Annotated in this window: 42 protein-coding genes (1 of these 42 running past the window's edge); 22 read left to right on the forward strand and 20 right to left on the reverse strand. The window is 67.2% G+C overall.

Annotated features, from left to right (window positions below; translation table 11 throughout):
• Positions 1–321 precede the first annotated feature (321 nt).
• Together QHF89_RS35645 and QHF89_RS35650 are read left to right on the forward strand one after the other, a co-directional pair.
• Positions 322–606 carry a hypothetical protein gene (locus QHF89_RS35645; RefSeq protein WP_284721349.1) on the forward strand — a complete coding sequence of 95 codons (285 nt, stop codon included), beginning with the start codon at positions 322–324 and terminating at the stop codon, positions 604–606.
• Between the two features lie 72 nt (positions 607–678).
• A complete protein-coding gene (locus QHF89_RS35650) occupies positions 679–1,176 on the forward strand; it encodes a hypothetical protein (protein WP_136971408.1) in 498 nt (165 codons plus the stop codon).
• A 9-nt stretch (positions 1,177–1,185) separates the two neighbouring features.
• Here the strand turns inward: QHF89_RS35650 and QHF89_RS35655 are convergent, their stop codons facing one another.
• The 11 genes from QHF89_RS35655 to QHF89_RS35705 form a co-directional block, all read right to left on the reverse strand.
• On the reverse strand, positions 1,186–2,964 hold the full coding sequence (locus QHF89_RS35655) for a hypothetical protein (protein ID WP_136971409.1): 1,779 nt from the start codon (positions 2,962–2,964) through the stop codon (positions 1,186–1,188).
• Entirely contained in the window at positions 2,961–3,962 is a 1,002-nt protein-coding gene (locus QHF89_RS35660) for a hypothetical protein (RefSeq protein ID WP_136971410.1), read from the reverse strand. Before QHF89_RS35660 ends, QHF89_RS35655 begins: the two co-directional genes overlap by 4 nt.
• Positions 3,959–5,479, reverse strand: coding sequence for a hypothetical protein (locus tag QHF89_RS35665; protein WP_136971411.1), 1,521 nt, complete (start codon positions 5,477–5,479; stop codon positions 3,959–3,961). The genes QHF89_RS35660 and QHF89_RS35665 overlap by 4 nt, the downstream gene beginning before the upstream one ends.
• Entirely contained in the window at positions 5,479–7,260 is a 1,782-nt protein-coding gene (locus QHF89_RS35670; protein ID WP_284721350.1) for a PAAR-like domain-containing protein, read from the reverse strand. The genes QHF89_RS35665 and QHF89_RS35670 overlap by 1 nt, the downstream gene beginning before the upstream one ends.
• Before the next feature lie 45 nt (positions 7,261–7,305).
• Complete coding sequence (locus QHF89_RS35675) at positions 7,306–8,067, reverse strand: hypothetical protein (protein WP_136971413.1); 762 nt, start codon at positions 8,065–8,067, stop codon at positions 7,306–7,308.
• Positions 8,068–8,075: 8 nt separating this feature from the next.
• Positions 8,076–10,286: a type VI secretion system Vgr family protein gene (locus tag QHF89_RS35680; RefSeq protein ID WP_136971414.1), complete on the reverse strand. Its 2,211-nt coding sequence runs from the start codon at positions 10,284–10,286 to the stop codon at positions 8,076–8,078.
• 10 nt (positions 10,287–10,296) lie between these two features.
• Positions 10,297–12,477: a type VI secretion system Vgr family protein gene (locus QHF89_RS35685; RefSeq protein WP_136971415.1), complete on the reverse strand. Its 2,181-nt coding sequence runs from the start codon at positions 12,475–12,477 to the stop codon at positions 10,297–10,299.
• Positions 12,478–12,490: 13 nt separating this feature from the next.
• Complete coding sequence (locus QHF89_RS35690) at positions 12,491–14,704, reverse strand: type VI secretion system Vgr family protein (RefSeq protein ID WP_136971416.1); 2,214 nt, start codon at positions 14,702–14,704, stop codon at positions 12,491–12,493.
• Positions 14,705–14,707: 3 nt separating this feature from the next.
• On the reverse strand, positions 14,708–15,796 hold the full coding sequence (locus QHF89_RS35695) for a DUF2169 domain-containing protein (protein WP_136971417.1): 1,089 nt from the start codon (positions 15,794–15,796) through the stop codon (positions 14,708–14,710).
• Between the two features lie 60 nt (positions 15,797–15,856).
• On the reverse strand, positions 15,857–18,481 hold the full coding sequence (locus QHF89_RS35700; protein WP_136971418.1) for a S1 family serine peptidase: 2,625 nt from the start codon (positions 18,479–18,481) through the stop codon (positions 15,857–15,859).
• Positions 18,482–18,983: 502 nt separating this feature from the next.
• The gene (locus QHF89_RS35705; protein ID WP_136971419.1) at positions 18,984–19,820 is read right to left on the reverse strand and encodes an NAD-dependent epimerase/dehydratase family protein; all 837 of its coding nucleotides are present in this window, start codon (positions 19,818–19,820) and stop codon (positions 18,984–18,986) included.
• A gap of 101 nt (positions 19,821–19,921) precedes the next feature.
• On the opposite strand from QHF89_RS35705, the gene QHF89_RS35710 reads away from it, so the two are divergent.
• Positions 19,922–20,725, forward strand: a complete 804-nt coding sequence (locus tag QHF89_RS35710; RefSeq protein WP_136971420.1) for a helix-turn-helix transcriptional regulator — start codon at positions 19,922–19,924, stop codon at positions 20,723–20,725.
• A 254-nt stretch (positions 20,726–20,979) separates the two neighbouring features.
• On the opposite strand, the gene QHF89_RS35715 is transcribed toward QHF89_RS35710, so the two are convergent.
• Both QHF89_RS35715 and QHF89_RS35720 read right to left on the reverse strand, forming a co-directional pair.
• Positions 20,980–21,519, reverse strand: a complete 540-nt coding sequence (locus tag QHF89_RS35715; protein WP_136971421.1) for an RNA polymerase sigma factor — start codon at positions 21,517–21,519, stop codon at positions 20,980–20,982.
• A gap of 257 nt (positions 21,520–21,776) precedes the next feature.
• On the reverse strand, positions 21,777–21,977 hold the full coding sequence (locus QHF89_RS35720) for a four helix bundle protein (RefSeq protein WP_136971422.1): 201 nt from the start codon (positions 21,975–21,977) through the stop codon (positions 21,777–21,779).
• 733 nt (positions 21,978–22,710) lie between these two features.
• Here QHF89_RS35720 and QHF89_RS35725 point away from each other — a divergent pair.
• Entirely contained in the window at positions 22,711–23,052 is a 342-nt protein-coding gene (locus QHF89_RS35725; protein WP_284721351.1) for a helix-turn-helix domain-containing protein, read from the forward strand.
• On the opposite strand, the gene QHF89_RS35730 is transcribed toward QHF89_RS35725, so the two are convergent.
• The 7 genes from QHF89_RS35730 to QHF89_RS35760 form a co-directional block, all read right to left on the reverse strand.
• Positions 23,053–23,373 (reverse strand): hypothetical protein, encoded by a 321-nt coding sequence (locus QHF89_RS35730; RefSeq protein WP_136971424.1) that lies wholly within the window; start codon positions 23,371–23,373, stop codon positions 23,053–23,055.
• Positions 23,370–23,699 carry a hypothetical protein gene (locus QHF89_RS35735; RefSeq protein ID WP_136971425.1) on the reverse strand — a complete coding sequence of 110 codons (330 nt, stop codon included), beginning with the start codon at positions 23,697–23,699 and terminating at the stop codon, positions 23,370–23,372. The genes QHF89_RS35730 and QHF89_RS35735 overlap by 4 nt, the downstream gene beginning before the upstream one ends.
• 78 nt (positions 23,700–23,777) lie before the next feature.
• Complete coding sequence (locus tag QHF89_RS35740) at positions 23,778–24,956, reverse strand: tyrosine-type recombinase/integrase (protein WP_136971426.1); 1,179 nt, start codon at positions 24,954–24,956, stop codon at positions 23,778–23,780.
• A 331-nt stretch (positions 24,957–25,287) separates the two neighbouring features.
• Positions 25,288–25,629, reverse strand: a complete 342-nt coding sequence (locus QHF89_RS35745; protein WP_136971427.1) for a hypothetical protein — start codon at positions 25,627–25,629, stop codon at positions 25,288–25,290.
• A gap of 672 nt (positions 25,630–26,301) precedes the next feature.
• Positions 26,302–27,498, reverse strand: a complete 1,197-nt coding sequence (locus tag QHF89_RS35750; RefSeq protein ID WP_284721352.1) for a hypothetical protein — start codon at positions 27,496–27,498, stop codon at positions 26,302–26,304.
• A gap of 2 nt (positions 27,499–27,500) precedes the next feature.
• Positions 27,501–28,745, reverse strand: coding sequence for a hypothetical protein (locus QHF89_RS35755; protein ID WP_136971429.1), 1,245 nt, complete (start codon positions 28,743–28,745; stop codon positions 27,501–27,503).
• A 39-nt stretch (positions 28,746–28,784) separates the two neighbouring features.
• Positions 28,785–29,672: an RNA polymerase sigma factor gene (locus tag QHF89_RS35760; protein WP_284721353.1), complete on the reverse strand. Its 888-nt coding sequence runs from the start codon at positions 29,670–29,672 to the stop codon at positions 28,785–28,787.
• A 307-nt stretch (positions 29,673–29,979) separates the two neighbouring features.
• Between QHF89_RS35760 and QHF89_RS35765 the strand changes: the two genes are divergently transcribed.
• The 18 genes from QHF89_RS35765 to pglZ all read left to right on the forward strand — a co-directional run.
• A complete protein-coding gene (locus tag QHF89_RS35765) occupies positions 29,980–32,283 on the forward strand; it encodes a type VI secretion system Vgr family protein (RefSeq protein ID WP_284721354.1) in 2,304 nt (767 codons plus the stop codon).
• Between the two features lie 10 nt (positions 32,284–32,293).
• Positions 32,294–33,733 (forward strand): hypothetical protein, encoded by a 1,440-nt coding sequence (locus QHF89_RS35770; RefSeq protein ID WP_136971432.1) that lies wholly within the window; start codon positions 32,294–32,296, stop codon positions 33,731–33,733.
• Positions 33,723–37,793 (forward strand): RHS repeat-associated core domain-containing protein, encoded by a 4,071-nt coding sequence (locus QHF89_RS35775; RefSeq protein ID WP_136971433.1) that lies wholly within the window; start codon positions 33,723–33,725, stop codon positions 37,791–37,793. The genes QHF89_RS35770 and QHF89_RS35775 overlap by 11 nt, the downstream gene beginning before the upstream one ends.
• 358 nt (positions 37,794–38,151) lie before the next feature.
• A complete protein-coding gene (locus QHF89_RS35780; RefSeq protein ID WP_136971434.1) occupies positions 38,152–38,442 on the forward strand; it encodes a hypothetical protein in 291 nt (96 codons plus the stop codon).
• A gap of 65 nt (positions 38,443–38,507) precedes the next feature.
• Positions 38,508–38,972 carry a hypothetical protein gene (locus QHF89_RS35785; protein WP_136971435.1) on the forward strand — a complete coding sequence of 155 codons (465 nt, stop codon included), beginning with the start codon at positions 38,508–38,510 and terminating at the stop codon, positions 38,970–38,972.
• A gap of 219 nt (positions 38,973–39,191) precedes the next feature.
• Positions 39,192–39,431: a hypothetical protein gene (locus QHF89_RS35790; RefSeq protein ID WP_136971436.1), complete on the forward strand. Its 240-nt coding sequence runs from the start codon at positions 39,192–39,194 to the stop codon at positions 39,429–39,431.
• A 60-nt stretch (positions 39,432–39,491) separates the two neighbouring features.
• On the forward strand, positions 39,492–40,280 hold the full coding sequence (locus QHF89_RS35795) for a SprT-like domain-containing protein (RefSeq protein WP_284721355.1): 789 nt from the start codon (positions 39,492–39,494) through the stop codon (positions 40,278–40,280).
• A gap of 351 nt (positions 40,281–40,631) precedes the next feature.
• Positions 40,632–41,414: an AcrVA2 family anti-CRISPR protein gene (locus tag QHF89_RS35800; RefSeq protein WP_136971438.1), complete on the forward strand. Its 783-nt coding sequence runs from the start codon at positions 40,632–40,634 to the stop codon at positions 41,412–41,414.
• 5 nt (positions 41,415–41,419) lie between these two features.
• Positions 41,420–41,929 (forward strand): sigma-70 family RNA polymerase sigma factor, encoded by a 510-nt coding sequence (locus QHF89_RS35805; protein WP_136971439.1) that lies wholly within the window; start codon positions 41,420–41,422, stop codon positions 41,927–41,929.
• 7 nt (positions 41,930–41,936) lie between these two features.
• Complete coding sequence (locus QHF89_RS35810; RefSeq protein ID WP_136971440.1) at positions 41,937–42,419, forward strand: DUF6884 domain-containing protein; 483 nt, start codon at positions 41,937–41,939, stop codon at positions 42,417–42,419.
• Between the two features lie 74 nt (positions 42,420–42,493).
• Positions 42,494–44,866: a hypothetical protein gene (locus tag QHF89_RS35815; protein WP_136971441.1), complete on the forward strand. Its 2,373-nt coding sequence runs from the start codon at positions 42,494–42,496 to the stop codon at positions 44,864–44,866.
• 33 nt (positions 44,867–44,899) lie between these two features.
• On the forward strand, positions 44,900–46,060 hold the full coding sequence (locus tag QHF89_RS35820; protein ID WP_136971442.1) for a restriction endonuclease: 1,161 nt from the start codon (positions 44,900–44,902) through the stop codon (positions 46,058–46,060).
• Positions 46,061–46,516: 456 nt separating this feature from the next.
• Positions 46,517–47,092 carry a BREX-6 system BrxE protein gene (brxE, locus tag QHF89_RS35825; protein ID WP_136971443.1) on the forward strand — a complete coding sequence of 192 codons (576 nt, stop codon included), beginning with the start codon at positions 46,517–46,519 and terminating at the stop codon, positions 47,090–47,092.
• A gap of 302 nt (positions 47,093–47,394) precedes the next feature.
• Positions 47,395–47,895 (forward strand): hypothetical protein, encoded by a 501-nt coding sequence (locus tag QHF89_RS50030; protein WP_342763980.1) that lies wholly within the window; start codon positions 47,395–47,397, stop codon positions 47,893–47,895.
• Positions 47,892–48,524, forward strand: a complete 633-nt coding sequence (locus tag QHF89_RS35835) for a BREX protein BrxB domain-containing protein (RefSeq protein WP_136971444.1) — start codon at positions 47,892–47,894, stop codon at positions 48,522–48,524. Before QHF89_RS50030 ends, QHF89_RS35835 begins: the two co-directional genes overlap by 4 nt.
• 7 nt (positions 48,525–48,531) lie before the next feature.
• Positions 48,532–52,155, forward strand: a complete 3,624-nt coding sequence (gene brxC / locus QHF89_RS35840; protein WP_136971445.1) for a BREX system P-loop protein BrxC — start codon at positions 48,532–48,534, stop codon at positions 52,153–52,155.
• 11 nt (positions 52,156–52,166) lie between these two features.
• Positions 52,167–56,150 (forward strand): BREX-6 system adenine-specific DNA-methyltransferase PglX, encoded by a 3,984-nt coding sequence (gene pglX / locus QHF89_RS35845; protein ID WP_136971446.1) that lies wholly within the window; start codon positions 52,167–52,169, stop codon positions 56,148–56,150.
• A protein-coding gene (gene pglZ, locus QHF89_RS35850) for a BREX-6 system phosphatase PglZ (protein WP_136971447.1) crosses the window boundary here: on the forward strand, positions 56,143–57,671 show its 5' portion. The gene runs 1,333 nt beyond the window's last position; 1,529 of the gene's 2,862 nt are visible here — the first part of the coding sequence; it begins with the start codon at positions 56,143–56,145; its stop codon lies off the right edge, out of view. The genes pglX and pglZ overlap by 8 nt, the downstream gene beginning before the upstream one ends.

Genomic DNA, 57,671 nt, shown 5'->3' on the forward strand with positions numbered 1-57,671 from the left:
GTCGGCATGCATTTGGGGGGAAGCGTCGTGCCTTCGGCGGGAAGCGTCGTGCCCTCGGCGGGAGGCGTTGTGCCCTTGGCGGGAGGCATAGTGCCCTCGGCGGGAGGCGTTGTGCCCTTGGCGGGAGGCGTTGTGCCCTTGGCGGGAGGCGTTGTGCCCTCGGCGGGAGGCGTTGTGCCCTTGGCGGGAGGCGTTGTGCCCTTGGCGGGAGGCGTTGTGCCCTTGGCGGGAGGCGTTGTGCCCTTGGCGGGAGGCGTTGTGCCCTCGGCGGGAGGCGTTGTGCCCTCGGCGGGAGGCGTTGTGCCCTCGGCGGGAGGCGTTGTGCCCTCGGCGGGAGGCGTCGGCGCCGCGCGCGGCGATCTCTCGGTCGAGCGGTACGCGCGTATCAAGGTCGACCTGTGGGGGGCGCAGGCGGCTCTCCACGAGGTGCTCGCGCGGTACGGCATCGACGAGGTCGCGTGGCGCGTGCACGAGCGGCAGCAAGCGGAGGCGCTCGCGGGGGAGGCGCGGGAAGGTCGATGTGATCTCGCGCTCGCGCTTTGCGCCGCGTTCGAGGCCGCGAAGGCCCCGGGGGTCGCGCCGCCGCCCCTCGGCGGGATCGCGTGACGTAGGAAAGCGCGAGGAAGCGATCCGAATGCGCTGCGGATTCGTATAGAATCCAAGGTCTCTGGAGGAGCCATGAAGCGTGCAACCAACGTGCGCGGGATTGAAGCAGCGGCGGCGAAACGGGGACCGCGGCTCCAGCCAGTGCCTGGGCCGGCCCCGCGACCCGCGTTGTTCACGGCCGAGGTCCACAAGGTCCGCGAAGACGGCGTGATGCTCGGCATCGGCGCCAAGGTCGTGCCCGCAAAGCTCGATCCGTCGGTCCATCCGACGGTCGTGGAAGGCGCCTGCGCGCGGCACGAGCGCGTGCTCGTCGAGGAGCAGGAGGGCGGCGAGCTCCTGGTGATCGGCGCGCTGCGCACGCAGCCGACGCCGGGCGTGGACGCCGCCGAGAGTTACACGATCAAGGCAAAGCGCATCTCGCTCGACGCCGGCGAAGAGCTCTCGCTCTCGGCGCAGACGGCCGCCGTGGTGCTACGCGCGATCGGCGAGGTCGAGACGTACGCCGAGCGGATCCTCTCGCGCGCCGAAGGCGTGCACAAGATCGTCGGGCGCATGCTGCGCCTCAACTAGCTCGCTGGATCAGGTTTGCCGGGGCAAGGCGTCGCGGGCAGCCGCGAGCGCGCGCTCTTGCACGACGACCCAACCCGCGACGTCGACGTGCGCGGCCCGGCGGGTCACGAGCGCGAGCTCGCGCGCGAGGATCGGCCGTTCGCCCTGGCGCGTGCCACGCGCCGAGAGCTCGGTGACGATCGCAGACGGCGTCCACGGCTGGCCAAGCCGCATGCGGGGGTTGTCGAGGGGCCTGCGCTCCTCGAACGCGCGCAGCCACGCCGCCAGGCGCTCCTCGAAGTCGCCGCCCGCGAGCGCGCCCGGGCGTGGCGCCGAGCCGCCGCCGATGCGCTCGAGGGCCCGCCCGATCCGATCGGCCTCGTCGAACGCCCCGTTCGCGGCCGCGCGGCGGATGCCCTCGAGGAGCACGGGCACGTGATCCGGGTGCCCGTGCCAGCCGAGCCAGGGCAAACCTTCGCGATCGAGGCTCGTCTCGGTGCCGAGCAGGTTGCGATCGAAGGGGCTGCCGAGCAGGCAGAGCGCTTCAAGGGCGATGCGGCGGGCGCGCAGGGTCGCGAGGTCCTCCGTGCGAGGACGCTGGAGCAGCGCGCGGAGGTGCTTCGGGCCGCGGGCGTCGCCGAGCGTGGTGAGGGCCGCGGCCGCGCTCGCCGTGGTGTCGGGGTCCGCGCTGTCGAGCAGGCGCGCGAGGAGCGGCGCGGCCGCCTGCGCGGGCAAACGCGCCGCGAGGTCGATCGCCTTGTCGAGGACGCCCGGCGAAGGCGAGGGCCGCATGAGGAGCAGCACCGCGCTCGCCATGTCCACGCGGCCGCGCCGCACCATCGCTTCGAGCGCGACCTCGACCATCGCGGGGTCGTCCTCGCGGCAGAGCTCGACGAGCGTGCGATCGATCGCCTCGTTCGAGCCGAGCGCGAACGCGTCGACGAACGCCGGGTACGTCCGCGGGTGCGAGCGGCGCAGCGCCAGCACGACCCAGCGCATCGCCGTCTCCGAATCGAGACAGCAGAGCGTGAACGCGAGCGCGAACGTCCGGCCGAAATCGGGCACGACCCACTCGATCGCGTACGCGAAGAGCGACTCCACGAGCCCGAGCGCGGGCGCGGCCGGATCGAGCGGCCGTTCGAGCGCGACGAGCGCGTCGAGGTTGTCGAGCAGGCGCTGCTCGAAGGGCCCGGCGTCGACCCAGGGCTCGTGCTCGTAGAGCCTGCGCAGGCTGCCGAGGCTCGCGATGTCCTCGAAGCAGTCCCGCGCGATGGCCCGAATCTGCGCGAGGTCCCCGGCGGCGCCGCGCGACGCGCCGAGCAGGGCCCGCCCGCGCGCCCCTGCCACGGAGACCGCCTCCTCGCGCGAGAGCACCCGCGGCGGCGGCACGAAGACCACGTGTGCCCGCGGGACCCCGACACTCGCGACGAGCTCCTCGCGCTGCGTGGCGGCTTCCGCGCCCGCCCCCAGCGCGCGCGCCGGCAGCCGCCCGCGCAGGCGCTCGCTTGCGTCGGCGAGCCAGCGCGCCGCGCCCTCGATGCGGTTCCCCACCGCCGCGTCGACCGGGAGCCGCTCGCGCGCCGCCTTCAACGCGGCCGACGTGCGCGCGAGGGCTTCGAGCGCGTCCTCGTCGCGCGGCGCGGCCTCGACGAGGCGGCTCAGGAGCGCGATCCCTTCGCGGAGCGTGTCGGCGAGGTCTTTGGTGTCTGAACGGTCGGCGATCGCGAGCAGGCTGTCTTCGAGCGCGGACCGCACGCCTTCGAGCAGCGGCCGCGTCGACGTCGTGCCGGGCACACCCTGGAGCATCATGGCGCCCCCACGGCAAACGCGCCGCGCGCGGGGCCCTCGGACGCGAGCATGACGAGCGCCTCCGGCGCCGGGGCGAACCCCAGGCGAAACGCCATACACGCGTACGCCGCGTGCACGGCGCCGCTCGCCGCGCCCACGTCGCCGAGCTCGTCGTAGAGGCGCGTCTCGATCGTCTTGGCCTCGTCGAAGGCCGACCGGTTCCGGATGCGCACGAAGCTCCACTCTTTCACGCGGTGCCGCTCCCCGTTCACGTCCGGCAGGACCCACGGCACGGGCGCGCGCATCGCCCCCGCGACGCGGAGCGCGACCTCCGTCGCGGCCTCGCCGATCTCCGTCCCGTCCTCCCGCTCCATCCCCGTCGCGACCGCGATCACCCGCGCGATCGGCGGCGCCGCCTCCTGCCGCGCGAGCACCACGAACGCCGCGGCCTCCGACGGGATGAACCCGTTCCACGCCCCCTCCGCGTGTAGCCGCCGCTCCTTGTCGAGCGCCGCGAGCACCGCCGGATCGTGGTGGCTGTCGACGCCGCCCACGACCACACACGGGCCCGCCCCGGGCGCCGCGAGCGCCGCAAGGCCCCGCGCGAGCGCCGCCGCGAAGCCCGCGTGCCCCAGCACCACGGCCTCCGAAGCCGCGAGCGCGATGGGCACGCCGGCGCGTTTGCCCAGGATGTCGAGGAAGTCCGGCCCGAGCGGCTCCTCCTCCGCGCGCCGCGGCGGCAGCGAGAGGAAGAGCGGGATCGGACCCTTCGCCGCGCCGATCCCGCGCGTCGCCTCCACGAGCGCCGGAGACGCGAGCTCGAGGAGCCGCTCGCGCCCCTTGCAAGCGTCGTCGATCCGGAGCGCGCGCACGTCCCCGATGGCGTTGCCGCGTCGATCCCGTTGCCCGGTTTTCCCCGGCGAGAGCTTGCGCGCGCGCAGCACGAGCGCCGATTGCCGCGCGTCGAGCCCGACCGGCGTCGACATCCCCACGCCTGCGATGAGGCCCATCGTGGTCATCGGCGGCCCTCCTCGTTCTTCGTCTCGGCCTCGCTAAGCTTCGGCCCGTCGCGGCGCGCCTCTTCGTCGGCCACGAGGCGCGCGAGCTCCGCGGCGAACGCCTTGTCCTCGGATGCCTTCTCGCGGAAGCGCCGTTCGAGCCGACCAAACGCCGCGATCCCGAGCCCAGCTTTGGCGAGCACCTGCGTCGGATCCTCGCGCCGCATCTTCGCCGCGATCGCCACGAACTCCTTGGGCGTGATCTCGGCCTCCCGCGGCGTGGCGAGCGCCTCCGAGGCGCGCTGGTAGGCCTTCACGTACGCCGCGCTCGGCCCGCCGTCGGCCTCCTCGCGCACGCTCGCGAGCCGCTGCGCCCACGCGCGCTCCTCGATCCCCCACGTGGAGTCGTCGATGCCGTGCTTCGTGAGCACCTCGCCGCGAGGCCACCGCTGCTCGGCGAGCTCCGCCGCGACCTGCGCGGCCTCGTGCGGCAGCATCTCCGGCTCGGCGGCGTTCGGGTGTCCCCACGTCTCGTACCGCGCCATCAAGAGCTCCTCTTGGCTCAGGGCAGGCGGATCCTCGCCCTTCCGCGCGTCCTCGTGCTCCGCCGCGAAGCGGAACCGCCCGCGCGGCAGCTCCCGCAGGACATCGTCCCACGCGCCCGCCGCGTCCTCGCTCCAGCGCTTCGGAGGCGCCCAGCCGATCACGATCCGGTCCACGTCGATGTGCGGTTGGTCCGTGGTCTCCACGAGGCCACGCCAGGTCACGTCCACCGTCGATCGATCCAGATCGATCGCGACGCCGTCGACGAAGAGCTGGACGTCCCCGCGGCGCACGCGCGCGGAGCTGTAGTCCACGAGCGCGCGCGGCGTGTACGCCGGCAGCGCGATCTCCCACGCCGCCGCCGGATCCGGCCCGAGCCCCGCGAGGTGGATCGACGTCACCTCTTCGACCTCGTACGCGATCTCCGGCGTCCCGGCCTGGTAGACGCTCAGGTCGAACTTCTCCGGGTGCTGGAAATGGTGCTTCGATCCGTCGTGGCAGGCCTCCGGCCCGAGATCGATCACGCGGCCGTGTGGCGTCTGCGTGTGCGGCGGCCGGAGCGGGATCCGCCCGGGTTCTCCCGCGTGGACCATGAAGGGAAGGCGTCGGTTCCCGAGGCCGACCTCGGCGAGGCGCGGCCGGACGCTCGGCCCGAGCGTGCCGGAGGGCATGGGGACGATCTCCACGTGCCCCGTGAGCGTCAGATCGACCGCGAGGCGCAAGGGGACGAAGTCGTCGATCCGCGCAGGCTCGCCGGGCGCGCTCGGGCCTGCCTGGAGGCGCCGCGGCGGCGCGGGTTCGAGCGGGATCGGCCGGTGCGCCGCGCTCGTGTCGAAGCGGAACGTGGCGACGACGAAGACCGAAAGCCAGTTCCGATCGACGGTCCAGGGCAACACGCCGACGTGGCAGGGCAGGGGTTTGGCGTGGCGCTCTCCGGGGGGACGAACCGGCGACTCCGCGACGAGGATGCGGCGAAAGGGCGCGGCCTTGGGCATCAGTTGCTGATGAGGGTTGCGAGGTCGGTCTTCTTGAACTCGGTCTTGAGGCAATCGGGCCACCACTCGCCGGTCTGCTCGTAGCTGTAGAACCAGACGTCGATCTTGATGAGGCCCGTCAGCCCCGCCTTGAGCTCGCCGTCGTCCGACTTGAGCGCGAGGCCGGCGTCGCTCGCTTCGAGGAGCAACGCCCATTCCGCCTGGACCTGGATCCGGCCCTCGATCTGCAGCCAGTCACGCACCTGGACGCGGATGAAGGCGTAGATCTTGACCTCGACCGGCAGCTTCACGCCCGCCGTGTCCCATTTCCAGCCCCGCGCCTTCGTCCAGTTGAACGAGATGTACGCCGCCGCCGAGACGCTCACCTCGACGCCGAACCCGATGCTCGCCTCGGCGCCCATACGCTGGATGATCCAGCCGACCGCGCTCGCGGCGATGCCGCCGACGAACGGGATGATGGCGAGGAAGTTCGTGAGCGGGCAGCTCGCCTCGAACTTCAGCTCGAACAGGAGGCCGCTGACGCTGACCTCCGCGGTGCGGACCATCTGGTAGAGGTCCGCGTCCTCGCCCGGCTCCCACTTGAACTGGAGCTCGACCTTGAAGTCGTCGCCGGGGGCAATGATGCTGCCCTCGGTCTCGACCCGGCCGAGCCGCGCGAACTGCTGGACGGTCTCGAGGCTGCGGTTGATCCAGCGGCCCACCCGGATGACGGGCTCGAGCGGCATCTCGAAGGTGAACTCCCCCTCGGGATAACAGTGCACCTCGTAGCTGACCCCGCCGCTGCACGCGCTGCCCGTGATCAGGACCCGGACCGGGTTCTGGTACGCGCGCCAGGCCCAGAGGAACTCGGCCAGCGTGCGCAGGTTGTTCAGCGCCGCTTCTTCCAGCGCTTTGTCGCGCTGGATCTGCTGGTACGCCTGCCGCCCGTCCTGGTTCTCGACGCGCGACGAGCCACGCGCCGCGGCGTTCTGCTGCGCGTAGTTGTTCTTGTCGTTGATGCGCCTTCGTTTTGTCGCGTCGGAGTCGTTCTGCGAGGCCTCGCCGGAGAACTCGATCGGGCCGCCATACGGCGGGTTCCAGTCCTCGCCGAGCGTGATCTCGTCGCCCGTCATCTCGCCGGTCTTCTCCGGGACCGCGGCGCCGAGCGCCGTCAGGCCGCCCGAACGGCTGAGCAGCCACTTCATGTGCGGCGGCTGGACGCAGTCCGGCGGCGCGTCGGGCACCTTCGCGTTCTTCCGCGTCGCCACGACCTTGATCTCGGCGCCGCGCTTGATGTCGATCTGCGGCATGTTGCCGACGAACGGGGCCTCTTCGTCGCCGCCCTTGATCTGCGACGTGTCGTAGGAGCAGCGCTTGAAGAACTCCTCGGGGTTGTCCGTGAGCAGCTCCGGCGGCACGTCCTGCAGGATCTTGCCCGTCGTGTTCGAATGGTTCTGCGTCGTCGGATCGTCGGTCCGCGCGGGCGGCAGGCCCTCGGCGCGGACGTCCGGCGAGCCGCTCGTCGCCCGCGCTTCCTCGCGGTACGTGCCGCTCACGACGCCGCCGCCCGAGTCCCCATGCGCGGGATCACTCGGCGTGATCGCCTCGCCCACGCGCACGACGTTGCCGTTCTGGAAGAGGGTCTTGCCGGACGTGTGCTCGACGGCCTTGTCCGTCGTCACGTGGTTGATGTGCGGGACGGGCTTCTGCTTCGGCGGATCGAAGCAGACGTCCGTCGGGCCGATCGTCATCGCGGTGTGCTCGCTGGTCTTCGTCGTGACCCCGCGGTCTTCGTTCGTCACGGTCGCGCCCATCGCTCGTCCCTCCGTCGCCTCGAGATCGGTTCGTCAGCAGAAAACGCGCCAGCGCCCATCGAGCCGCGTCATGTAGAAGTTCGCGCCCCAGCCGAGCGTGGGTTCGTCGCGGTGCTGCGCGCGCACCGCGGGCTTGCCGGAGGCGCGGCGCACGTAGGCGACGCGGCCGTCGACATACCGGTCGAAGCGCAGGTCGTGCGCGTCGAAGGGCTCCATGACCCACGGCTCGTTCATCCGCTTCATGGCCTCGGCGCGCGAGAGGGGCTGCGGCCCGTAATACCGCTCGAACTCGCTCACCTTGAGATCCATCGCGGACTCGAAGCGCCCGGCGTCACGCGTCGCGAACGCGTCGTAGAGCTCCTGCACGGCCGCGCGTTGATCGGCGGTGCCCTCGACCGGGAACTCCTCGCGCGAGCCGCGCCGGTACACGGGATCGGGCAGGTCGTCGTCGATGCGCAGCACGCCGCCGCCCACGAGGGGCAGATCGATCGGCAAGCTCAGCGCGGCGACGCTCTTCGGGTAGTCCCAGGTGAAGATGGCGCGATCCAGGTCCTCCGCGAGCCGCACGGAGATCTCGAAATGCGGCCCGAGGTCCGGCGCGAGGGGCGAGCGCGGCGAGGGCGAGAGCTCCACCGTGATCGTGTTCTCGCCGCGGACGAGCCAGTGCGTGACGGGGCCGATCGGCGCGACGTTGTCGGGGACGATCCGGTCGTAGATCGGGACGCCGTTGATGAGCGCGCGCGCGTGCGACGCCGGCCGGTGGAGGATGCGATAGACGTAGTTCGTGTGGGCCATCGCGTTCCTCAGTTCTGCGACGACGTCGTCGACGCGAGGTTGTTCGCCTGCTGCGTGTCGATCGTGATCTCGCTCGGCGCCTTCATGTCGATCCTGCCGTTCTTCAGGTGGATCTCGGTGTCGCCGACCTTGAGCGTGATCTCGGGCGCGTTGAGGGTCGTGCTCGTCGACTCGATGCGGAGCTCTTCGAGGCCCGCGAGGAGCAGCTCCTTCAGCGACACGACGGCGTAGTTGCCCGCCACGGTCGTCGTGCGCGACTCCTCGGCGCGCGACGTGTGCTTCTCGTCGGCCTTGCTGAAGGCGAGGCCACCCACGGCTTCGTTGCGGAGCTTCTCCGTGTTCTCGGCCTTGTTGAGCTTGCCGATCTCGACGATCGAGCCGCCCACGACGAGCGTCGACGTCGTGCCACCCGTGACCGCGTTGGTGTGGCCGGACTGCTCGAAGACGTGCCCGGCGATGAGCTCCGTCATGTTCTGCTCGACCGCGACGTTGTCGTCCGTGTGCGTGTCGCGCAGGTGCGAGCCGCCGATCGTGATCGTGTGGTCCTTGTGGACCGTGTCGGTCTGCGAGGCCGAGATGGTCGCGGTGCGGTTGCCGCCGATGTTCACGGTCAGGTTGCCGTCGACCTTCGACGCGCTGTCGTCCGTCACGTTGATCGTCTCGTTCGCGCCGATCCGGATCGCCTCGTTGCCCTTGACGGTCCGCTGCTCGACGTTGCCGACCTTCTCGTCCTGGTTGTTCGCGACGACGATGTTCTGGTCCTTCTGCGCGTGGACGTGGATCTCCTGCGCGCCGGCCAGATCGTCGAAGCGGATCATGTTGTAGCCCGAGGGTTTGTCCGTCGAGCGCGGCGAGGTCAGCGAGTGCAGCGACGTGCGCATCTTGCGGATCGGCAGTTCCTCGAGGAAAGGATCGGCCGCGTTGAAGACACGGCCGAGGATGACGGGCCTGTCCGGATCGCCCTCCAGGAACTGGCAGAGCACCTCCCAGCCGGTGCGCGGCATCGCCGACGAGCGGCCCGTGTTGTCCTGCAACACCGGGATCCAGTGCGAGCAGGTGTCGTCCTTCGGCTGGAGCCGATCCCACGGGAAATGCACCTTCACGCGGCCCCACGCGTCCGTGTGGATGTCCGCGCCCGCGGGGCCCGTCACGAAGCCCGTGAGCGGGTTCGGCAAGGTCGGCACGTAGGTCTCGCAGAGCGGGCGATACACCACGTCCGCGGGCAGCGCCTCGAACGCGACCGAGAACGAAGACGCGGTCCGATCCCACGCGTGCGCGATCTTCGTGAGCACGTACGCGCCGTCCGTGACCCCCGAGGGCGCATCGACGAGCGAGAAGATCGTGCCCGTCGCCATGCGCCCCGCCGTCGATCGGCCTGCGAGGCGGCGTTTGGCGCAGGCGAGCGCCGCGGCCCGGAGGTTCGCCTTGGCCTGGCCCTGCGCGGGCAGCTCGTACTCGCCCGGATAGTCGTACCACTCGGGCCCCCACGCCGTCGGGCCCTTGGCCGAGACGTCCATGTCGAGGCGCGGCCGCTCCGGGTTGAAGTCGCGCAGCGAGACCTTGCCCGGCGTCGCGCGGCCCGCCCAGCCGACCTCGAAGACCGCGTCACGGTTCTCGTGCAGCCCCGAGTCGTGGTGGAACGCGAGCGTCCCCGCGCCCTCGACGTACGCGCTCGTGAAATCGCCGAGGACCATGCGGCCCTCGTCGTCGACCACGTAGAAGATCCCTTCGTCTTCGAGCAGCCGCGACGCGAAATCGAAGTCCGACTCGCGCATCTGCACGCAGTACGGGCGTTTCACGTACGACCCCACGAGCCGCGGCTCCACCGTCACGCCGTGCGCGCCGATCACCTCGGCCACGATCTCGGGCGCGGATTTGTCGCGGAAGATCCGGATGTCGACGCGGTGCCTCGTGGTCGCGAGGCGTGGCTCGAGCACGAGCGTCACCTTGCCCGTGCCCGCGTTGCCCTTGCGCGTCGCGGCGCGCTTGATCTCGGTCACCACGCCCTGGATCCGCCGCTCGTCGGCGGCGCGCGTGAGCGTGAGCGTGGCCTCCGTGAAGATGAGCGCGTCCGGATCCAGCGGATCGGTGGGCTCGAGCTGGAGCGTGATCTCGAAGCGGTACGTCCGCGAGAGCGCCTCCTCGCCTGCGATGGTCTTGACGGGGTACGTCGTGCCCCCGAGCGAGAGGAAGTAACGAAGCGGATCCTCGGTTGCCACGGCGTCCTCCTCAGTTGTGCTCGATCATCCCGCTGTCGGCGTCGAACGTCGCGCCGGACAAATCGAGGCTCGGGGTCGTGATCGTGATCGCGTCCGTGGTCATCGTGAGCACGCTCGATCCACACGTGAAGCGGATGCTCTCGACCGCCTCGATGTGCACGACCGGCGCGCTGCCGACGACCGCCGACGTGACGTTCCACCTCGCCGTCGTGTCGGCGTTGTCGAGGTACTTCTCGTTCGACACGCAGACGATCGAGCCCCCGACCTCCTCGGTCCATGCCGTGTTCACGTCGAGAGAGTGGTCCTTCTTCGCCACCTCGATCTTCGAGCCGCCGATGACCTGCACCGAGTCCTTGCGCGCGACCTCGGAGACGTCCTCGCTCGCGACCTTCACGACGCTGCCGCCGACGACCGTCACCATGTCGCGTGACGTCCGGTTGATGTTGTTCGGCGTGATCTCGATGAGCGAACCGCCGACGGAGAGCGTGCGATCTCCCTTCACGGACGTGCGGTGCGCGTCGCCCACGCGGATCGTCCGCGAGCCGCCCACGGTCTCCGTCTCGTTGGCCGAGACCGTCTTGATGCGCAGGCCCGAGACCGTCAGCGTCTCGTTGCCGCCGATCGTGATCCGCTGATCCTGGATCACGCGCTCCTCCTGCGAGGCGTGGATCGTCAGGTCGTGGTTCACCGCGACCGTGCGCGTGGAGTCGTTCTGGACGCTCTCCCAGCGCGAATCGAGCACGATGTAGTTCATGTCGCGCGAGGCGTTGATGAACATCTCCTCGGCGTTCATCCGGTCCTCGAAGTAGATCTCGTTCGCCGTGCCGTTCGCGGGCACCGTCGCCGTCTTCCACACGACGCGCGTCATGTTCCCGGGCAGCTTGTACTCGGGCAGGCGCTCGCCGTCGTGGATGCGCCAGATCACGCTCGGCGCGTCGACGCCGCCCTCCTCGTTGAAGGTCGCGACGTTCCAGCCCATGCGCGGGAAGAGCATCGATCCAGGGGCCGCGCGTTGCGCCACGCGCATCCACGTGCCGCCCTTCTCGTTGCGCGGGCCGAGCCGGTCCCAGTGCAGGATCGTCCGCACCCGCGCGAGCTCGTCCGGATGCACCTCCTGCCCGTCGGGCCCGATCACCTGCCCGAGCTGGAGCCCCGCCTGCTTCGCCTCCGGCGTCAACCGCTGCGGCCGGAACACGACCTCGGCCCGGATCGCCCAGAAGCGTGTGTCGCACGGCTGATGCTCGTCCCCGTCGACCTCGACGCGCGTCACGAGGTAACGCCCGTTCATCTTGGCGACCGGGTGCCCGTCGATCTCGAGCGTGACGCCGGGGAAGGGGCGCACGCTCGTCGACAACCCCATCACGCCCGCCCGCGCCGCCACGGCTGCGTCGCGCTGATCGCGCACCCGCACCTCGAGGATCGCCTCCATCCCCGTGCCGCCGCCCGGCGCGTCGTACACCTCGTGCCGGCCCGCGCCGGCCTTCGCCTTGATCGGCACGAGCGGCCGCTTGAGGTCGTACGACTTCGCCTCGAATCGGCCCGTCGACGCGGCGCTCATCGAGCCGAGCTGCGTCACCGCGTCCTGCTTCGGCTGCAGCGCGCTCTCGCGCACCCAGGGCAGGAGCGCGCCGCCCGGCATCTCCGGCGCGGCCGCGGAGTTGTCCGAGAAGACGGTGATCGAGCCCGCGTCGTGATCGAACCAGTAGTAAATCCCCTCCTCCTCCAGGAGGCGGCTCACGTAGGTCCAGTCGTCCTCGCGGTACTGCGCGCGGTAGGGGTAACGCGGGTAGCTGCGCGTGAGCGCCCAGCGGTATTTCCCCGTGTAGTCGGCGAGCACGTCGTCGACGACGTCCTGCACGCGGACGTCCTGCGACGCGTAGCAATCACGGCCGAGCGATTGTCGCCACATCATCGGCCGGAGGACGATCGTCGCCCGCCCGCGCTCGTTGTCGAGCGCCCGGGCGCTCGCCTCGGCCACCACGCCCGTGACCACGCGCTCCTTGTGCGCCTGATCCCGCAGGGTCAGCGTCGCTTCCGCGCCGATCACCACGTCGACGTCGGGCAGCGGCAGCTCCACTTCGACCTCGACCTCGTACCGAAACAGGGTCGAGACCGCCTCCTGCCCGCGCAGCGAGAGCACGCGGCGCACCTCGGTCCCCGTGACGACGAGCTCGGCGAATGCAAGTTCCATCGCGCGTTCTCCTTCAGGGCGTCAGCTTCTCGGGGTTGCCGCGCAGGGTGATCTTGGTCTCGCTCTCCTGCTTGAGCGGACCGGTGATGGTCACGTTCCCGGGCGTCATCTCGATCGAGAGCGCCCCGGCGCGGAGCGCGATCGAGGCCGACGAGACAAGCTCGATCACGCGGCTCCGCAGCTCCATGCGCTCCGCCGACCGGAAAAACGCCGAGCTCTGCACGTTCACCGTCGTCTGCTTGGCCGACACGCTCATGTCGCCCTTCGACTTGCGCAGGTCGAACCCGCTCACGAACGTGTCGAGGTTCTCGGCCACCGCCTGCTTGACGCTCTCCTCCAGGGCGATCGTGATCTTCGACCCCCCGGCGTACTCGAAGAGCATCTCGCCGCCCTCGTGGGCCACCGAGCCGCCTGCCATCGAGATCGACGAGCCGCCCACGATCCGGGTCAGCGTCTTCTGGACCGAGCGATCGATCGAGCCCGTCTCGTCGTTGCCCGAGCGCGTGTAGCGCGTCCCGCCCACCGTCTCGACGTCGTTCTCCATCACGGAGGTCTCGACGCCGAGCGTGACGTCGATCGTCTCTTCCCCGCCGATCGTGTGGTTCCGGTCGATGTTGACCTTGTGCACGACGTGCCGGCCCACGGTCCGCGTTTGATCGCCGCCGATGTCGATCGTCTGGTTCTTCTCGACCGTGCGGGTCGAGTTGCTCTCGATCAGCACCGTCTGGTTGTTGCCGATCGTCTCGGTCCGGTCGTGCTGGACGAGCGTCTTGAAGTCCTTCTGCGCGTGCCAGTCCATGTGCATCGAGCCGGCCGAGTCCTCCAGGCGCAGCTCGTTGAACCCGGCCTTGCCCGGGTACGTCTCCGTGCGGATCGTCATCCGGTTGCGGAACGCGGGCTGGCTGTACATCGGCACCATCTGCCCGTTGATCTGCCGCGCGAGGCCCACGGGGCGCGTCGGATCGCCGTCGATGTAGGCGACGCTGATCTCCCAGCCGACACGCGCGAGCGCGATCGAGGTCGAGACCTCTTGCGTCATCCGGATCCAGCGCGAGTCCTCGTCCGTGCCCTTGGCCTCGCGATCCCAGTGGAACTGCACCTTCGCGCGGCCGTACGCGTCCGTGTGGATCTCCTCGCCCGCGGGGCCACGCACCATCACCGTGTGGTTGCCCTCGATCTCGGGGCGCTCCGTCTTCACCGCCGGGCGGAACGGGACGTCCGCGGGGATGGCGCGGAAGCGGTTCTCGTAGTGCGCGACGCCCGCCTCCTCGCGGTACTCGTGCTCCACGGACACGAGCAGATAGCGCCCGCTGAAGCTCGCGCCCTCCTCGTGCGTGAACGAGAAGATGCGCGCCGGCGCGAACGAGAAGACCGTGCTCGTGCCCTCCACGTAGCGCTTCTCCGCGCAAAGCGCCTCGACCCGGAGCTTCGCCAGCGTCTCGCCCGTGCCCTTCTCGCGATACCCGACGGGGTAATCGTAGACCTCGAGATGCGTGTCCTTCGCGCCCGTGGCCGAGGCGAGGAGCGAGAGCTTCGGCGTCTTCCAGTTGTGGTCGTTGACCGTGGCCTTGCCGGATCCCACGACCGCGCCGCGCTCGAACGAGGTCACGCCGAAGTCGCCGTGCGAGAGCGCGCCCGCGGCGTCGATGAGCTCGAACTCCGCGCCGCCCTCGATCTCCTCCGAGGCCGAGGACGTATCGCCGATGATCATCGTGCCGTCGGGATCGAAGCTGTAATAAAAGCCCTCGAACTCCAGCATGCGCGACACGAAATCGAGGTTCGTCTCGCGATACTGCACGCAGTAAGGCTGCGACGCCGAGGCGCGCGTGGTGCGAAACGCGTGGGCGACCGATCCCTCGTCGAGGACCTTCGAGACGATCGGCTCGGCCGGCTGGTCGCGCCACTTGCGCGTGTTCTTGTCGAGGCCGAGGAACCAGAGCGAAGGCCGCAGCTCCAGCTCGTAGTGCAGGTGGCCGTCCTTTTCGTCGAGGAAGCGGCCCCGCGCGAGCTGCATCGAGAACCGGCGTTTCTCCTGCCCGTCCCACAAGATCACGACCGTGGCCGGCTCTTCGAGCAGCGCCTCCACGTCGAGATCCGAGCCCACGGCGACCTCGACCCAGGCCCCGCCGAGCTCGCTCAGCCTCTCCTCGACGCGCAGCCGCAAAGCCGGCCAGGAGGCGTCGCCGAGGCTCAAGAAGACTTCGATCCGCAACGCTTTCTTGCTCATGGCCTACACCCTCCTCGCGTGCGCCGGATCCGCGGCCCGTCCCGCCCCTACGCTCCGGCTCGGGTCGCGGATCACCTCCTCCGGGAGCGTGCCCACCCCGAGGACGTAGATCCGTTCGAGCCACTCCCATTTTCGCGGCAGCACGATCGACGCCCGCCACGTGAGCTCCACGGCGCGGGTCTCGGTATCGATCAGAAACCCATCGAGGTGCGTCTCGTACGCCACCTTTTTCCCCTCGATCTGGCTGCCGAACTGCACGGCGTACCGGGGCAAACGGAAGCGCCAGACGCCCTCCGGCAAGACGCCGCCGACCTCGACCGGCTCGTCGCCGAGGAGCGGCGTGCCGCTGTGCAGGCCCGGGACCGACCAGGCGTGGTGCATCGGATCAAAATCGCGCGGCCGCACCGGCGCGCGCCCCTTCGACCACGCCGCGTCATGCGTGCCGATGCGCGAGCGCCGCGGCTCCCAGTGCGCCGGGATCGGCGCGAAGGCGCCATACGAGGGGTGCGAGGGGGCGCCGCCTTCCTCGAGGGATGCCGGTTCGAGCGGCGGCGCGGGCTCGCCGAGGAGGCGGGTGGGCTGGCTGGAAAAACCGTTCCCGATCGGGTTCGCGGGCTCGAACGCGCCACTGATGTGGTCGTGGCCGCCGTGGCATTTGTCGTAGCGAAGAGGGACTGGCTCGACGAACGGCGCGGGATCCGAGGGCGCGACGGCGCCGCGCCAGTTCTTCACGTACACGCGCGGCCCGTGCACGACGACGACCTTGCGCAGCGTGCCGACCTGGAGCCACGCATAAACGCGCCCCTTGATTCCGGCCGCGCGCGGGGGCGGATACGCGAGGCCCACGAGCCCGACGTCCGTGCCGGGCTTCTCGTCGGCCACGAGATCCGCGGGAAAACGCACGCCCCCGCCGCCGTCCCCCTCGTCCACGCGCCGCACGGGCGCGAGCGCGAGCCTCGCCGCGCCCTCGCGGCTCACCTTGTAGGCCACTTTGGCGACGACGACGGCGACGTCACGGCCGTGGCGGTCCATCATCGTCTCGCCATCGACGCTCGCCCAACTGATGTTCTCGACGAGCGCCTCGAAATTCATGGCGGCTCGGATGGTAAACGCACCCGCTGCGCGGCCACAAGCGTTCCGGGCGTGAACGAATCAGGAATCGAACGCGAGATCGGTCCGGGTCTCGCGCTCGCGCGGGGAGATTCGCGCCGTGGCTTTGCGCGCGCGCAGGTGATCACCGAGGTCGATGAAGAGGTGCGCGAGGCTCGTGTAGATCTGCACGGCCTTGCGCGTGCCCGGCTCGAAGCCGCGCTCGGCCTCCTCCAGCGCGCGGCACGCGTTCATGTACGCCGCGTCGCGATCACTCTTGCTCACAGCGAGTCGCGCGAGGCTGTAATGGATGCGCGCCATTCGCCGGTGCGGGGTCGCGCCCGTCGAGGTCATGGCCATTTCGTTGTAAAAGTTCAATGCCCGTTCGAGGCGCTCCTGGGAGCGCGGCGTCGTGCCGGAGAGGACCTCGACCCAGCCGAGATCCATGTCGATCTCGGCGCAGAGATCGGCCGGCGCGGCGCCGCGGCTGCCGAGGTCGTGGGCCTTTTCGAGCAGATCACGCGCCTCGGCATACGAGAGCTCGCGCGCGCGCTGGTTGCCGACGCGGGCGAGGATCTCCGCCGCGGGGACGAGCTCGACCTCGTGCTCCATGGCGGTCTTCGTGGTCTCCTGGATGTGCGGCCAGAGCTCGGTGCGCTCGCGCGCGTTCGCGTCGAGGTAGGCCATGAGCAAGAGGTCGAGCGCCTCGTGCAGGGCCGCCGTGCGTTGATCGGGCGTGAGGAGGTCGCGCACGCGCGTCCGGAACGTGGCGTCGTACGAGACGACGTCGGCCTCGTCGCGCAAGAAGCCGAGCTTGAGCAGGACGGGCAGCGCGTCGCTGAGGTCGCCGAGGCGCTCGCGCGGGACGTCGGCCTCGGCGAAGAACGCGAGCACGCGGGCGAGGCGGACGGCGCGTGGATCCTCGCGGCTGGCCTTGAGGAGGGCGCGGTCGGGCGAGACCTCGACGTCGGTGCCGACGCCGGCGAGCCCACGGAGCTTCTTCTCGACGCTCGCAAGCTCGGCGGCGTGGGCGTCGTCCGAGGCGGGCATGGGCAGCTTTTCGAGCACCTTGCGGGCGCGCTCGGCCTTGCCTTGTTCGAGCACGACACGGCCGAACGCAGCGGCGAGCTGCGCGGGCGTGGGGAGCAAGCCGGGGAACTCGCGCGACCAGCGGCCCGGCAAGGCCATGGGCGAGAGGAGGCGCATGGCGCGGTCGAGGTCCTCCATGCCGCTCTCGACCTCGCCGTGATGCGCCTTGGCGAGGGCGTGGGCGTGCCACGAAAAGACGTCGCCGCCGGGCATGAGCTTGCCGAGGAGGGCGCCGTGTTTCTCGGCGACCTCGCGCGAGAGGAGGCCGTCGTACGTGCCCTCGCGGCAGCGGGCGATCCAGCGAAGCGCAAGGACGAGCTGCTGGGTGGTCTCCATGCGGCTCGACTCGACCTCCTCGTCCTCCTGCGGATCGTCGAGCCAGAAGAGGGCCTGCTCGGCGTGGTCGACGAGGAGGAAGGCGGCCGCGCGGAGGATGTCGGGCTGCTCGCGCGAGGGGATGGAGATGACGCTGCGAGGCTGCCCGGCCCAAAGGAGGAGGCGACCCGCGGCCTTCTCGGGTGGGCGCGGGCGGCCGCTCTCCTCGGCGTCGGGCGAATGGACGAGGTCGGCGACGGCGCGGCCGAGGGCAGCCCACTCGGCGAGCGAGCGGCCCTTCTTGAGGTCGGCGCGCAGGGCCATGACGACGCCGTGCAGGTGCTTGGAGGAGCGGAGGAGGTTCGCGAGGCGAGCATCGGCGCACTCGGACGACCACTCGGAGGCCGGGAGGAGCTCGCAGGCGCGGCCGATGCTGTGGAAGACGTCCTCGTCGAGCTCGCCAGCGACGCTCTTGGCGCAAGCGAGGCCGAGGTGCGCGGCGCCGGAGGAGGCGTCGAGGCGGAGGGCGGCGCGGTAGTGCTCGACGAGCGCCGCAGGATTCGATCCCTCGTGCTCCTCGTGCTGGGCCGCGACGAGGTGCATGAGGGCGAGGGACTGCGCCATGGTCGGCGCCTTGGCGACGCGCGGAGCCGGCGGACCCAGCGGGATCTTCCACTTGCGGTTGCGCTCGTAGAAGCGGTCGATCGTGGTGACGAGGCCCTCGACGCCGCCCTCGCCGTCGAGGCGCGCAGCGATGCCGACGAGGCGCTGGCGGCTGTCGAGGATGGGCCCGCCCGCCTCGTTCTCGTGGACGACCTGGAGGAGGCGAGGGAGGGGCGGGAGGGTGTCGGGCTGGGACTTGCGCGGCGCAGGCTCCTCGGGCTCGCCGGCGATGAGGGAGACGCTGCTCCAGTGCAGGACGACGGCGCGCTTGGCGAGGGCGTTCTCGACGCTGTCGCGGAAGCCGACGAGCGTGACGGGGGTGTCGAGGTCGAAGTCGGAGAACTCGTCCGCAGGCATGAGCCGGAGGACGTGCGGGAGTTCCTCGGCGCAACGAAGGACGGCGAGGTCGCCTTCTTCGGTCGGGAGGACCTGCACGACTTCGGCGGTGCGGACCTGTTCCCCGGCGCGGAGGAGTTTTACGTGGGGGGCGCTTTCGGAGACGCGGGCGACCGTGAGGAGGTGGTGGGGGCCGACGGCGACGGCGGTGAAGTGGCCGCCGCCAGGGGCGAAGGCGAGCCAAATCGCGGCCTCGACGGCGGGCTGCGGGGAGGGGGCCACCATGGAGGGCGAGTGTACCGGAAGCAGGTGCGGGAGCGGTAGGAAGTGGTGCGTCGAGGCAGGAAGCGGGCGAGGGGGCGGAGGCGGAGGCGGAGGCGGAGGCGGAGGCGGAGGCGGAGGCGGAGGCGGAGGCGGAGGCGGAGGCGGGGGCGGAGGCGGGGGCGGGGGCGGGGGCGGGGGGCGGCAAGAGGGATCTGTTTGTGTACCGCTGTTGAGGAAGGGGGAAGGTCGAGTGCCGGATGGGCCATGGGCCTTGCCAGGTGTGGCGGCCGCCATGGCGGAGCCCGAAGTGCGCGGGCACGATGCGGTGGCGAAATGTCGCGCTCATACCGGATGCAATTCGCGAAGGATTCGCCCGTGCAGGGCTCCCGGCGCGTGGACCACCAATGCGTAAGCGTGTGCCCCTCGGGCAACCCTCGCTGCCCTTCCCGAAAGCGCACCGGCGAGAGCAGCCCTGATGCGCCGCCTTCGGTGGACTCGTGTGATGCGAGGGGCGGCTACCAAACTATGCAATCCCCCTCGCCACGGCATCCCCGAGCCGCGGCACCTCGGGTGAGAAGCCGAGATCTTCGCGGATCCGCTTTCCATCCATGACGGCCTCGAAGGCCCTCGCACGCTCGGGGGTGGAGCCGTCCGGGGGAGGCTCGCCCACCGAAGCGAACAGCGTGGCGAGATTGGGAGACTCGTCGTCCACCAGGTTGTACACGCGATGGGAAGGGGATGGCGCGTCGAGCAAACGCGCGACGGCCTGGGCCACGTCGAGATGATGGCCAATCGACATCCGTTGCGTGGGGGGGAACGTTCGCATGAACGGCACCACGTCGGCGATGTGCGGATCTCCGTCGCCGTAGACGAACGGCAATCGAAGGACGCGCACGTCGAGGCCTTCGAGCGCGAGCAGGAAGCGCTCGGCGGCGAGCTTGCTCTTGGGATAACTCTCGATCGGGTAGCAGGAGTCGTCTTCGTGCGAGAGGCGTCCACGAACCGCGCTGGGCCCGTAGACGAGTCCGGTGCTCGTGAAGACGAAGCGCTTCACCGAGGCTTCGCGGACCGCGTGGGCGAGGTGCTGCGTGCCGAGGTCGTTGACCGCGTGCGCCTGCTCCGGCGTCGCGCCACGAAAGAAGGCTGCACAATGCACGACCGCGTCGACCCCGCGCACCGCTGCGGAGAGGGAGCTCGGCTCGAGCAGATCGCCCAGCGCGAGCTCGATGTGGGCTTCGCGCAGGTCTTTTGCGCGCGCTTCGTCGCGAACGAGGGCACGCACGTGATGGCCGCGCTGAGCGAGCCGTTTGGAGAGGCGACTTCCGACCTTGCCGGTGGCACCGGTGACGAGGATCTTCATGCCCCGGACCGTAGTCCCCGCGTGTTTGGGCCGATTGGAAGAAACGGACAAGCACCTCGCCGAGCTTGCGTGCGCCTCGCGCGCGTAGCATGAAATAGCTCGTGCACTCGCCCATCGTTCAAGAACCTCGTGTCGCGCGGGCGTCGCTCCCGTCGAGCGGGTCCCCGGTGGCCGAGCTCTCGGTCCTCGAGTGCGACCGAGATGGACAGCGCGTCGCGCTCCCCTATGCCGAGCTTCAGATCGTCGCGCGCTTCGGGGTGTCGGCTCGTGGCGGTTTGGATGCGCACGCGATGGGCGTGGGGCAGAGCGCGCGTCGCAAGATGCTTCGGCGCGGGCAGCGCAGCGTGATGGCGCGCCTTCGGCTGGGCGCGAGCGAGCGCGTGCTCGGCGTGTCGGCTCCGGAATTGACCGGACGAATCGTCGCCCTCGAAGACCTCTGGGGCAAAGCCGACACCGAGCACCTCTACGAGCGCCTCGCCGGGGCACGAGACACGGTCGCCGCGGCCGCCATTCTGGAGAGTGCCATCGTCGCGCGGTCCGCACCCGCCCAGGCGGTCCGCGCCCACACCTCGCTCGCCCTGGAAGCCGCGAAGCGCCTCGCCACGCGAAGTGCGAGCAGCGTGAGCGCCGTCGCCGACGAGCTCGGGGTGAGCGAGCGTCACCTTCGCCGCCTCTTTCAGGAGACACTCGGTGTCGGGCCCAAGGCTTACGCCAAGCTCACGCGCTTTCACCGCGCCCTGCGCGCCGCGCGGGAGAGCCGCCCGGCCGGTTGGGCCGGCATTGCCGCCGGAGCCGGCTATTATGATCAAGCGCATCTGATTGCCGAGTTTCGCTCCATTGCAGGAGTGACACCGCGCGAGCTCCTCGGCGAGCTGCGCACCTCGGGGTCCATCGGCCGAGTGTGACGCGCGAGGTTCGTCGCGCGTCGAAAGGTCACGCTCGCGAGCGTGCAGCCTCCGCCTCGAGGCCGAACGGATCGAGCGGCCCGAGTGGCACGATGCCGTTCGGATTGAGTGCTTTGATGGAGTCGTACCCGCGCTTGAACCGACCCGCAGAACCGCAGCGCGGGAATCTGGCGATGATGGGAGCCGGAAGCGGTAGCGGAGGCGGAGGCGGGGGCGGAGGCGGGGGCGGGGGCGGAGGCGGGGGCGGGGGCGGATCACGCGAGCGCGAGCGTCTCCAGATGCTTACGCGCGAGATGCAGGCGACTGTGAGCCGTCTTCACCTTGATGCCGAGCGATGCGGCGATTTCGGTGATCGGGCGCCCCTCCAGGTACGGAATCACCGCGGACCGCAGACGGGCGCTGAGCTTCCCCAAAAAGCGCTTCAGCCGGAACATGCCGTACGTCGCCTGCAAAAGCGTCTCCGGCGACGTCCCGTCCTCCTGCTCGGGTAGATCCTCCGCGAAACCAACGAGCACCTCACGCTCGTTGCGAAGGCGCTTTCGGTAATTGCGCGCATGGTTGAGCCCGATCACCCAAAGCCACGGGCGAGCCTGCTCCGGCGTGACCAGGCACGAAAGGCGACGCCAGACCGTGACGAAAATATCTTGCAGGACATCCTCCACGTCGCGGGGAGGGACGGACTGACCGAGAAGAAGGCGGCGCAGGAACGCGCGGTGTTCGAGGTAAAGGCGGCCGAGCAAGGCGTGCGATGCCGAGAAGTTTGCCGGCGGCGGATGGACGAGTATCGTGACCATTAGCTCATGGCTCCGGGACTGCGGGGTTGTGGGTCAGACGCCGGTCGGTGTTGGTTGCACCGGCTGGCGTCGCTTGCTTGTCGCATGAATTGCGGTTGAAGACAATCGCAAAAGGTCGGATTGGTTCGTCGCGGGAGACCCTACGATCCGACCTGAATGGCGCGAGGGCGTTGGAATGGGGGCCGTGATCCTGCGCTGAAATTCCTTCACCCCCGACCCCTCTCCCGTCCTGGGAGAGGGGCCAGAAGGATTCTCCTTCAGGAAGCGCGGCGGTAGACGAGGCGGCCGAGGGTGGCGATGACGTGATCCATGCGGTCGAGGACCTTGGCATGGACCGGACCGATGTAACGCATGGCCTGGGCGACCTGAACGCAGGCCAGCACCTCACGGGCGGAGCCGAGGGCCGTCTGATAACGCTGCCGTTTATGTCCCGCCGTATTCCCCGCTCCCTCGGCAATGTTAACCTTTCACCAAACGGTGGCACCGCCTCTACTTTTAGAAGGAATGGTAGTTTTACCAACGAGGCCAACACCCGCAGGTGCCGCGGAGGCGTGGGCGAAGGCTGAAAGCGCGAAGGAGCACGTGTGCGCCTGTGGGTGCGGGGGCCGGATCGAGGTGAAGCCGTGGCACCATTGCGTGGGGATCCCCCGGTTCATCCGGTGGCATCAGCCGGATGTCTCTACAGCCTGGGCGGAAGCTGAGAACGCGACGGACCAGCAGCACGTGTGTGCTTGCGGGTGCGGGAAGCCGATCCGGGTGCTGCCGCGGCACCATCGGCCCGGCGTAGGGATCCCGAGGTATCTGCGGGGTCACTATGACCGCGGTCGTCGTTCCGGAAAGTGACCGACAGCGAAATCATCGAGGTTTCCCTGAACCGCGCGCCCGCGGCATTCCGACGAAATGTCGCGCACGCGCTGTCGATGCTGCAGGCGTGGAGTGATCTTCCCCCGACTATGAGTCGGCTCGACGGTCAAGGGGGCTACGGCCGGCCACATGGAACCGGGATGGCACGTGGGCGAGGGTTTGTCAGGTGCTGGCCTGACCCTTCGGCGTTCGACCGGCTGGGGTGACCATTCGAGGAGGCCACCCCGACTGGGCCCGCGATCTGCTCTTTGTTTGTCGGGGGGGTTTGTCTCCGCGCGGTTTCTGTGATAGGGACCTTGGACCACTCACGCGCGAGTAGGAGGAACTGTGCCCCGACGAACCGAACCCAAGCCGCTCTGCCTGAAAGTTGGCGCTCGTCTCCGCGAACTGCGAGCCGAGCGCGGCATGTCCTTGCAGGATCTCGCCGAGGCCGCCCCGATGTCGAAAGGTCACCTTTCGAGCGTCGAGCAAGGTCTTGCGGCGATCACCATCGAGACCATCGAGCGCATCGCACGCGCGCTCGGTGTACCTTCGTTGTACGTCATTACCTTCCCGGCTGACGACGAGCTGGACCGTATCGCGGATCTCGCTCGCAAATTGCCGAAGGGCGAACGCCGGAAGCTTCGGAAAGAACTCGAAGCGCGCATGACGCACGAGCCCGCGACGTAATCACCTCTCGCCCTCGGCATAGCGCCGCGCCAGTTCCGGATTCGGCTCCTCGCCCAAATTTACGACAAGCCGCCGGTACTCGTCGAAGATCAGCGCGACAGCCTCTTGCCAAGTTGGAACGGGCGCGAAGGGGTACAGCACGTATCGGCCGAACCCCATGAACTTCTCATTGCCCCGCACGTGCCCGATCCGACGCCCGAAGCAGAACACGAGGAGCAATCCGTCCTTCGCGCGCGCTCGCACGTGGCCGATGCGCTGGCCTTCGGCAAAGACATCCCAGCTCTCGCCGTACGGCCGCAGTTCAACCGTGAATTTACTCACTTCGCCAGCGCCGCTATGGTGACGTTGAACGCCGTTCGGTGGATCTCCCGGACGACGCGTTCGGCTTCCTTGGCGGTCAGGGCGTAACCCCTGAACTCTTTGCGCCCTTCGGGATCGAGCGCACCCTCTTGGACGTAGATGCTGCCATCGCTCCCGAGAGCGAGGAGTTGGAGGCAGGCCCAGCGGAGCAAGCCCCGCGTGCCGTGCTGCGCGCGTTCCTCGCCGGTCAGCGCGTAGCCGGTGAACACGCGCCGGCCCGCGGGCGGCGCCTCCTCGAAGTGGACGTATATCGATCCATCACTCGCAAGCACAAGCTCGGTTTCCATGGTTCCAGGTTCGGTTGCCATATTTCATTCCTCACAGGGCATCGGGAGCTGCAGCCTTTTTGATCTGCGTGCATTCACCTAACCGCGGATCTTCAGCTTCAGCCGTTCTGCCGGCTCGAGCAACGCACCAGGCGACAGGTGAGCATATCGCTCCGTCGCGTCACGCGACATGTGACCGAGCTGCGCGCCGACTTGCTCGAGCGTCCACGGCTCGCCCCACCATCCAGCCACCAATGAAGACGCACATGTGTGACGCAGATCGTGAAATCGGACAGCCCGCCCATCGTGACGGTTGTCTGGCCCCAATCCCGCCGTCTCGAAGGCGTCACGCATTCCGCGCGGGGCCTTCCCCCTTGGTCTTCTCTCGCCACGAATCGTCGGCCACAATAACCCGTGCGGGTTCTTATGCCTCGCCAGCAGCGGCAACCACTTCGACAAGGCCCATCGAGCGAGCGGCAACAGCGGAACCGTCAACGGCTTCCCATTCTTCCGTGGCTTACCAGCCGATCCAAACCGGAACGTGACGAATCCACGTTGCAAATCGACATCACGGAACCGAACGTTCCAAAGCTCCCCTTGCCGCGCGCCTGTGCCGATGGCAAATGCAAATAAGCATCGGAGCTCGATGTCTATCGTATTGCATTCAAGGAGTGCCTGCTGCTCATCCGGAGTGAGATAGGTCCACGGCTCGTGGGTCACGCCGGCCGCCTTCGGCAGCCGGACCAGACGAGCTGGATTCGAGGTCAGCAATTCGGCCTCGATTGGCGCTTCCAGCGCGCATCGAAGTAGGTTCAATATGTTCTGCGCCGTGTTTCGGCTGAGCTTCCCGCGTGCTTCCAGGTGTCCATTCCCTGGATGGGCCTCGGAGCTAATGAGCCCTTTGACCCACTGGCGCACATCCCGAGCACGGATCGCGGAGAGCGGCCAGTCGGCGAAGGGGGCCTCCTCGATCCACGTGCGCCAGCGGCTACGATCGGTCCCGATGCTCCTGTAGCCGGCGATCTCGCGCTCATCGAGCCACCTACGCCCCCACGCGCGGAGTGTGCAGGCGCGTGAGTCGATGACGTCGCCGACGGCGATGGCATTGATCGCGGCATCGAGTAGCCTGCGAGCTTCATCGTACGTCGAGCAGGGTTCCAGGCGCTTGCCGGCACCTGGAAGTCGCGGGCGGAACGTGCCATCGGAAAACCTCTCGATCGTCCCCGTGTTGCGCCTCCGCCGCGTCGGGTGCGTCGCCGTGGGACTCGGGATGATCATCCTTTGCTCTTTCCGTCGTCGCGCGGGTGCATTCCAATCCTGCGTAGGCTCTTACTGGCGCGCCGATGATCGTCATCCGTGAGATCGGGTGCATCCACATAGCGAGCTTGCGGCTTCGCTGGTCTCGGGGTAACGCGCGCCGGAGGAGATGCTTGACCGGCCAGTAAGGATGCAATGGCGTCGAAGTCGTCAGCCATGCCGCGCATGGCAGCTCCGATGCGTCGCAAGAGTACGACCAAAGCAGCCTTTTCAGCGCGGGTCGTCATGATTAAATGCGGTAATCCAGTAGGTGTGCCAAGACCACGCATGCTTCCGCTTCTCGCGCTTCAGGTCACAGCGGGATACGCAGTCGGACGCGCGGCGCGGCTCCGTCCTCGGTGGCCATGAGCGTGACGATCCCAGCCGCCGAAAGCCGCGTCAGCGCTGGCGCGAGCGTCCCCGAGTACGACAGGTCAGAGAGCCGATCACGTAAACGTGCGATGGAGACGCACCCGTCGTTATCCGGCCGCATTCGCGACAGGGCGAAATGGACGATGCCCTCGGCATGCGCGTCGTCCCCGAGCTTCCGGAGAGCGATCGCGTAGTTCGCCACGTAGACCGCGGCATCCTGGTACGGCCGCGCCGCGCGCATGATGTCGAGGAGCACCTGCTCACCGCGCTCGTCATGGGGCACGACGCCTACCGAGACGTACGTCGCTCGCGTGGATCGCTGGGGAGGAAGCGGAGGTAGGCGATCCGAGAGGCGACTTCTCCGGAATCGCTGGGCAAAGATGCGGAATGCAGCCCCCAGCGCGGCTCCGGCCCGACGCCACGGCGACAGCGGATCCACGACAGTGTCCCGAGGTGGCTCGGAATGCGCGACGGACACGCGTGTACCGCTCGCGGGGGGCAAGGCCGATCGGTCCATGACGGTGGTCGCGGCGTCGTCGTCGTCCAAGTGCGGTGCGGCGCTCATCGTTTACCTCCAGGAAGTCACCGACCCGAGGCGGCTGCGTCGCGTAGAGCGTGCGCGTACGGGGAAACGCCGCGCGGCGCAGCCGCCTCGGATCGGCGACAAACGGCCCCCAGAAGAGGGCGATGGGGCAGCTCGCCCAGAGAACCATCCACCCATCGCCCCCTTCTGCGGGCCGTTTTGCAGAGAATCCGCCCGACGCCGAACGCGGCGCCTTTTCGTTTACGAGGCCAGGAGGACCGCGTTCGGCTCGGGCAGGAGGGGGCGACGCGCTGCGCCGCACGCCGCGGGCTCGCCGTAGGGGTCAACCACGCGAGGCCGCCGAGAGCGACGTGTCACATCGCCCCCTCACCTACGCTCTTGCCCGGACGCGGCAAACGGTAACCGGATTTTTTACTCGGCGAACTCGAACGGCGCGAGGCAGCAGAACGTCACGGCGTCGGTCGGGTCTTCCGAGGCCGCGCCCGTGGGCTCGCCGCCCGTCGCGAGGCAAAGGCCAGGAACGTACGCGAGGTCCGTGATCGCCTTGCCCCCGAGCGCGCGGCCCGGCAGGGAGACGTTCGTGCACTGCTCGACGGCCGAGGAGATGGGGGCCTCGGAGAACTGAGACGAATACGCCGCATCGTCGTAGAGCCGCAGCGAGGCGAGACACGCGCTCCCGACCGGGTTACCGCCGCACTCGCACGCCGTGCAGCCACGCGTGTCCACCGGCAGCTCCCCGTAGAGGTGGATGGGCTCGTACCGGTCGTAGTTGCCAGGGCACTTGTCGTGTTTTCCCCTGAGCGCGACGCACTGGAGCCACGGGTACGGCAGATCGTACATGCATCGCCACGTGGTCGGATCGCACGTGCCCTCGCGCTCCTTCGCCTCGCAGGCGAGGCCCGTCCAGAGCCACTCGGTCGTCTTGGTGAACGTGGCCGGCTTTGTGATCGACGGGCACGCCTCGCTAGTCGGGCCTGGGAGAGGCGAGGCGTAGACGGACTGCGCGCAAGGCTCGCCGCCACAATCAGCCCCCGCCGGCAGGGCGTTCGCGCTCGTGCACGAGCCGTCCCAGCCGACGGGTCCGCCGAAAGGGAGCGCAGGCGCTCCGTTCTCGGCGCAGGTGCCGGCGCGGACTTCGATCGTCCCAGGAAGCTTGGTGCACGAACCTTCGGAGGCCGGGCACGTGCACTCACAAGCCGCGGGCGGCGCTTCGAGGTACGCGAAGCGTCGGTACTTCTCGAAGAACTCCACATCATCGCCGTAGCCGCTCAGCTTGCGCGCCTCGTCGCAACTCGCGGGCGCGAGCTCGCGGGGGCCGAGCCAGAGGAGCATCGGCGTGCGCGGCCAGTCGCCGGCCGACTCGCTGCTCGGCTCGGGGACGCAGCGGCCGGGGCACGTGGCGGCTTGGGGCTTGGGCTCCGGCGGTTCATCGTTCGCGTCGTTCGCGCTGCTCGCGTCCGCACCTGCATCGGCTTGGGCGAGGCACTCTTCGCTGGGGACGCGCGCGTTCGGATCGCAGTCGAGCCACGTGGATTCGGGCGGCACGCCGCATCCGCTAGACGATGCAACCACGACGAGAGCCACGACGAGTTGACGTGCAGTTCGCATGCTCAGAACTCCCACGATCCCATGATCGACGAGCCTGTCAGCAGCGGCGGAGTCTCCGCGATGATCCTCTCGCCCACCCCGACCCGGACGCCACTGGACAAACCTACCACCTCCACCCCGCCTAGTACAGCAAAGGAGTGGCCGAGGACAAACCTCGCACCGAGGCGAGCGCCGATGCCAGGCTTGAAGAACGTGGTTGCCCGATTCGTAAACGCATCGCTGGAAGGTTCGATCGTGATTATGCCGAGATGCCCGATCGCGCACCCGAAGGCCCAGCGGTAGTACCCGCACACGCTCGCGATCCCGCCCGCCGTCATCGCGCTGATCGGCTCTCCGCCTACCCCCGTCGTCAGCCACGCCGCGCGCCCCTCGAGCCCGAGCGACACGTACTCGTTTGGCCGGAAGCTTCCTCCCGCCACGACGCCCACGGCCGGCATCCACGACGCCACCCCGAGCACGACGACCGGCCCACCTCCAACCGACCAGCGCTTCTCCGCGGGCCTCTCCGCCGGCTTCGGGTCCTCGTACCCGAACGGGTCCTCCTGCTTCGTGAACGTCGGCGTGTCGGACGCGGACGCATGCCCGAGATCGCTCAACGTCTCTACCGACGGCGCACCCTTCTCGCGCGTCAGGAGCTGCAACTCGCGCTCGTCATCGAACAGCGGACGCGGCTTCAACGTCAGCTCGATCCGGAGGTCCTTCCGCGGGACGACGCGGAACATCCGCGCGTCGTCGATGTACCCATCCAGACCCGCGCGCAGTTCGTGCTCTCCCGTGAGCACGAACATCGAGAACGCAGACAGCCCCGCCCTGTTCCTCGGATCCCCGTCCAGCGTGACCCGGGCGCCGGCATGGGAGATCACGACGTCCACCCAAGCGCCCCGTGCGCGCACGGCCTCGTACGCGTTGAAGAACGCCTGCCGCTCTACGCCCGTCGTGTTCGCGCGCTTCAACGCGTCGTGCAGGAGCTCAGCTGCCTGCGCCGGCCTATCGCGAACCATCAGCATGCCCAGCCGCCCCCCGACGACCGGATCGCGCCGCACCCTCATCGCCGCAGCGTAGGACGTCGCGGCCTCGGACAAACGTCCCGCCGCCCGCTCGCGATCCCCCTTCGCGACGAGCGCGGCGAACTCGCTCTCCTGCGCGGCTTCGTCGATCGCCTCGGGAGAGAGCGTGTGCGAGTCCTGGGCCCGCGCGGGCGACGCAGAGCAGACGACGAGCATGATCAGGGCGAGACGCGCGCGCACGCCTTACGGATACGGCATCCCGCGTCGGGCGAGAAGCAGCTACGGCATGTCGACGAGAAGCCCTTCCGGGATGTCCACGTCCGCCTCGACGTGCTGCTCCGGCGGTGGGTTTGACCGCGGCTGAGGCTCGGGGGTTGGTTCGTTCGCGAGCGTGGCTTCCGGAGGCTCGATCGTGGGTTCGTCGAGGGCGGCCTCGCTCGCGGCCGAGAGCTTCGCTGCGCTCGCGTGGGCTTCACGCGCGACGCCGAAGTACGCGGCCTTGGGCGCTTCATCGCGCGGAGACGGCAGCAGGAGCAGGGCCGCCATGATCACGCTCGCCACGTGACCAAGCATGGGCGCGCACCTCTGCACGACAAGGGTAAGCGGCCCGCTCGGCGGCATCGGGGGCACGACGCTGTAGTACGCGTCGCGGAAGTCGCGCATCTCTCTGCGAAGGTATCGGCGCACGCGGAGCGCGCGCATCTTCACCGCGTTCTTCGAGATCCTGAGTTCCTTGCGCGCTTCCTCGAGCGTGTACTCTTCGAGGTAGACGAGGAAGAACACCTCGAACAAGACGTCGGGCATCGCGTCGACCGCGGCGTAGAGGCGTTGCCGCGCCTCGCCGAGCTGCGCGCTCACGTCGGGCGCGGGGCCGGGGGCAAACGCTTCCACTGCGGCCTCTGGCTCCGTCACGATCAACTTGCTTCGACGACGCACCGTCCGCCGATGACGCCGATACACGTTGTTCGCGACGCCCATCGCCCAGCGCCGGAGCTCGCCCTCGGACCGGTAGGTGTGGAGGCTGCGGACGCCGCGGATCAACGTGCTTTGCGCCAGATCCTCGGCGTCGGCGCGCCCGCAGCGGAGACGCGCGAAGCGTTGGACGAGATCCGGACGAAGGGCGAGGAGCTCGGCGAGAGGATCGGGTTGGTTCAGTTTCTTCCCCACACTCGCTTCTTGCCCGCAGCAGGAGAACGGTAACCGAAAATCTGCGCGGCTCGCTCCGTCGAACCTAATGTAAGATACCTTCGTAAAGTAGGATTCGTTCCGCTGCACTGTCGACGCCAGAAACCCGACACGTGGTAATCCATGCCACGGTCCAATTCTTGCGCATCTAAGGCCGTGGGACGCACAATGTCCTACGCGAAGCATGCTTCGCACTTCTATTCTTGACGGTCAGCATGTCGGTCGGACAACCTGCCGCCTATCCAGGCTCTCCGTATCTCCGGAGAACCTGTACGTAGGGGTCAGGGCAATGAATATCCTCCTTTCGATCGAGGGGGCTGGTGAGCTATTGCGTGGCGTTCGGCTCACCGGCTCAGAAGGTCTGTCGGAGCTTTTCCGATTTGAAATTAACGTTGTTCGCAGCTTTCCGCTGCAGGGAATCGTCGGTGGGTTGCTCGACAAGCTGGGCGTCGGATCCCTGCCGATCAATCCGGTGGCCATCGCGCAGACGGTTCACGCAGCTATGGCGGATCATGCAGGCCGAACGGCTACTCTCACGTTCGATACGGGCGAGAGCACGCGGACGGTTCGCGGCATGATCGCCGAGTTCGTGCAGCTCGACGACGGAAAGACGGGCACCGCGTACCGGGCCGTGCTCGTCCCAGAGGTCACGCGACTTCTTCATCGCAGGGACAACCGCATCTTTCAGGAGCGGTCGGCACCCGAGATCGTTGCTGCCGTGCTCGAATCCGCTGGAGTTCGCAGGGGTAGCTTCCGCTTCGCACTCGGGAAGGATCGAATGCGGCGGGATTATTGTGTCCAGTATCGAGAGACCGATTGGGCCTTCGTCTCCCGGCTCCTCGAAGAGGAGGGGATCCATTACTTCTTTGACGATGACAGCGTCCTCGTGATGGCTGACGGGCCCACAGCGCATGCGCCGATCTCCGGCGGAACTCTCGCCTTCCGTGCACCGCTCGGTGCCATGGCGCATGGGGAGCACGTCTCCAGGTTCGCGTGGGCAGAGCGGGTACGTTCCGGCAAGGTCACGCTGCGGGATTACGAGTTCAGGAAGCCAGCGCTATCGCTCGAAACCGCCAAGAAGGCCGACGAAGAAGCGGAGCTGGAGGTATACGAGTATCCGGGGCGCTACGAGACGCCGGAGCGCGGCGCAGAGCTCGCGGCCATGCAGCTCGAGGAGCTGCGGACCCGGGCGCGGAGCGGGGCCGGGGAGAGCGATTCGTGCCGGGTCGTTCCGGGGAAGACGCTCCTGCTCATGGACCACCCCGACGATCGCATGAATGGGGCTTATCTGGTCATGCGGGTCGAGCATCAGGGCACCGCGCCGATCCCGGATGCCATCCTTGCCGATGGGGTATCATCCTACGAAAATCGCTTCGAGGTCGTGGGCGCGGACGTGAGGGTTCGTCCGACTCGCACGACACCCCGGCCCGTGATTTCGGGCCCGCAGACAGCGGTTGTCGTGGGGCCCGGCAAGGAGGAGCTGCACACGGACGCCTACGGGCGCGTCAAGGTGCAATTTCATTGGGATCGCCAGGGAAAGAACGACGAGCGCAGCTCGTGCTGGCTTCGCGTGATGCAAGCCTCAGCCGGCGCGGGTTGGGGCGCGCAGTTCTTGCCGCGCGTGGGGCACGAGGTCGTCGTGGCGTTCCTGGAGGGCGACCCCGATCGGCCCTTCGTCATCGGGAGCCTGTACCACGCCGCGAACGTACCACCCTACGCGCTTCCGCAGCAGAAAACGCGGAGCGGGATCCGCACGAAGTCGTTCGGCGGAGACGGACATAACGAGATCCGCTTCGACGACGCCACGGGCGCGGAGGAGCTCTACCTCCACGCGCAGCGCGATTACAACGAGGTGGTCGAGCACGACCGCTCCGCCGTTGTGCATGGGAAGCGGATGCAAACGGTGGACGGGGACGACGCGGAGCACGTGCGCGGAAACCAGGGCCTCACCGTCGATGGCAGCCGACACGTGCACGTGCGGGGCAACCAACGCGTCATCATCGACGGGGACGAGCCCAAGCCGGGAGCCGTGCGTGGAGGCGCGGTGACGGTGCGCGGGAAGTACGAACTCGACGCGTCGGACACGGTCCGTGTCCAGGCGCCGAACGCGATCAAGCTTGAATGCGGCGGGAGCTCGATCACGGTCGAGCCCGGCAAGATCACGATTACGGCCGGCGGCGGGGCGACGATCGTGCTCGATCCGAACGCGCTCGTGCAATCGGCGGCAGGCTCGCGCGTGCTGCTCGACGCGAACGCGCACGCGAAGGCGACGGGCGGCGCAGAGGTCCTGCTCGATGGCAATGCCTTCGTGAAGTCGGCAGCGGGGAGCGAGCTGCTCCTCGACGGCAACGCACGGGTGACGTCGACGGGGGGGAGCGAGCTGCTCCTCGACGGTAACGCGCTCGTTTCGAGCCCGGGCGAAGCGACGCTCGCGGCGCCCGCCGCCACCGTGGCGGGCGAGGCGTTGGCCTCCCTCGCGGGTCCGGGGGGCGCGGTGAAGGCTGACGGCGGCGGCGTCTCCGCGTCGGGCGGCAAAGTGAACATCGGGGGCGGCGCGGTGAACGTGGCGGGCAGCGTCGTCGCGTTGAATTGAGGGGGCTGCCATGATGGACGCAATCACCGATCCGCTCGTGCGCGTGGCGGAGGCCATGCAGACGTTCGTCGCCGAGTCCGAAATGCGGCTCGTGCACGTCGTCACCAACGAACCGCTGCGGCTCGCGGTGCTGGAACATACCGCCGCGATGGAGCATCACGGCGAAAACGACCGGCCTTTCTTCGTCCTGGAGGCGCCCGTCGAGGTCGACGACGACGGGTGGGCGATTCGTGCCGAGGAGCTGCGCGACGACATGGACGACCTGCGTGCGCGGCTCATCGCTGCAAACGAGGGTGTCGTCGTGGACGCCATGCCGAGCGCGAAAGGCGCGCCTTCGGCGCTCGGGGCCTTCGGGCTCGAGCTCGCCGCCGCAATCGAGTGTTTGCACGCTCCGCTCGCAGGGCTCGTCGTCGTGCTCTCGCCGCTCTGGGTGCGCGACGGCAAGCGATGGCTCGACGATGTGACGGCGCTCGTCGAACGCCCCGAGCTCGCACGGGTTCGCTGGGTGATCGTCGACATCGAGGAGCCCGTGTGCAGGCCGCTCGCGGCGGAGCTCGGCGAGCTTGCGCTCGTCGTGGACGCGCGCGTTTCCCGCGAGGCCGTGCGCGCGGAGCTCGGGAGGACGCTCTCGAACGCTGCGTCAGCGCCCGAGGGGGCGGCGGGCATGCAGCTCGCCGGCTGCGCGGGCCCGGACGAGCGCCCGCCACCTCGCATCGACAAGCCCGTGCCACTCACGAAGGAGCAGGCGCAGAGTTTCGCCGAGCAATACAATGTACCATCCGCCAGCTTGCTCATTGGCCCCATGCAGGAGGTACGTCGCCTCGTCCTCGGCGCGGGCGCGGCGATGATGGGCGGGGACGCGGGCGCCGCGGTGACGAAGATGCGGGAGGCGCGCGCGGCGTGTCGCGGCATGGGGCTCGGGAAGCTCTCGGTCCTGATGTCGCTCGTCATGGGCGGGTATGCAATGCAGGGACATGCGCCGGACACCGCGGCGGCGATCTTCCGCGAGGCGCGCGTCGACGCGGAAGCGCAGAAGGCACCGGAGCTCGCGGCGCAGGCGCAGATCGCGCTCGCCGCGGGGCTCTTCGCGGCGAAGAAGACCGAGGAGGCCGCCCTGGCGTACGCCGAAGCCGGCCAGCTCGCGGCAGCCTCGGGCGCGCGAATGCTCGCGGTCGAGGCATATCGCATGTGCGGGCAGCTCGTGGCAGCGCAGGGCGACTTTCCACATGCGGGGCAAGCATTCTGGAGGGCGATCGAAATCGCGAGCGACGGTGAGCCGGAAGAGTGGTGCCTTTCGAGTGCGCCGGAAGCGGCGCGGGCACTCGCCGCGCTCTTCCGGAACCATGACCGACCCGAGACGGCAGAGTGCCTGGAGAGGCTCGCCGTCGAGATGGAAACGATGGGTGAGAGCGAAAAGGACACGCCGGAGGTGATGGCCCATGCTTGCTAGCACGATGTTCGATCCCGTGATCGGCCTCGATCTGCACGTCGTGGGCATCCCGGCGCCTCCCTCACCCGTGCCCATCCCGACGCCCGTGCCGATGCCATTCGTGGGGCTCGTCTTCGATCCCGTCGGCCTCGCGGTCTGCGCCGCCGTGGGCATGGCGGCGGGAGGCGGCCCGGGGCTCGTCCTGATCAATGGCATGCCCGCCACGAATACCGGTACGAATGCGACGAACTTCCTCACGCTGCCGCACCTCCCCGCGCCCGGGGTGACGTTCGTCCCGCCGCCGAGCCCCGGGAACAACGCGGAGCTCATTTTTGGCTCGCTCGGCATCACGCTCGGCGGGAGCCTCGGCGTTCGGCTCGGGGACGTGGCGCTCTCGTGCAGCGAGCCAGTGCGTATGCCAACGAGCGCGGTGCTCGCGGTGCCGAAGGGCGCGCCCGTGCTCATCAATCGGCCGATGGTCCCGGACGCGAAAGGCATCGCATTCGCGGCGGGCGTGCGCGCCGGTATGCGTGCGCTCGGGAGAGCCGTGCGCGCGGGGGGCAAGCTCTTCCGTTCGTTTCGGCAGATGCAGAAGCGCAGCGCGGCGTGGGGGCAGCTCAGCCAAGGGCTCCGCAAGGCCGTCGATCACGCGGCGCCGCTACGCTTCCGCGACCGCATCAAGCGCGAGATCTGCTTCGCCACGGGGCACCCCGTGGAGGTGGCCACGGGCCGCGTGTTCACTGATTGCGTGGATCTCGCGCTCCCTGGACCCATCCCCCTCGTCTTCGAGCGGGTCTACTCGTCGTCCCTCTCGTGGCGTAAGGGGCCGCTCGGGTATGGCTGGTCGCATAGCCTGGATCAATCGGTATGGTGTGAGCGTGGCAAGGCGGTCTATCGAGCCGAGGACGGGCGGGAGATCGAGTTTTTGCTCGGCCACCTGCCCGATCGACTTATCCGCACGGGGGACCGCGTGTATGAGCCAACGAACCGCCTCACCTTGAAGGCATGCGGCGAGCACCGATGGGAGATCGAGGGGATCGACGGGCTCGTGCACGAATTCGCTCCAGCGGATGGAGACGATTCGGGCCGTGCAAGGCTCGCGCGGATCGCCACGAAGGACGGGCATGCCATCGAGTGTCTGTACGACCGGAAGGGTCGCCTCTCGCGGGTTATCGATAGCGGCGGGCGAACGCTGCGCTTCGGATACGACGGGGCGGACAGGCTGCGGGAGATCAAGGTGCCGCATCCGCGCGAGGGATTGATCCGGCACGTGAAGTACGAATTTGACGCGGAGAGCAATCTTGCTAGGGCGGTCGACGCACTCGGGAACGCGCACGCCTACGCGTACAAGGGGCACCTGCTCGTCAAGGAAACCGACCGCGCGGGCCTTTCGTTCTACTTCCAATACGATGGGAATGGGCACTTCGCGAAGTGCGTCCGCACTTGGGGCGACGGCGGCATCCACGATCATGTGATCCACTACGACGAGAAGAACCGGAGGACGATCGTCGTGGATAGCCTCGGCTTCGCCACGATGTATCAGCGCGACGAACTTGGAAACGTCGTCGCCGTCACGAATCCGATGATGAACGTGGCGCAGTATGGCTACGATCCGGAGAGCGGGCAGGAGGCGTCCATCACGGATCCGCTCGGGCGCGAGGAAAAGCGCGAATACGATGCGCGCGGGAACGTCGTGGCCATCGTGCGGCCGGACGGGACGCGCGTGGAGCTGTCGTACGAGCGGGATCGCCCGGTGCGCGTCGTGGACGAGGTCGGTGGTGTGTGGCGCTATCGATACGACGGCGCGGGGCGAATGCGCGCAGCCATCAATCCGCTTGGGGAGCAGACGCGTTATCGATGGTCGCGCGGCCTTCTGCGCGAGGTTACCGATCCCATGGGCGGCAAGGTTGCGCTCTCCTACGACGAAGCGAAGAGCATTGCAGGGATCCGGTATCCAAACGGCGGCGACGAGCGGCTCGTACACGACGAGCTCGGGCGCGTCGTGGAGCATCGGGATGCGCGGGGCGAGGTCACGAGGGTTCGTCGGGACGCGCTCGGACGCGTGGTCGAGGTCGAGTCGCCGGACGGGAACCATGCGCGCATCCGCCACGACGCGGAGGGCAACGTCCTGGAGGTGTCGGATCACGCGCGCCGCGTGAAGTTTGCCTACGCGGGGTTTCACTGGCGCGCGCTCCGCGAAGATGATGGGGCGGCCGTCCGGATGCGGTACGATACCGAAGGCCGCATGATGGCGATCGAGAACGAAGCCGGAGAGGAGCACGCGTTCGTCCGCGATCCGTGCGGCCGTGTCGTCGCCGAGCGTGGCTTCGAGGGACGAACGACCCGGTACACGCTGGACGCGGCGGGGCAGGTCGTGAAGGCGCGCAGGGAGAGCGGCAAGCTCGTGACCTACGACCGCGACGCGCTTGGCCGGGTGACGTGCGTGCGCTACGCCGACGGCACGGCGGAGCGGTTCGCCTATCGCGCAGATGGCATGCTCGTCGAGGCCGCGAACGACACGATGCGCGTGTCCTTCGAGCGCGACGCGATGGGCCGCGTCGTGCGCGAGGTGCAGGGCGCGCACACCGTCGAGCGGCGGTACGACGGGCGCGGGCAGCTCGCGGAGGTCTCGTCGTCGCTAGGGTTCGACGGGGCGTTCTTGCGCGACGCCGCGGGGGAGCTCGCGGGGATCTCGCTCGGGACGGGCATCGATCGCTGGCGTGCGGAGATCGTGCGCGACGGAGCCGGGCTCGAAGCGGAGCGGCGGTTGCCAGGCGGGATTGCGGTGCGGACGCGGCGTGATCGAATGGGGCGCGTCGCGGAGACGGCATTCCTGGATGATCTGCGGGAAGTGCGGCGAATTCGGTATCTGTGGGCGCCAGGCGATCTGCTGAAAGAGCGCAACGATTCGGCGCGGGGGACGGCGCGGTACACGCATGACTTGCGCGCGAGGCTCACGGCCGCGGAGGAGCCGGGCGTCGGCGTGCGGTGGCGAAGGCCAGGGGCGACGGGGAACCTCCAAAAGGCGGTGGAGGGCGAGCCGCAGCAGTACGGCAAGGGCAGCGTTCTGCTCGAATCCGAGGGGGTGCGGTTCGAGCACGATCGCGATGGGAATCGAACGGCGAAGGTGCTCCCGGGCGGGCGGCGCGAGAAGTACACGTGGAACGAAGCTGGCCGGCTCGTCGCGGTGACGAAGGTCGACGGGACCGTCGTGCGATTCGCGTACGACGCGCTCGGGAGGCGCGTGCGGAAAGCGTCGCCCGCGGACGAGCGGGTGTGGATTTGGGACGGCGATGTGCCGCTGCACGAACTCTCGCTGCGGGAGGGGCCGACGACGTGGATCTTCGAGCCGGGGACGTTCACGCCAACCGTGAAGGTGCAGGGGATGCGGCGGTGGGCGATCGTCGCGGATCAGGTGGGCGCGCCGTGCGCGGTGTTCGATGAGTGGGGAGGCGTCGCCTGGCAGGGAGCCGTGAACGTGTTCGGGCGGGTCGCGGTCGAGGTGGAGAAGACGGCGGTCCCGTGGAGGTTTCCGGGGCAGTATGAGGATGCCGAGACGGGGCTCTGTTACAATCGGTTCAGGTATTACGACCCGGAGACGGGGAGGTATATCAGTAAGGATCCGATTGGGCTCGCGGGTGGGATTGAGGCGTATGCGTATGTCGAGGATCCGCTCGCGTGGATCGACCCGCTCGGGCTTGCAGGCGAGATCGTCTGGGTTCGCACCGTCCACGAGGCCAAGTCACGCGCCGCAGAATTTGCGCAAGTTCCCAGGGTATCGAGGGGCGGAGTTGAGATCCCTGTCCAAAACCTAAACCAATCCAGCCGCGGAGAAAATTTCCAGGCCCTCAATATCCGATCAAGCAACAGGGTCGCCGAGGGAAAGTCTCCCCTGAGTCTCGGACGGGCCAAGATTGGGCCTACCGGTTTGAGAGAACAGTACTGGGAACTGCATCCGGATGGTCACCCCGACGATCCAACACCCGTGCACCATAATTATCCACACGTTCACGCACGAAATGCGGCGGGGGACGAGCGGGTCTTCGTCTCTCAAAAGAAGAAAATGGGCAAGTGTACATGAAAGAGGTGGCACAATGAAAAGCGAATTGCACGGGGTCTACGTCGCGCGCCACCAGGCGCCCACCAGCGCAAACTCTTCGCTTTGGGTCGACAACGTAACGGCAACAAATGCCACGTTCACGTTTGTATATCGTCGAGCGGACCGTGGCGCAACAGGATTCCGGGCCGATACACTTGCAGGCCGAGTCTTGTTACCATTTGTGCAGTCGTGTTGGGTATACGACACAAAATTAGGCGCCTTTCGCCACGGTGTTCGACAGCCCGAGGGTGCTTTCGACGCTGTGCCGCGGCTTGCAGTCCGCGAGCCCGACGCGGAATTGCAGGCGGAGAATGACCAACTCGCGCCGTACTGTCTAGCCGTGAAGAAGTTCGCATTACAGCAGCGGCTCAGGCGTGCCGCCATACAGCCGGAGACGCCATTGCTGATCACGCTCGGTCTGGGGAATTTTTCGTCTGAGTCCCGTGACCTACTAGACTACCTCCGCAGCCATTGCAGTTTCATGCTTGTGGGTGAGACATCGGAATGGGGGGCGTACTTCTACGCGGTAAACGGGGCCGAGAATGCCAAAGACTTCATGAAAAAACTTTTCGACCAATCTGGCGTTCCGACATACGAGGTAGAGAGGGAGCGTGATCTACCAGTGTGGTGAAAGCGAGCCCCCGGGGTCCTACCTGCCCGGCACTTCGACACGATCACGGGTGCTGGAGTCGCACCATGTCCAATGATGTATACGGATTCGTAGCAACGCAGCATCCAAATGAAACGCGCGCATTCCTTGAAGCCGCAGCCAGCAGGAGAAACATCGGCGTAAAATTTATCATGGCGGACGAACTCTTCAACTTTCCGCCGGAGGTTCTCCCAACCGGCAATCATGTCGCGTTTGTTGTCGGCGATCGCGGTGGGAAAGAGTCGGCGGACTACCTTACGGATATGGTCGACTATGCACCTGGTGCGCTGGAGGGACTGTCCGCATCAGGGGAACAGCGATTGAGTCTGCTGGTAGATTGGATTGAAGAGATCGGGCGACACCGGGCAACCGAATGGATCTACATCGCGATGACGGAGTGTAGCGAAATTGAATCACACGAACGCGTTGGCCTCGACGGATTACGCGGCCAACTGATGTCGGATTTTCGGCAACACGCGCCACCTAATCGGCTATACGTGGTATCAGCGTGAGTGCACCCAATCGAGGGCCTGAAGCTTATCGATCGGCGCCCACCGCGGGCAACAATGGTCGGTGTGAATCGGCGCAGGGCGGGCACCGCGCCATCCCCACTCGCGCGCCCTGGACGGATTCTACCGGCCAGGAATGGCCTCCCCGATGCTTTCTATTCCCTTGGGACGTGCACTGACCGTAGGGGAAACGACCCGATCGCCCGTACCATCGAAGCAATCATGGCCGAATCCACCCGTCGGCAGCTCAAGGTCGACGTTCCGCCCGAAATGAAAGTTCAGCTCAAGCACGAGGCGGTGGAGCTCGACATCCCGCTAAAGCAGTATTTTCGGCGGATCCTGGATTACCGCCTGCCTTGGGATGTAATGAACAAGATAGACGAGCGAGCGAAGCTCGAGGGCCTGAATGGCCCGGCGTACCTCCTAAAAGTCCTCAAACAAGCGGGCGTCCTCGACAAGTAAAAGGGCACAAGGACACCGAGTCCCTTGGACACTTGTGTCCTCGCGGCTATGGTTATGCCCATGCCGGATCGCCCGCGTCTCCTTTATAAGGGACAACCGACCGAGCCTAAGAGCATCGACCCGCGCGCCCCCGCCTACGCCGTCCGGCAGCTCGTGCAGCAGGACGGCCGCGAGGCTCCGCGGGCGCTCTACGAGGCGTTCGACGCCTACAACGCTGCGTATTTCGCCGGCGCGCTGAAGCAGTCGCTCATCCTGATGACGACGCCCGCTTCACCGCGGGCCGAGGGCGACTACGTCGCGCAGGACGTCCACGGGATTCCGAGCCGCATCCGGATTGCTCCGCGGTGTGAGCGGCACGGACTCCTGTATCTCCAGGATGTACTCCTTCACGAAATGGTACATGCCTGGCAGGCGGAGTTCCTCGACGACCTGGAAAACGGGTACAAAGGCCACGGGCCGAAGTTCTGCCGGAAGGCGAACGAGATTGGGGCCAAGCTCGGGCTCGGGCCCGTGGCGCCGAAGGGGCGCGGAGGACTCCCGCGGCCCGATTTCTGGCCGTCGAACGTGCGCCCATCGGGGTACTACGGGGCCCAGCTCCCCGCGCCCGGGGGGCGGCGCCGCAGTGCGCGCACGCGTGCGGACGGTGCCGACGGGGGGCCGATCTCCACCGTGTCGGATCCGCTCTTGGAGGGGCTGGGCGAGGTCGACCGGCAACTCGTGGCGGTGCTCGCGAAGGCGACGGGGCGGCCCCCTGGGGCGCTGATCGGCGCGTGGGCTCGTGAGCATGCGCAGGCACTGGCATCCGCCAGTCCAGCCATTGCTGCGTTGGTCGCAGGTATCGAGGCGTGAGTCGACGAAAAAGGATTGTGCGCCTGCTGGTGATCGTGGCGCTCGTGGTCCTGCCAGGAGGGACCCTCCTCGCGGGCCTCGTTGTGGTCGTGCGCCGATTACACCGAGCGCATGCTCGACGACTTGGTTCGTTTCAAACGATTGAATGGAGAGAGCTGAATTGCAGCTTCCGACGAAGAAGTTTTTGCTCGAGATGGCCGATTTGTTGTGGCGCCGCGCTCTGGATCGCATCCCCGCCGAAGCGCTCATGGAGGACGACGCCGGGCTGATGGATGCCCTTCGCGAACCCGCTTTGTGCCACGGGGACCCGCGCAGGAACGCGAACTCGATCTCGTTTTGACGATCGAGACGATGGCCTCCTGCTACGACGGCCAGATCGCCCTGATGAGCCTTCCTCGGTGGGCCCAATGCGGGTATCCGGAGATCCAGCTCCCGGAGACGTACGCCGCTGCGCTACTCGCCACGACCGTGACCGAGGAAGTGCTGGCATGCGTGCGCCCTCCATTCCGGGTCTTTTTGATCGAGGTGCCGAATGGTCTGCTCACGATTGACACGGAGCAGGGCCAGTCCCCCGTGCGGGTCATTCTCGTCCATCACGAGCCCAAGAGCGAGAAGTGGGCCTACGCAGCGTGGACCGCATCGCCCGCGTGCCTGTGGCGGTTCGGGGTGACGACCGCCCAGCTCTTGCCGCCTTCGTTGCCCGAGCACGATCTCACCGAGATGTCGATCTTCCCGATGACGGTGACCGAGCGTGACGAGCGTGTGGCGGCGCTTATTGGTCGGCTCATCGTCAATACGTGTCTCGCAATGAGCGATCCCGTGCGCGTGCGTGCGCCGGCTCCGGCGGGCCCGCGGGGCGCGAGGAGGAAGGCCGATGCGCGGCGCGGGGGTGAGGTGCCGCGAACGATGATCTTCCGGGTAGGCAAGCCGCTCGAGAAGGACTTCCGACCGGCGGTGCGTGACTACCTCGAAGGGCGGAAGCGCAACCTGAGCGTGCAGACGCTCGTCGCGGGGCACTGGAAGATGCAGCCGCATGGCCCTGGGTTTTCGTTGCGGCGGTTGATCTACGTCGAGCCGTACTGGCGCGGGGATGTGGATGCTCCGATCCATGTGCGGCCGATTCGGCTCGGGTGAATGCAATGTCCGAAAATCCCCTCTCGGCGCTGCATCGGAGGCGCATCGAGGCGTTGTACATCGCGCACTCCGCCACGATTCGTGCGAAGCTGCAATGGCTTGGTTTCGGTGGCCAGACGCTCGAAGACCTCCACCAGGAGGTTTTTATCATCGCGATGCGCCATGCCGAGGAGCTCCGCGACGACGCGAGGGCATGGCTCGTCAAGGTTGCCCGAGGTGTCGTCGTCAATTACCTACGGCGCCGCCGAGAGGTACTCGTTGGGGAGGCAGGGCTCGACAGGCTCTCCACAGCAGCCGATCCGGAGGTCCGTGAGATCCTGCGTCGCGGGCTCGATGCGCTTGGCGACGTGGAGCGGCAGTTCGTGCTTCGTTACGATCTGTATGGCGAAACGATTGCCGAAATCGCGCGCGACTTCGGCATGACAGCGGAGCGGGCGTACGCGCGCGTGCGAGCCGCTCGGAAGCGGCTACGGCGGGCCATCGAAGAAGACGAATGCGCCTGGCCCGACGAGTAAGGCGCGGATGTTCACGCAAACAAAGCCCCGAGCCCCACGGGTCGCGCTCGTGGGATGCTCGGTACGAAAGCTCGACCGCGGAGCGCCCGCGCGTGAGTTCTACACGTCGGCCCTGTTCCGCGCGGCAGTTGCGTACGCCGAAGCGAAGTGCGACGCCGTGCGCGTCGTGTCCGCGCTTTACGGCGCCGTCGAGCTCGACGCGTGGCTCGAGCCGTACGACCGGAACCTCCGGGCTTTCGGCAAGCGGGACCGCGAAGGATGGGGCGTGCGAACGGTCGCCGAGGTGATCGGTGGGTTTGCCGTTCCCCCTCTGCTCGTCGTGCTTGCGGGGCAGGTCTACGCGGATGCGCTGGTCTTTGGTGCCCACTGGCACAACCTTCCCAGGCCCGAGGAGCCGCTGCGGGGCGTGAAGGGGTGTGGGGCGCGGGTGGCGTGGCTCAAGGAACGAACGCCCCGTCAGCAGCAGATTGCGGGCGTCCGCTGCTCGTGATCCCTCTGTCTCTTGCAGACTTGCAGGCGGGCACCGCATCGCCGATCCTTGCAGGTCCTCGCTGCAACGTTCGGTTGCGCTGCAACCGTTCCACGCAGCGGGCGCGGGTCGGGGCGGTTAGAACCCGACCGTCCGCGGCGCAGCGCGTGCCCGGAGGAGGCGAAGAGATGACGCTGGGAGAACGGCTCAAGGGGTTCGTGGGAGAGCGCAAGCAGGCCGCGCTCGCGGCTGAGTGGCTCGAGCGCTGGTCGGAGCGCAAGGAGGCACGCAAGGGGAAGGGCTGGACCCTCGATACCGTCACGTCGAGCTTCAGCCGGTGCTTCAACGATCAACCCGAAGGGGTGCGATTCTTCTTCGGAGATCGGGCGCGCGCCGTACTCCTGTTCGAGGTGCTCGCGGTCCCGCCCGAGGAGCGCGACGAGCTGCTCGTGCTCGCGGATCTCGCCATGAAGACGGGCGCAGCTCGGCCGGCGCAGCTCGTCGTCGACCTCACGGCGTGGACCGGAGACCGAGATCTGAGCGACGCCCTCTTCCTTGCTGTGGAGAAGCAGATCCTCGAACCCCACCGCAAGCTGCTCCCGGTCGTCCTGGTCATGACCGAGGAGCAGTATCGATGGTTGCCGCGCACGTTCGACGACTTCGGTGACGATGTACGCAAGGAGCGCGTGAAGGAGTGCGAGCGCGCCCGGGAGCGAGTCATGGCGCTCGCGGAGGATCAAGGGCTCGTCCTCGCCCCCTACCCGTTACCCGTGTTCGAGCGGTGGGTCGCCACGAGCTTTCGTGGTCGTGAGCTCCGTTTCGAGCCTGCGGACGCGTTGGCGGTGTTTGCCGAGCGGGGGGAGCTCCCGCGGTTACCGGCGGTCGAGCACGATCTCGCTTCGCTCGGCGGGATCGAACCCGCGAGCGAGCCGCTGCCGGAGGATCCGCTCGCCTTGCGGCGCTTGATGGTCGATCTCTGCGTCGAGGAGCGCGTGAGCGCCATGAAGCAGAGCGCAGCGGTTCGGCTGGGCTGGGCCCACAAGCTGGGCATCACGGTCACGTCGACGGAGCGGGAGCGCATCGAGGCGGAGATATCGGCGCTCGACGCGCGGCTCGAGATCGATGCAGAGCCCGGTGACGAGGCGGCGCTCGAAGGTTTGCTCGCGCGGGCTCGTCGACGCCCCGTCGAGACGACCGCGATGCGAGTTGGGGACGTGATTCATATCCTCAATCCAACGGCGCAGTCTCTCGAGGTCGAGAGCCATCCTCGCATTACCGTGCACCGCATTGATGTGCCGGTTCCGGCGCTGGTTCGGCTGCTGAACGAGCTCGATACCTGGACCGAGGACGATCTGCTCGACGATCCGCTGCTTGAGCACGTCGTGGAGCGGCTTGATCCCAGGGGCGAGGAGCGGCTCGCGATGCTGCATGCCCGGGCCCAGGTGATGGTGTCCCGTACGACGCGGCTGCGTGGAGGCGAGCGCGTGGACGACTGGAAAACGCCGCTTGGGGCGCTGCTCGCGGAGGACCCTCCGGAGGCGATGTTGCGGTTGCATGGCGTTGACAACCAAGACGACTATAACCGACAAAAGGAGAATGCGCGACGATTTTTACTCAGGAAACAGGGCGGGTGGGCGAACGATGAAAATACCGACAAACGGCTTCGACACGCCGTGCCCCTTGACGACCTCATCGTGTCTCGAGAGGACCAGGTTCTCGGGTGCAAATGGTCCAATGAAGACAAGGTTACTGAGCGAAAAGGCGTGCAGCAAATCGTGCTGGAGAGCGATCCCATCCGGGCACGCGATCCAGCCCATTGGCTGGATCTTCTGGAGTGCTCGGCCGCGTGTGGTGGCCATTCACTCGATGGGTTCGCCATTGTCCAGCGCTTCGGTGGTTCCGTGCTCGGCAATTCGCCGTCCTGGGAGAACGAGGTGACGAACCTCGGAACGGTTTTCTGGCGCGAAGCGGATCGGGAACTCGCCCTCGCTTGGCTCTCGCTTCGCCGTTCGCTCGGCGGAGAATCGATTCGATTGCGTGACGGATCGATGCTTGCGCTCCTTGGTGGCGGAATCTTCGCGGAGTTCACAGTTCGCCAGCATTCGTCACGCATGAAACGGAGCGGTACTCGCGCAAGCCTGCTGTTGCCCGTGTACTACGAGACTGCCAAACTACGGTCGGGTGAATGGGCTTTACGGTGGCACCCGCAGCCCCTGACGATCCCCATCGTCTCCCATCTGGCCGAGACGACGAGCCGGTACGACGCCTCCACGCACATCGGCCCCAGCCTCCCGCGTGCCATTCGTCTGGAAGGGCACGGCATCGTCGCGGACGTCACGTTCCGCTACTCCCCTCTCTTCACGTCGCCCGGGCAGGGCCTCGCTCCGAGCATCGCCGCTGCTGCCGCGGCGGCGTCGGCGACCAACGCCTCCGCTACCGACGACGACGACCGGCGGCGACGGGATTGACCCAACCTCCCCTCCCATCGTAACCATCTCAGGGTGCAAGACCTGTCCACGGCAACGCTCTCCGAGCTCGTCCTGAAGCTGCAACGCCCCGGCGTGGACATGTTCGAGCAGCAGCTCCTGCGCGGAGCCATCACCCAGCGGGGCGTCGACGCGGCTCGCGAGCTCCTGAACTTCATCGCGCAGGATGCGCCGCTCGTCGAGGGGCTTCTCCGGGATACGCTCAAGGGTATCCGAGACGAACCCGCCCGGGAGCGGATCCGCAACGAGCTCGAGCGTCGCATCGAGCCCAACCACGAGCCCCCGGTTCGACGTGTCTGCATGCGCCTCCTCGGCACCCACTTCCCGCAAGCCACGCACGTCGGCGCGCGCCTGCTCGACTTTGCTGCCAGCAGCGCCACCGAGACGCGCGACATGCGCATGGATGCCCTCAAAGCCACCGTGAAGTTCCTTGCTACCGCGACGCTCGGCAGCCGCATGGTCAGGCTGCTCGACGATGCGGATCCCAGCATCGTCGCCGAGGTGCTGAACGCTCTGCCTGCCTACCAGCCGGTCCTGGAGCCCAGAGACGTGGTCGGGAAGCTCCATGCGCTCGTCAGTCTCGGTTCCACCTCGGAGATCAAGTACACCGCAATCGAGCTGCTCGGGCGTTTCGGGGACATCGACGCGTTCGAGCGCGTTTGCCTCCAGCCACTGCACCATGAGCGGGAGCGGCTCGCGGTCCAGATCATGGTCGGGCACCTGCTCTCCAAGCCACGCAACGTGCTCGCGTTGGCACCCAAGACGTTCGAGCTCCTCGTGAAGCAACTCCTCGAAAAAATGGGTTACGAGGGGGTCGAGGAGCAGAATAAGGGGAGCTGTGACGGCGGCGTCGACGTCACAGCGTGGACCACGGAAGTTCGCGTGAATGGCCCTCAAAGGGTCAAGGTGGTCGTCCAGTGCAAACGCTACAGCCCGAGCAATCTGGTCGGGGCGGATGTCGTGCGCAAGATGGTCGATTCGCTCCGGGCGCAGGGAGCCGCACGAGGGGTCATCATTACCACGTCTGCATTCCAGCCCGCGGCCCTGGAGTTCCACCGCGACCACCAATACATCGAGCTCATCAACGGGCAGCAGCTCCAGACACAGCTCGACACGTACTTCGAGGGCACGTTCCGCGTGGGCGAGCTTGCCATCAAGGCGAGCCGTTCTACTTGATGGCGATAGCCGCTCCCTCTGCTCGCCCAGGCCCGCTACCTAAGCATTAGATGCAATTATAACACTTCGTTTCCGAAGGAATCGGCGTACGTCCGCAGTCGGTACATTTGTTGGGTCGCCGGATCCAGCTCGAATGAGTCGGTCTTGCAGGGAGAGGGAAATTTTTGTTTCGAATGATATTCATAATATGAGAATTAGCCTTGCGCGATTTGTGCATGCACTAGCTCCTTGGTTTTTGGCGGCGATGCATCCGAGGCTCGGGAGTATCCCTGCACAGAACGCAACGTTGCCAAAAGCCGTCACATTTTAAGAACGAATAAAGGACTGTCAAGGGGGGCACAATCGCATTTGTCCTTGGCACGGCTCCTGCAATGCTCTAGAGCGCGTGTGGATCGGCTTACGATATTGGCCTCTTGATCCCGAGCCTTCTCCCGTCGTAACCTCCCCCACCCCTCGATGCCCCACGTCCCGGACGCCATCCTCGACCAGATCCTCGCCCTCCAGTTCACCGTCGCCTGGGCCGGCGAGGGCCTCTGCGAGCCCCGACGTCTGGGCTGGTGGGAGACGGACCTCGTTGACGAAGCGGGCGGCGGGGACCTCTTCGCGCGTCTCACCCCGCGCACCCGGGCGTGGGCTTCCCTCGAAGCGGTCCGGGAGGCGGCGCGGCGCGTGGACGCGAAGGCGCGGGGGAAGTTGGCGGACCCGGATAGCGTGCGGTCCCTGTTTTTTCTTGGGTTCGAGATCGACGAGCAGCTCGGGGACCGGCTTGCGGTATTGAAGCGAGACGAGGAGAACCCGAGCCCTGCCAAGGTGCTGGCTTTGCCCCTTTCGTTGGATGCTGAGTTCTCGCGTGACAAGCTCACGCGCGTGCTCGCCCCGGCCGGCGAGGAGAAGTTTGCCGTGACGCCCGCAGGTAGGCAGCTCAAGGGGCCGATGCCCAAGGAGCCCGAGGTCCTGGTGCGTCGACTGGCCGCCGCCCTCGTTCCCCTCGCAGAGCAGTATCCGCTGCCCTACTTCCAGGCCGAACGATGAGGGACGCTCTGGCAGCTTCGCCTCCGCCCACACGTCCTCCCTCGTCGCCGCCCGACAAACCCACGGACGAGCGCGAGGTTCATTCGAGGCTTCTGCGCCTGGCGCTCGCCGTGGAGGAGTCGCGGGCATACTGGGAGCATGTCGACCCTTCCGTCTCGAGATCCGCGCGGGCGCTCGTATCCTTCGAGCAGCGATGGTTTGGCGGGAAGAGCCTCGAACGAACGCGTGATCTAATCGCGGACTTCATCGCTCGGTACGATGCTTTTCCACAGGCGCTCACGGTTCTCCGCAGGTGGCGCGGGATGGATCTGGCCACCAGGCAGGTGATCTGCCACTGGCACCTCCAGGTTGCCGATCCACTGTATCGACGCTTCACGGCTCGGTTTCTTCTCGATCGGCGCTCGCTTTCCGAGCCGCGCGTGGATCGCGACAGCGCCCTTCGCTGGGTCCGGGCGGAGTTCCCCGGGCGTTGGTCGGAGTCAACCTGCGTGCAGTTCGCAAGCAAGCTGCTCTCCGCCGCATCCGAGGCGGGATTGATTTCCGCTAAGAAAGATCCCCGTAGCCTGCTTTGGCCCAAGGTCCCGGATCTCGCGCTCGCTTACTTCATGTACTTCTTGCGCGAGATCCGCTTTGAGGGGACCCTCACGGACAACCCGTACCTTGCTTCCGTCGGGCTTGAAGGCGGGTTTCTCGATCAGCGGCTCAAGAACCTGCCCGGAATCACCTTTCACCGCATGGCGCAGCTCACGGATTTCGAGTGGGCGGCGCCCGATCTCGTCTCGTGGGCGGAGGTGACGTTGTGACCGAGCCGCTTTTTGGTCCTCTCGACGAAGCGGTCGCCGCACTCCGTCGCGACCTCATGGCTCCGGACGGGCCGCAGATCAGCACGATGCGGAATTACCGCTTCGCGATCCTGCCCTACCGGCCCCACGACGAATTCAAGTTGCGGACGCTCATCCGACGCCTCACGGACGAGCTGCGCGCCGAGGGCTGGGGCGTCTTGCCGATCTCCCTGCAAAAGCTCCTCCTCGATCGCATCCGGGCCACGGGCGACGCGAATGTGCAGGCGCTCATCGCGCGGGAAAGACGCCTGCACGAGAAAGACCCCGAGCGCGCGCTCGCGCACCTGCGGGACAAGATCGCGCCGCACATCGAGGGGCCGGAGGGGATCGCGGCCGACGTCGCGCGGCTCATCGGCGAGTTCGCCGAGCAGAACCCCGAGCGGCTCGATCGCACCCTCGTCCTCATCGGACGCGCAGGGGCGCTGTATCCGTTTTTCCGGTCGTCGGCACTGCTCAAGCACATCGACGGCAAGACCCGCAACGTGCCCGTCGTGCTGCTCTACCCGGGCGAGCGCAAGGACACGACCGCCCTCTCGTTCATGGGCGAGTTGCCCGCCGATCGCGATTATCGACCTCGTATCTACCCGTGAGCCCAGCATGAAGATACGCGACCTCTTCGCTTACAACGTCACACGTGACATCCCGCCCGTGGTCTACTTCCACGAGCAGAGCCCGAAGAAGCTCGAGGCCGAGGTCTCCGAGTACATCATCACGGGCGGGTATCCCGAGGGGGATCCGCGGGCCCGGCGCGTCAAAGCGGGCATCCACGAGCAGTTCGTGCACCTGCTCCGCAACGTCGTGCATGAGCTCGGCAAGAAGAACGGGCCCGAGCTGCCGGCCTCCTGGATTTCGGGCTTCTACGGGTCCGGTAAATCGAGCTTCGCCAAGCTGCTCGGGCTCGCGCTCGATGGGGTGGTCTTGCCCGATGGAACGCCGCTCTCCACGGCGCTGCTCGCGCGGGACGACTCGCCGAAGCGCGCGGAGCTGTCGCAAGCGTGGCAGGAGCTTTCGAAGCGCATTCAGCCGATCGCGGTGGTGTTCGACATCGGCGGCGTTGCCCGCGACAACGAGCACATCCACGCCGCGGTACAGAGGCAAGTGCAGGTGCGGCTCGAGTACTGCCCCAAGTCGAACCTCGTTGCCGAGCACGAGCTGAAGCTCGAACGGGATGGCGAGTGGGACCGGTTCCTGGTGCTCGCCGAAAAGACGCTCGGGAAGCCCTGGTCCGTCGCGATGAAGGATGAGCAGGCGGAGGATCACTTCTCGCACGTGCTCCACGTCATGAACCCGGATCGTTATCGCGAGCCTACGGCGTGGATCGACAGCCGCGCCGGCGCGCGTACGGGCGCGGGGACGAGCGTGCGGGAGGTCGTCGAGGCCATCGAGGCGATGCTCGCCATCCGGCAACCCGAGAAAACCTTGTTCTTCGTCGTCGACGAGGTCAGCCAGTACGTCCACCAGGACGAGAGCCGCATGCTGAAGCTCCAGTCGTTCGTCTCGGAGCTCGGGCAGAGGCTCAAGGGCCGCGTTTGGCTCTTCGCGACGGGGCAGCAGAAGCTCGAGGATCAGGGTGAGTCGAACAATATCGGCAAGCTCAAAGATCGATTTCCGCCGAGCCTGCGCGTGCACCTCGGCACGACGAACATCCGCGACGTCGTGCACAAGCGGCTCCTCAAGAAGAAGTCCGAGATGGAGGGGGGGCTGCGCGCGCTGTTTCACAAGCATCGCGGCGATCTCAAGCTCTATGGGTACGGCTGCGAGGACATCACCGAGGACGATTTCGTCGAGGTCTATCCGATGCTTCCCGGTCACGTGGATCTGCTCATGCAGATCACGTCGAACCTGCGCACGCGGTCGACGCGCGTGCAGGGGGACGATCACGCGATCCGTGGGCTCTTGCAGCTCCTCGGCGAGCTGTTCCGGGAGCAGAAGCTCGCTGACGGGGAGGTCGGGAGCCTCGTCACGCTGGACGCGATCTTCGAGGTGCAGCATTCGGCCCTCGATGCCGACGTGCAGACGACGCTCGCGCGCATCATGAATCACCCCGAGGTGCGGGACGATGTCTTCGCACAACGCGCGGCGAAGGCCGTGGCATTGCTCGAGCTGATTCAGGAGCAGGTGCCGACGATGCCTGCGCTCGTCGCGCAATGCCTATATGCGCGGCTCGGTGAGGGGAGCCAGGTGCAGGCCGTCACGGATGCGCTCGAGAAGCTCCGGCAGCAGAGCTTGCTCTCGTATTCAGAGAAGCAGGGCTACAAGATCCAGAGCTCTGCGGGACAGGAATGGCAACGCGAGCGCGAGGAGTTCGGGGTCACGCAGGAGCAGATCAGCAAGATTGTCCAGGATGCCCTGAAAGTACTCGTCGGCAGCATGCAGGAGCGTCCGCGGTGGCATGGGCGCACGTTCCCGTGGTCGCTCTGGTTCTCCGACGGACGGCAGGCCATCGACGTCAAGCTGCAAGACCCGCGCGAAGAGTCGACGGTGGCCGTCGATTTCCGGTTCCTTGGAAAGAAGGAGGACCGCGCCTCGGCTGGCTGGGTGCAGAAGAGCGACCAGGAGCAGCTCCGCAATCGTATCCTCTGGGTGGTCGGTGAATCGGGTGCAATCGAGGATGCGGCGCGGCAGCTCGGTCGATCCGAGCGCATGGTGGAGCGGAACCGGAACCGCAGGGAGTCGCTGACGCGGGAGAAGCAGAGGCTGCTCATCGAGGAGGAGGCGCGTTGCGAGGAGCTCGCCAAGCGCGTGTCGAAGGCCGTGGACGAGGCGTTCCTTGAAGGGGCCGCGTTCTTCCGCGGGCAGCAGCTCCGGCCCCGGGACCTCGGCAGCTCCTTCGCGGCGACGCTCTCCGCGCTCGCGACGCGCGTGCTGCCCGACCTGTACCCCCATTTCACGGAGATCGCGATCTCGCCGTCCGAGCTGAACCAGCTCCTCGAAAAGGAGCTCGCCGGGCCCTCGACGAAGTTCATGGAGGGTGGTCTCGGGATTCTTTCGCTCGACGCGGGCAAATACGTCGCGACCTGCGGCGGGCTTTATCCGACGCGAATCTTGCAGGAAATCCAGCAGAGCGGAGGGATCGCCGGGCAGAACCTGATCGGCATGTTCGTGAGTCCGCCCTACGGGTATGCGCCCGATCTCGTAAAGGCTTGCTGCGCTGGGCTTCTGCGCGGCAAGAAGATCCGGGTCCGGCCCGATCACGGCGACGACATCACGTCGTATCAGGATCCCGGCGTGCGGGATCTGTTCGCGAAGGATCGCGACTTTCGCCGCGCCGACTTTTTCCCGGCCAAGGAGGGCGAGGTCACGCAGCGCGACCGCATCGCGATCCGCAAATTCTTCGAGACGTACCTCAAGGTCGACCTCGAACCCGAGGACGAACCCATCGCCGACGCGGCGTTCCTGCACTTCCCCGGGCAGCGGGAGCGGCTCCGCGAGCTCGAAGCGAAGTTCAACGAGCTTCCCGGTCGGCCTCCGCTCCCGACGGCCCTCCAGAAGCTCGGGCGGGCGCTGGAGGATTGTTGCCGGTCGCGGCAGGTGCAGAAGACCGTGTTGGAGGTCAAGCGGAACCTCGATGCGCTGCGGGACGGCATCGAGCAGCTCGGCGTCTGCTCGTCGGAGCTCACGTCGCACGCGCTCGCGCTCCTCGGGTCTGCCGTGCACACGCGGGACCATCAGCTCGCGCAGCTCCGCCAGGCCGAGGCGCTCGGCGGGCTCGAGGAGGACGCGAACGCCATCACGAACCAGCTCGCGGCGGAGCGGCCGTGGCGGGACGTGCATGCGATCGAGCCGGCAATCGGGCGGGTTCGCGAGCGGTACGTCGTGTCGCGTCGGGCTCTCCTGAACAAGGAGAACGCCGAGGCCGAGGCCGCGCGAAGCCGTGTGAAGACGCAGCCCGGGTTTGCCCTGCTTGACGCGGACCAGGGGCATCGCGTGCTCCGGCCCATCGCCGAGGCGCTCGTGGACACCACGGCGGAGGCCGTCGCGCCGACGCTGGCCGAAGTGCGGGATCGATTTGCCAGCCGCATCGGGCCTGCCGAGGAAGAGGCCATGGATCGGCTCGACGACGAGCGCAGCAAGCGAGACGAGAAGCCCGTCGTGAAGGTCGACGCGCAGATCCGCGGCCGGGAGATCTCGAGCCGCGAGCAGCTCCGGGCGATCTTCCGCGAGCTCGAGGAGCGAATCGGGCCGCAGCTCGATCAAGGCATTCGTATTCGTATCGTCTGACGGAACCCCGCATGCCCACCCTGACCCCCGAAGCCAAGCAGCTCCTCTCGACCACCATTCGCGGCCTGCGTGACCGGCTCCTGCGTGACATCCACGCGGAGGCGGATCGGCGGTATCGGCTCAGCGTCTCGATCCGGGAGGCGGGGCTCGACGAGGCGCATCGGAAGCGGCGGGAGCGGCTCGAGCGGTGGATCGATGAGCGGGTGCGGGCGGCGCGGCCGAAGGACAAGAAGGCGGAAGGCGCGGCGCGGGCGCGGGTGCTCGAGACGGCCGTGAAGGAAGCGGCGGCGACGCTGCTCAATCGGCTCGTCTTGATCCGGCATCTCGAGGCGTTGCAACTGGTCAAGCCCGCCGTCGTGACGGGGGGCTGGAACAGCAAGGGGTATCGCGAATTTCGCGGGTTTGCCCCGGCGCTCACGAATGACGAGACGGAGGGGTATCAGGCGATCTTGCAGATCGTGTTCGACGAGCTGTCGATCGATCTGCCGGGCCTCTTCGGGGACGTGGGGCTGACGCGGCTCTTTCCGGTGCCGGCGGCGACCTTGCGCGAGGTGGTCGAGCGGCTCGACGATCCGAAGCTCGCGTCCGCGTGGACAGACGATACGACGCTCGGGTGGGTGTATCAATACTGGAACGATCCCGAGCGGGAGGCGCTCGACGCGAAGATCAATGGCGGGGGCAAGATCGAGCCGCACGAGATCGCGTCGAAGACGCAGATGTTCACCGAGCGGTACATGGTCGAGTGGCTGCTGCACAACAGCCTCGGCCTGACGTGGCTCTGCATCTGCAAGAAGAACGGCTGGAAGGCGGACGCGGAGACGATCCTGCCCGTGCTGGAGGCGCGGCGGGCAGATTGGCGGGCCAAACGTGATGCAGGAGAGGTCGCGCTCGATGCGCTGATGCCGATCGATGGGGAGCTCGAGGAGCACTGGAAGTATTACGTGCTCCAGCCGATCCCGGAGGATGCGGTGGCGAAGGCGCCGGCTTCGATCCGGGATCTGAAGCTGCTTGATCCGGCGTGCGGGAGCGGGCATTTCCTCGTCATCGCTTTCGATCTGCTCGCGGCGCTGTACCGGGAGGAGGCGCGGCATCGGGGGCAAACGGTCTCGAATCGGGAGATTGCGGCTTCGATCCTGGAGAACAACCTGTTCGGGATCGACATCGATCCGCGAGCGATCCAGATCGCGGCGGCGGGGCTTTATCTGAAGGCGCGGGCGCTCGCGAAGGACGTACGGCCGAAGCGGGTGAACCTGGTGGCGCCCGTGCTGCAGCTCGGGAGTTTGCCCAAGGAGGATCCGGCGCTCGTGGCGCTTCGGCGGGAGCTGAAGGCCGAGGTGGGTTTGCCGGAGGACGTGACGGACAAGATCGTCTCGGCGCTGTCGGGTGTGGACCATCTCGGGAGTTTGCTCCGCGTGGATGAGGCCATCGGGAAGGCGATCGAGGCGGTGAGCGAGCGGGACGTGGAGGGGGGCGCGGCGCAGGGGAGTTTGTTCGGGCAGAAGTTTCCTGCACAGCAGGTCAAGTTGCCGCTGGGGCAAGCGAAGGCGACAGCGCTGGATAAGATCGAGCAGTTTCTCGGGAAGCATTCGCGGGCGGAGGATCTGGGGCTCCGGCTGGAGGCGGAACAGCTTGCGGCGGGGGTGCGGTTCGTTCGGATGGTGCAGGCGGGGACTTATGATGTTGTCGTCGGGAATCCACCGTATCAGGCCGTAAACCGAATGACAGATGCTGGATACTTGGCGAAGCACTATCCGTCAGGGAAGGCGGATTTGTACGCTGCATTTTTGTTGCGTGGACTGCAGCTGGCACGCCCTGGAGGGTTGTCATGCATGGTCACGATGCGTGGCTGGATGTTCCTCGGACAGTTCGCCGAACTCCGAAAGTTGTTGCTGCGCGACGCAGATTTGCGTTCCGTTGCAGATATTGGAACCGGCGCATTTAGCTCCAGGTCGATGGATGACGTTATTTCCTCAGCTATGGTCGTGTTTCATTGGGGACGACCGGCGGATTTCTCAGTTGGACTGCAAGCAGCCCCTTTGTCGGATTCAACGCGCGACGCCGGGAAGCCTGCTCGACGTCGTGCAGCTCTTTTGAGTGGCTCGGGCCGGCACTCCTTCTATCCAGAGATGTTTTCAGCGGTAGATGGCTTGCCAATTGTTTATTGGTGGGACGCGGCCTACCTCACACGCTACGCGGCAGCAGAAAAATTTGGCGAATTGGCACCTGCCAGAAAAGGCGTGTGTACGGGCGACGACACGCGGTTCACCTGTTTTTGGTGGGAGGTGCAGCCGGGCTCACTGGCGCGCGAACGTTGCTCCGACACGATCGCGTCAGGACTCGCACCATGGGTGCCAACAATAAAGGGAGGCAAGGGGCGCGTCTGGTTCGAGCCTTTGGTAGACATCCTGCGCTATGAGGCCTTGGGCCTTGAAATGCGCGTCTTCGCTCAGGTGAGCGTCGGAGCCGCAATCAGGAATCCAGGGTACTATTTTGTTCCCGGTGTCGCATTTTCAATGGTTGGAATCGATTTTCGTGCGCGGGCCCATAGGTACCGAAGCGTTTTCGGTAATAAGGGTTCGTCAGTCTTTCCGAACGATATTCCTCGTGCCCTGTGCGTCATGAACACGTCCGCAGCGCGGCATGTGCTGCAGTCGCTAAACCCAGGAATCGGCTTTGAAGTTGGAGATGTTAACCGCCTGCCTTATTTGCACACGATAGCTGCGGATGTCATCTATCGTGAGTTGGAAGCGGCATTTTCAATCCACGAGGCCATTCGCGAACCCTCCATCGAGTTCAAGCAGCCCGGTTCCTCTCCATGGCGCCACGCCCAAGACTGGGCCCAACGCGCCGTCGACCGCCCCGAAAGCGCCCCACTTCCGCCCTACGAACCCACCTACGACGAGCCACCCCCTGAAGCCGACCTCTCCTTCGCCATCGGCGTCGCCCTCGGCCGCTTTGGCGCCCGCGGCGAAGGCATCCTCGACAAGGCCCCGGACTCCGCCCTCCCGCACGGCATCCTCTTCCTCTCCGCCGCGTCCGACAAAGACGGCCTCGCGCACCCCGCCTGCGCCATGCTCCACGAGGCATACGCCCAGCACGGCGGCGCCGCCTGCAAAGACTACGGCGACCTCGCCGATTACCTTCGCCGCGGGTTCTTCCTCGCATACCATAAGCCGACCTACGAGAACCGCCCGATCTACTTCCCGCTCTCCTCGGCCAAGAAAAATTTCGTCGCTTGGATCTCCATCCACCGCTGGAAGGACGACACGCTCCAGGTCCTGCTCGCCGATCATCTGATGCCCGAGAAACGCCGCCTCGAAGGCGAGCTTTCGGATCTTCTGAAGGCCCGCGCCGAGAAAGCCTCCAAGGGCAAGGCCGAGAAACGTTACGCCGAGGTCCAGAAGCAACTTGAAGAACTCTCCGACTTCATCGAGAAGGTCACCCTGATCGCCGAGAAAGGCCCGCCCCCGACGGACGACAAGTGCCCGAAACGCGAGGCGGATGCACGGTTCGTCATGGACCTCGACGACGGCGTGATGGTCAATTCGAGCGCCCTCTGGTCGCTGCTCGAGCCGCAGTGGAAGGACCCCAAGAAGTGGTGGAAGGAGCTCGCGACCGCTGAGGGGCGGAAGAATTACGACTGGTCCCACCTCGCCGCGCGGCACTTCCCGAGCCGCGTCGAGAAGAAGTGCCACGACGATCCCTCGCTCGCCGTCGCGCACAAATGCTTCTGGCGGCTGCATCCCGCAAAGGCGTATGCGTGGGAGCTGCGGCTTCAGGACGAGATGATCCGGCCCGATTTTACGATCGACGAGCCGGGCTCGGACGAGGCACGCGAGAGGTTCCTCGAAAAGGAAAAGCGGCAGGCGCAGGAGATCCTCGCGGCTGAAATGAAGCGCAGGGAGCGCAAGAGGGAGAAGGCCGAGGAGGACGAGGGCTCGGACGGGCCGCTCTACGACAACGTGGAGGGCGAGGAAGAGAGCGCCGATGCGTGAGCTCGGCCCCATCAGCGAGAGCCTTTTTCGCGAGGTCGCGCGCGAGGTGCGGCGGCAAGGGATCGTCGTCTGGCTCGACCGGGACAATCATTACACGGCGTTCGTCGATGCGCTGATCCAGCGCGGCAAGGTGGAGGCGCCGCCCTTCCCGATCGTCGCGTTCCGGGGGAGCTTCCTCGAGCTCTTGCTTGCGCTCCAGGACTTCGGCAATGGTCTCAGCCGTGAGCCATTGCTCGTGCACATGCCGGGCTTCAACGAGGACCTGATCAAGCAGACCCCGGTGCTCGAGCTGTACGATGCCGGGGTGCGTTTTCGCAAGGCGCTCGACACGCTCATCCGCGAGACCGCCCACGCACGCGTGGCGCCTGCGGACGTGGAGGCGTTCCTCGCCAAACCGCATACGCTCGACGAGGCGGATGCCTGGCTCGACGCGCTCGTCTCGCAGCGCGCCGGGGGCTTCGCGGCCATGCTCGACAATGTGGGGCAAACGCTCCTGGTGCAGGCGCTCGCAGGGAGGGAAGCTGCGCTCCATGCGAAGGTGAACTCGCCCGATGAAATTGGCGTTCTGCGGGGGTATTTGCACAAGCTGACGGGGATGGATGAGGCGTGGATCGGAGAGTGGCGCGCGGATGCGAAGACCTCGCCGCTCGATCACGTGCTCGATGCGTTTGGCGCGTGGCTGCTCTGCGTGGAGTACGTGCACGACCTGCGCCGCCTGCCGCACGTGGAAAAACTTCGGCGCTTGCGGGATCTGCCGCCGCCCATCGTGAAAACGTGCGTCGAGATGCTGGCGGTGCTCCGGAGCCAGCAGGGGGACGCGTACGCGAGGCGCGCGGACGAAGTGGAGGGGTCGATTGCCGCCGAGATCGCGGCGATGACCCCCGACGATCTCGGGCAAATCGACACGTTCCCCTCGGAGGAGCGCCGCGTGCTCGCAGGGGCCGTCGAGGCGTTGCAGCGGGGGGAATGGGAAAAGGCGCGCGTTTGGTGCGACGCGCGGCACGGGGAACGATCGTTCTGGCTCCAAAGGAATCAGGATCGCCGCTGGGAGTGGAGCCTCGTGGCCGAAGCCGCGGCGTTCGGGGAGACGCTCGCGAAGTTTCGCCGTCCCCTGGAGGGCGTCCAGAACCTCGATCAAGCCGTGGATCGGTATGCCACGGGAGCCTTCGAGGTCGACCGGGCGCACCGGCGTTTCGAGCAGAAACGGCTGACGCTCCTGGAACCTCGATTGCCCCATTTCGGTCCGCTCCAGGAAGTCGTGGGCGTGCTGCGGCGCCTCTACCGCGCCTGGGCCGACGAGCTTTGCCGCGACTTCACGCTGCTCTGCAAAGAGCAGGGCTTCTTGCCGCCGCCGTCGCTCCAGCAGCGAATGCTTTTCGAGCAGGTCGTCGTTCCGCTGACGCACGGCGGGGAGAAGGTGGCGATGTTCGTCATCGACGCCTTCCGGTTCGAGATGGCAACGGAGCTGCTCGAAGAGCTCGGCGGTGGGGGCGGCATCGTGGATCTGAAGCCGCGTCTCGC

It is taken from the genome of Polyangium sorediatum (assembly GCF_029946465.1).
GTDB classification, from domain to species: Bacteria; Myxococcota_A; Polyangia; order Polyangiales; family Polyangiaceae; genus Polyangium; species Polyangium fumosum.

Coding starts and splice junctions, on each gene's coding strand:
- brxC (WP_136971445.1), top strand. CDS start 48,532: ATGAAGATACGCGACCTCTTCGCTTACAACGTCACACGTGACATCCCG.
- QHF89_RS35700 (WP_136971418.1), bottom strand. CDS start 18,481: ATGGTGGCCCCCTCCCCGCAGCCCGCCGTCGAGGCCGCGATTTGGCTC.
- QHF89_RS35750 (WP_284721352.1), bottom strand. CDS start 27,498: ATGCGAACTGCACGTCAACTCGTCGTGGCTCTCGTCGTGGTTGCATCG.
- QHF89_RS35690 (WP_136971416.1), bottom strand. CDS start 14,704: ATGAGCAAGAAAGCGTTGCGGATCGAAGTCTTCTTGAGCCTCGGCGAC.
- QHF89_RS35715 (WP_136971421.1), bottom strand. CDS start 21,519: ATGGTCACGATACTCGTCCATCCGCCGCCGGCAAACTTCTCGGCATCG.
- QHF89_RS35650 (WP_136971408.1), top strand. CDS start 679: ATGAAGCGTGCAACCAACGTGCGCGGGATTGAAGCAGCGGCGGCGAAA.
- QHF89_RS35775 (WP_136971433.1), top strand. CDS start 33,723: ATGCTTGCTAGCACGATGTTCGATCCCGTGATCGGCCTCGATCTGCAC.
- QHF89_RS35800 (WP_136971438.1), top strand. CDS start 40,632: ATGGCCTCCTGCTACGACGGCCAGATCGCCCTGATGAGCCTTCCTCGG.
- QHF89_RS35765 (WP_284721354.1), top strand. CDS start 29,980: ATGAATATCCTCCTTTCGATCGAGGGGGCTGGTGAGCTATTGCGTGGC.
- QHF89_RS35735 (WP_136971425.1), bottom strand. CDS start 23,699: ATGGAAACCGAGCTTGTGCTTGCGAGTGATGGATCGATATACGTCCAC.
- QHF89_RS35810 (WP_136971440.1), top strand. CDS start 41,937: ATGTTCACGCAAACAAAGCCCCGAGCCCCACGGGTCGCGCTCGTGGGA.
- QHF89_RS35795 (WP_284721355.1), top strand. CDS start 39,492: ATGCCGGATCGCCCGCGTCTCCTTTATAAGGGACAACCGACCGAGCCT.
- QHF89_RS35665 (WP_136971411.1), bottom strand. CDS start 5,479: ATGCCCAAGGCCGCGCCCTTTCGCCGCATCCTCGTCGCGGAGTCGCCG.
- QHF89_RS35685 (WP_136971415.1), bottom strand. CDS start 12,477: ATGGAACTTGCATTCGCCGAGCTCGTCGTCACGGGGACCGAGGTGCGC.
- QHF89_RS35675 (WP_136971413.1), bottom strand. CDS start 8,067: ATGGCCCACACGAACTACGTCTATCGCATCCTCCACCGGCCGGCGTCG.
- QHF89_RS35770 (WP_136971432.1), top strand. CDS start 32,294: ATGATGGACGCAATCACCGATCCGCTCGTGCGCGTGGCGGAGGCCATG.
- QHF89_RS50030 (WP_342763980.1), top strand. CDS start 47,395: ATGGATCTGGCCACCAGGCAGGTGATCTGCCACTGGCACCTCCAGGTT.
- QHF89_RS35805 (WP_136971439.1), top strand. CDS start 41,420: ATGTCCGAAAATCCCCTCTCGGCGCTGCATCGGAGGCGCATCGAGGCG.
- QHF89_RS35740 (WP_136971426.1), bottom strand. CDS start 24,956: ATGATCATCCCGAGTCCCACGGCGACGCACCCGACGCGGCGGAGGCGC.
- QHF89_RS35790 (WP_136971436.1), top strand. CDS start 39,192: ATGGCCGAATCCACCCGTCGGCAGCTCAAGGTCGACGTTCCGCCCGAA.
- QHF89_RS35705 (WP_136971419.1), bottom strand. CDS start 19,820: ATGAAGATCCTCGTCACCGGTGCCACCGGCAAGGTCGGAAGTCGCCTC.
- QHF89_RS35695 (WP_136971417.1), bottom strand. CDS start 15,796: ATGAATTTCGAGGCGCTCGTCGAGAACATCAGTTGGGCGAGCGTCGAT.
- brxE (WP_136971443.1), top strand. CDS start 46,517: ATGCCCCACGTCCCGGACGCCATCCTCGACCAGATCCTCGCCCTCCAG.
- QHF89_RS35655 (WP_136971409.1), bottom strand. CDS start 2,964: ATGATGCTCCAGGGTGTGCCCGGCACGACGTCGACGCGGCCGCTGCTC.
- pglX (WP_136971446.1), top strand. CDS start 52,167: ATGCCCACCCTGACCCCCGAAGCCAAGCAGCTCCTCTCGACCACCATT.
- QHF89_RS35660 (WP_136971410.1), bottom strand. CDS start 3,962: ATGACCACGATGGGCCTCATCGCAGGCGTGGGGATGTCGACGCCGGTC.
- QHF89_RS35785 (WP_136971435.1), top strand. CDS start 38,508: ATGTCCAATGATGTATACGGATTCGTAGCAACGCAGCATCCAAATGAA.